Origin of the sequence: Agromyces larvae (assembly GCF_022811705.1) — a bacterium.
Taxonomy (GTDB): domain Bacteria; phylum Actinomycetota; class Actinomycetes; order Actinomycetales; family Microbacteriaceae; genus Agromyces; species Agromyces larvae.
The window spans coordinates 2,035,133-2,092,803 of sequence record NZ_CP094528.1 but is presented as its reverse complement, the minus strand read 5'-3'; the positions used below and the strand labels follow the sequence as shown (position 1 = coordinate 2,092,803).

44 protein-coding genes (2 of these 44 running past the window's edge) are annotated in these 57,671 nt (G+C 73.1%); 33 read left to right on the top strand and 11 right to left on the bottom strand.

Annotated elements, in window-relative coordinates; all coding sequences use genetic code 11:
* From MTO99_RS10175 to MTO99_RS10140, 8 genes are all read left to right on the top strand, one after another.
* Window positions 1-489, top strand: partial view of an SURF1 family protein gene (locus MTO99_RS10175; RefSeq protein ID WP_243553509.1) — the 3' portion only. Its footprint begins 318 nt before the window's first position; 489 of the gene's 807 nt are visible here — the last part of the coding sequence; its start codon lies beyond the left edge, outside the window; its stop codon occupies window positions 487-489.
* A gap of 50 nt (window positions 490-539) precedes the next feature.
* Window positions 540-1,052 carry a DUF3817 domain-containing protein gene (locus MTO99_RS10170; RefSeq protein ID WP_243553508.1) on the top strand — a complete coding sequence of 171 codons (513 nt, stop codon included), beginning with the start codon at window positions 540-542 and terminating at the stop codon, window positions 1,050-1,052.
* Window positions 1,049-2,662, top strand: coding sequence for a glutamine-hydrolyzing GMP synthase (gene guaA / locus MTO99_RS10165; RefSeq protein ID WP_243553507.1), 1,614 nt, complete (start codon window positions 1,049-1,051; stop codon window positions 2,660-2,662). Before MTO99_RS10170 ends, guaA begins: the two co-directional genes overlap by 4 nt.
* 233 nt (window positions 2,663-2,895) lie before the next feature.
* Window positions 2,896-3,342, top strand: coding sequence for a nitroreductase family deazaflavin-dependent oxidoreductase (locus MTO99_RS10160; protein ID WP_243553506.1), 447 nt, complete (start codon window positions 2,896-2,898; stop codon window positions 3,340-3,342).
* The gene (locus tag MTO99_RS10155; protein ID WP_243559054.1) at window positions 3,342-3,821 is read left to right on the top strand and encodes a luciferase domain-containing protein; all 480 of its coding nucleotides are present in this window, start codon (window positions 3,342-3,344) and stop codon (window positions 3,819-3,821) included. The genes MTO99_RS10160 and MTO99_RS10155 overlap by 1 nt, the downstream gene beginning before the upstream one ends.
* A 160-nt stretch (window positions 3,822-3,981) precedes the next feature.
* A complete protein-coding gene (locus MTO99_RS10150) occupies window positions 3,982-4,932 on the top strand; it encodes an L-lactate dehydrogenase (RefSeq protein ID WP_243553505.1) in 951 nt (316 codons plus the stop codon).
* Window positions 4,933-5,152: 220 nt separating this feature from the next.
* Window positions 5,153-5,584 (top strand): YciI family protein, encoded by a 432-nt coding sequence (locus MTO99_RS10145; RefSeq protein WP_243553504.1) that lies wholly within the window; start codon window positions 5,153-5,155, stop codon window positions 5,582-5,584.
* 19 nt (window positions 5,585-5,603) lie between these two features.
* Window positions 5,604-6,935, top strand: a complete 1,332-nt coding sequence (locus MTO99_RS10140; RefSeq protein WP_243553503.1) for an RNA polymerase sigma factor — start codon at window positions 5,604-5,606, stop codon at window positions 6,933-6,935.
* Between the two features lie 138 nt (window positions 6,936-7,073).
* Here the strand turns inward: MTO99_RS10140 and MTO99_RS10135 are convergent, their stop codons facing one another.
* Window positions 7,074-7,877, bottom strand: coding sequence for a Bax inhibitor-1/YccA family protein (locus MTO99_RS10135; protein ID WP_243553502.1), 804 nt, complete (start codon window positions 7,875-7,877; stop codon window positions 7,074-7,076).
* 179 nt (window positions 7,878-8,056) lie between these two features.
* On the opposite strand from MTO99_RS10135, the gene MTO99_RS10130 reads away from it, so the two are divergent.
* The gene (locus tag MTO99_RS10130) at window positions 8,057-9,109 is read left to right on the top strand and encodes a glycerophosphodiester phosphodiesterase family protein (RefSeq protein WP_243553501.1); all 1,053 of its coding nucleotides are present in this window, start codon (window positions 8,057-8,059) and stop codon (window positions 9,107-9,109) included.
* 86 nt (window positions 9,110-9,195) lie between these two features.
* Window positions 9,196-10,134: a hypothetical protein gene (locus MTO99_RS10125; RefSeq protein ID WP_243553500.1), complete on the top strand. Its 939-nt coding sequence runs from the start codon at window positions 9,196-9,198 to the stop codon at window positions 10,132-10,134.
* An 83-nt stretch (window positions 10,135-10,217) separates the two neighbouring features.
* On the opposite strand, the gene MTO99_RS10120 is transcribed toward MTO99_RS10125, so the two are convergent.
* Both MTO99_RS10120 and MTO99_RS10115 read right to left on the bottom strand, forming a co-directional pair.
* Window positions 10,218-11,063: a carbohydrate deacetylase gene (locus tag MTO99_RS10120; RefSeq protein WP_243553499.1), complete on the bottom strand. Its 846-nt coding sequence runs from the start codon at window positions 11,061-11,063 to the stop codon at window positions 10,218-10,220.
* Window positions 11,060-12,463: an MFS transporter gene (locus MTO99_RS10115; protein WP_243553498.1), complete on the bottom strand. Its 1,404-nt coding sequence runs from the start codon at window positions 12,461-12,463 to the stop codon at window positions 11,060-11,062. Before MTO99_RS10115 ends, MTO99_RS10120 begins: the two co-directional genes overlap by 4 nt.
* 128 nt (window positions 12,464-12,591) lie before the next feature.
* On the opposite strand from MTO99_RS10115, the gene MTO99_RS10110 reads away from it, so the two are divergent.
* The 4 genes from MTO99_RS10110 to MTO99_RS10095 are packed head-to-tail and all read left to right on the top strand — an operon-like array spanning window position 12,592 to window position 17,326.
* Window positions 12,592-15,066 carry an ATP-dependent helicase gene (locus MTO99_RS10110; RefSeq protein WP_243553497.1) on the top strand — a complete coding sequence of 825 codons (2,475 nt, stop codon included), beginning with the start codon at window positions 12,592-12,594 and terminating at the stop codon, window positions 15,064-15,066.
* A gap of 13 nt (window positions 15,067-15,079) precedes the next feature.
* Window positions 15,080-15,622 (top strand): NUDIX domain-containing protein, encoded by a 543-nt coding sequence (locus tag MTO99_RS10105; RefSeq protein WP_243553496.1) that lies wholly within the window; start codon window positions 15,080-15,082, stop codon window positions 15,620-15,622.
* Window positions 15,623-15,635: 13 nt separating this feature from the next.
* Window positions 15,636-16,730: an FUSC family protein gene (locus MTO99_RS10100; protein WP_243553495.1), complete on the top strand. Its 1,095-nt coding sequence runs from the start codon at window positions 15,636-15,638 to the stop codon at window positions 16,728-16,730.
* A 38-nt stretch (window positions 16,731-16,768) separates the two neighbouring features.
* Window positions 16,769-17,326, top strand: a complete 558-nt coding sequence (locus tag MTO99_RS10095) for a GNAT family N-acetyltransferase (protein ID WP_243553494.1) — start codon at window positions 16,769-16,771, stop codon at window positions 17,324-17,326.
* Window positions 17,327-17,364: 38 nt separating this feature from the next.
* On the opposite strand, the gene MTO99_RS10090 is transcribed toward MTO99_RS10095, so the two are convergent.
* Window positions 17,365-18,999, bottom strand: coding sequence for an FAD-dependent oxidoreductase (locus MTO99_RS10090; protein ID WP_243553493.1), 1,635 nt, complete (start codon window positions 18,997-18,999; stop codon window positions 17,365-17,367).
* Window positions 19,000-19,331: 332 nt separating this feature from the next.
* Between MTO99_RS10090 and sucC the strand changes: the two genes are divergently transcribed.
* From sucC to ddaH, 9 genes are all read left to right on the top strand, one after another.
* Window positions 19,332-20,501: an ADP-forming succinate--CoA ligase subunit beta gene (gene sucC, locus MTO99_RS10085; RefSeq protein ID WP_243553492.1), complete on the top strand. Its 1,170-nt coding sequence runs from the start codon at window positions 19,332-19,334 to the stop codon at window positions 20,499-20,501.
* 28 nt (window positions 20,502-20,529) lie between these two features.
* Window positions 20,530-21,438 carry a succinate--CoA ligase subunit alpha gene (gene sucD, locus MTO99_RS10080; RefSeq protein WP_243553491.1) on the top strand — a complete coding sequence of 303 codons (909 nt, stop codon included), beginning with the start codon at window positions 20,530-20,532 and terminating at the stop codon, window positions 21,436-21,438.
* A gap of 306 nt (window positions 21,439-21,744) precedes the next feature.
* Window positions 21,745-22,332 (top strand): hypothetical protein, encoded by a 588-nt coding sequence (locus MTO99_RS10075; protein WP_243553490.1) that lies wholly within the window; start codon window positions 21,745-21,747, stop codon window positions 22,330-22,332.
* Between the two features lie 50 nt (window positions 22,333-22,382).
* On the top strand, window positions 22,383-23,753 hold the full coding sequence (locus MTO99_RS10070) for a hypothetical protein (protein WP_243553489.1): 1,371 nt from the start codon (window positions 22,383-22,385) through the stop codon (window positions 23,751-23,753).
* A 12-nt stretch (window positions 23,754-23,765) separates the two neighbouring features.
* Window positions 23,766-25,127, top strand: coding sequence for a cell division protein PerM (locus MTO99_RS10065; protein ID WP_243553488.1), 1,362 nt, complete (start codon window positions 23,766-23,768; stop codon window positions 25,125-25,127).
* An 83-nt stretch (window positions 25,128-25,210) separates the two neighbouring features.
* On the top strand, window positions 25,211-25,804 hold the full coding sequence (gene purN, locus MTO99_RS10060) for a phosphoribosylglycinamide formyltransferase (RefSeq protein WP_243553487.1): 594 nt from the start codon (window positions 25,211-25,213) through the stop codon (window positions 25,802-25,804).
* Complete coding sequence (gene purH / locus MTO99_RS10055; protein ID WP_243553486.1) at window positions 25,801-27,438, top strand: bifunctional phosphoribosylaminoimidazolecarboxamide formyltransferase/IMP cyclohydrolase; 1,638 nt, start codon at window positions 25,801-25,803, stop codon at window positions 27,436-27,438. The genes purN and purH overlap by 4 nt, the downstream gene beginning before the upstream one ends.
* Before the next feature lie 121 nt (window positions 27,439-27,559).
* Window positions 27,560-28,675: a Glu/Leu/Phe/Val dehydrogenase family protein gene (locus MTO99_RS10050; RefSeq protein WP_243553485.1), complete on the top strand. Its 1,116-nt coding sequence runs from the start codon at window positions 27,560-27,562 to the stop codon at window positions 28,673-28,675.
* A gap of 49 nt (window positions 28,676-28,724) precedes the next feature.
* A complete protein-coding gene (gene ddaH, locus MTO99_RS19080; protein WP_290428379.1) occupies window positions 28,725-29,975 on the top strand; it encodes a dimethylargininase in 1,251 nt (416 codons plus the stop codon).
* Between the two features lie 52 nt (window positions 29,976-30,027).
* On the opposite strand, the gene MTO99_RS10040 is transcribed toward ddaH, so the two are convergent.
* Genes MTO99_RS10040 through MTO99_RS10025 form a run of 4 tightly spaced genes read right to left on the bottom strand, consistent with a single transcriptional unit; the run spans window position 30,028 to window position 37,635 of the window.
* Window positions 30,028-30,717, bottom strand: a complete 690-nt coding sequence (locus MTO99_RS10040; protein WP_243553484.1) for an ABC transporter ATP-binding protein — start codon at window positions 30,715-30,717, stop codon at window positions 30,028-30,030.
* Window positions 30,714-31,814, bottom strand: coding sequence for an ABC transporter ATP-binding protein (locus tag MTO99_RS10035; protein WP_435520748.1), 1,101 nt, complete (start codon window positions 31,812-31,814; stop codon window positions 30,714-30,716). Before MTO99_RS10035 ends, MTO99_RS10040 begins: the two co-directional genes overlap by 4 nt.
* Window positions 31,815-31,819: 5 nt before the next feature.
* Complete coding sequence (locus tag MTO99_RS10030) at window positions 31,820-34,636, bottom strand: FtsX-like permease family protein (RefSeq protein ID WP_243553482.1); 2,817 nt, start codon at window positions 34,634-34,636, stop codon at window positions 31,820-31,822.
* Window positions 34,633-37,635, bottom strand: coding sequence for an FtsX-like permease family protein (locus tag MTO99_RS10025; protein WP_243553481.1), 3,003 nt, complete (start codon window positions 37,633-37,635; stop codon window positions 34,633-34,635). Before MTO99_RS10025 ends, MTO99_RS10030 begins: the two co-directional genes overlap by 4 nt.
* Before the next feature lie 534 nt (window positions 37,636-38,169).
* On the opposite strand from MTO99_RS10025, the gene MTO99_RS10020 reads away from it, so the two are divergent.
* A complete protein-coding gene (locus tag MTO99_RS10020; RefSeq protein WP_243559050.1) occupies window positions 38,170-39,966 on the top strand; it encodes an ABC transporter ATP-binding protein in 1,797 nt (598 codons plus the stop codon).
* Window positions 39,963-41,771, top strand: coding sequence for an ABC transporter ATP-binding protein (locus MTO99_RS10015; protein ID WP_243553480.1), 1,809 nt, complete (start codon window positions 39,963-39,965; stop codon window positions 41,769-41,771). The genes MTO99_RS10020 and MTO99_RS10015 overlap by 4 nt, the downstream gene beginning before the upstream one ends.
* A 298-nt stretch (window positions 41,772-42,069) precedes the next feature.
* Here MTO99_RS10015 and MTO99_RS10010 read toward each other — a convergent pair whose 3' ends face one another.
* Window positions 42,070-45,846 (bottom strand): DUF3376 domain-containing protein, encoded by a 3,777-nt coding sequence (locus tag MTO99_RS10010; protein WP_243553479.1) that lies wholly within the window; start codon window positions 45,844-45,846, stop codon window positions 42,070-42,072.
* Window positions 45,847-46,126: 280 nt separating this feature from the next.
* On the opposite strand from MTO99_RS10010, the gene MTO99_RS10005 reads away from it, so the two are divergent.
* Window positions 46,127-46,795 carry a response regulator transcription factor gene (locus MTO99_RS10005; RefSeq protein WP_243553478.1) on the top strand — a complete coding sequence of 223 codons (669 nt, stop codon included), beginning with the start codon at window positions 46,127-46,129 and terminating at the stop codon, window positions 46,793-46,795.
* The gene (locus MTO99_RS10000; protein WP_243553477.1) at window positions 46,795-48,570 is read left to right on the top strand and encodes a sensor histidine kinase; all 1,776 of its coding nucleotides are present in this window, start codon (window positions 46,795-46,797) and stop codon (window positions 48,568-48,570) included. Before MTO99_RS10005 ends, MTO99_RS10000 begins: the two co-directional genes overlap by 1 nt.
* Before the next feature lie 81 nt (window positions 48,571-48,651).
* On the opposite strand, the gene MTO99_RS09995 is transcribed toward MTO99_RS10000, so the two are convergent.
* A complete protein-coding gene (locus MTO99_RS09995) occupies window positions 48,652-48,963 on the bottom strand; it encodes an MGMT family protein (protein ID WP_243553476.1) in 312 nt (103 codons plus the stop codon).
* An 8-nt stretch (window positions 48,964-48,971) separates the two neighbouring features.
* The gene (locus MTO99_RS09990; protein WP_243553475.1) at window positions 48,972-49,430 is read right to left on the bottom strand and encodes a GNAT family N-acetyltransferase; all 459 of its coding nucleotides are present in this window, start codon (window positions 49,428-49,430) and stop codon (window positions 48,972-48,974) included.
* A gap of 188 nt (window positions 49,431-49,618) precedes the next feature.
* On the opposite strand from MTO99_RS09990, the gene MTO99_RS09985 reads away from it, so the two are divergent.
* The 6 genes from MTO99_RS09985 to MTO99_RS09960 all read left to right on the top strand — a co-directional run.
* Entirely contained in the window at window positions 49,619-50,836 is a 1,218-nt protein-coding gene (locus tag MTO99_RS09985; protein ID WP_243553474.1) for an NADP-dependent isocitrate dehydrogenase, read from the top strand.
* Window positions 50,837-51,008: 172 nt separating this feature from the next.
* Entirely contained in the window at window positions 51,009-52,940 is a 1,932-nt protein-coding gene (locus MTO99_RS09980; RefSeq protein ID WP_243553473.1) for a heavy metal translocating P-type ATPase, read from the top strand.
* A gap of 76 nt (window positions 52,941-53,016) precedes the next feature.
* Window positions 53,017-54,282 carry an ROK family transcriptional regulator gene (locus tag MTO99_RS09975; RefSeq protein WP_243553472.1) on the top strand — a complete coding sequence of 422 codons (1,266 nt, stop codon included), beginning with the start codon at window positions 53,017-53,019 and terminating at the stop codon, window positions 54,280-54,282.
* A gap of 69 nt (window positions 54,283-54,351) precedes the next feature.
* Entirely contained in the window at window positions 54,352-55,620 is a 1,269-nt protein-coding gene (locus MTO99_RS09970; protein ID WP_243553471.1) for an extracellular solute-binding protein, read from the top strand.
* Between the two features lie 152 nt (window positions 55,621-55,772).
* On the top strand, window positions 55,773-56,765 hold the full coding sequence (locus tag MTO99_RS09965; protein ID WP_243553470.1) for a carbohydrate ABC transporter permease: 993 nt from the start codon (window positions 55,773-55,775) through the stop codon (window positions 56,763-56,765).
* Window positions 56,762-57,671, top strand: partial view of a carbohydrate ABC transporter permease gene (locus MTO99_RS09960; protein ID WP_243553469.1) — the 5' portion only. Its footprint extends 5 nt past the window's final position; 910 of the gene's 915 nt are visible here — the first part of the coding sequence; it begins with the start codon at window positions 56,762-56,764; its stop codon lies beyond the right edge, outside the window. Before MTO99_RS09965 ends, MTO99_RS09960 begins: the two co-directional genes overlap by 4 nt.

Sequence of the window (57,671 nt, the reverse complement as noted above, 5' to 3'; positions counted from 1 at the left end):
GCTCCGCCGGGGGGTCTGCCGATCGCGCTCGGGTGGGCGTCCGACGTCGAGACGGCGCAGTCCGCACTCGATCGCTTCGAGGCATCCGTCGACGCTGCCGAACCGGTGCGCGTGATCGGGCGCTTCCTGCCGAGCGAACCGCCCACCGACCCCGATCACGACGGCGACCCGCACGCGATGTCGACGGTGTCGGTGGCGGCGCTGATCAACCTGTGGGCAGATTTCGACGACCGCCCCGTGTACTTCGGCTACGTCACCGCGGCCGAGCCGGCGCCCGGGCTCGAGGCGATCTCGTCGCCGCCGCCCGAAGCGGAGGCCGAGCTGAACTGGCTGAACATCTTCTACGCGGTCGAGTGGGTGGTGTTCGCGGGGTTCGCGATCTTCCTCTGGTACCGGCTCGTGCGCGACGCCGTGCAGCGCGAACGCGAAGAGGCCGAGCTCGCCGCCGCGCAGGCGACCGCGGCCCCGGAGTCCGCCCCGCAGTCGTGACGTCCCCATGCTCCGAGCCTGCTCACGGATCCGCCACGTAGGATGGATCCATGCCCCTCGAGCCGAAAACCGCCGATCTGCCGCGCATCCGCGGGGCGCTGAAGCTCTACCAGGTCGCATCGGTGATCACCGGTGTGCTGTTGCTGCTGCTCTGCGCCGAGATGATCCTGAAGTACGTCTTCCACCTCGAGCTGTTCGCGTTCGGGTCGGGCGGCTTCCTGAGCTTCCAGCCGGTGCTCGAGACGGTGACGGGGCTCGAGTCGACCGGCGACGGGGTGAACCTCTCGACGGGCATCCTCATCGTGCACGGCTGGTTCTACGTCGTCTACCTGTTCAGCGACTTCCGCCTCTGGAGCCTCATGCGCTGGCCGTTCAGCCGGTTCATCCTGATCGCGCTCGGCGGCATCGTCCCGTTCCTGTCGTTCATCCTCGAGGCGCGTATCGGCCGCGAGGTGCGCACCTACCTCGAGCGTCGTGAGGCGGATGCCGCGGCGCAGGCCGCGACGAACGACGGCGCCGAGGCATCCGATTCCGATCAGCCGTCCGTGGAGGCAGCCCAGTGACCGAATCCCAGACCGAGCCGGGCGCCGCCCCCGACCAGGGCACCGCGCACCGCCCGGTGCTCGTCGTCGACTTCGGCGCCCAGTACGCGCAGCTCATCGCGCGGCGGGTGCGCGAGGCATCCGTCTACTCCGAGATCGTGCCGCACACGATCACCGCAGAAGAGGTCGCGGCGAAGAACCCGATCGGCATCGTGCTGTCGGGTGGCCCGTCGTCGGTGTACGAGGAGGGGGCGCCGTCGCTCGACGAGGGGATCCTCGAACTCGGCGTGCCGACGCTCGGCATCTGCTACGGCTTCCAGGTGATGGCGCGCCAGCTCGGCGGCGAGGTCGCGCACACCGGTCTGCGCGAGTACGGCTCGACTGAGACGACCGTGCGCGCCGACGACGGCAACGTGCTGCTCGGCGGCCAGCCCGAGCACCAGGTCACGTGGATGAGCCACGGCGATTCGGTCTCGGTCGCGCCCGAGGGCTTCGAGGTGCTCGCCTCGACGGCGTCGACGCCGGTGGCCGCGTTCGCGAACGACGAGAAGAAGTTCTACGGCGTGCAGTGGCACCCCGAGGTGAAGCACTCGCAGTTCGGGCAGAGCGTGCTGGAGAACTTCCTGCACCGAGCCGCGGGCATCGCACCCGACTGGAACCCGGGCAACGTCATCGCCGAGCAGGTCGAGCGGATCCGCGAGCAGGTCGGGTCGGCGCGCGTCATCTCGGCGCTGTCGGGCGGGGTCGACTCGGCCGTCTCGACCGCGCTCGTCCAGCGCGCCGTCGGCGACCAGCTCACCGCGGTGTTCGTCGACCACGGGCTGCTGCGCAAGGGCGAGCGCGAGCAGGTCCAGCAGGACTACGTGGCCGCGACCGGCGTCAACCTCGTCACGGTCGATGCCGCCGACACGTTCCTCGACGCGCTCGAGGGCGTCACCGACCCCGAGCAGAAGCGCAAGATCATCGGCCGCGAGTTCATCCGTGCGTTCGAGCAGGCCGAGCGCGACGTGATCGCGTCGGCGGCGGCGTCCGGTGAGAAGGTGAAGTTCCTCGTGCAGGGCACGCTGTACCCCGACGTCGTCGAGTCGGGCGGCGGCACCGGCACCGCGAACATCAAGAGCCACCACAACGTCGGCGGCCTGCCCGAAGACCTGCAGTTCGAGTTGGTCGAGCCGCTGCGCACCCTCTTCAAGGACGAGGTGCGCGCCATCGGCCGCGAGCTGGGGCTGCCCGAGGCGATCGTCGGACGCCAGCCGTTTCCGGGGCCCGGCCTCGGCATCCGCATCGTGGGCGAGGTCACCCGTGATCGTCTCGCTCTGCTCCGCGAGGCCGACGCGATCGCGCGCGAGGAGCTGAGCGCCGCCGGCCTCGACGCCGAGATCTGGCAGTGCCCGGTCGTGCTGCTCGCCGACGTCCGCTCGGTGGGGGTCCAGGGCGACGGCCGCACCTACGGCCACCCGATCGTGTTGCGGCCGGTTTCGTCCGAGGACGCGATGACCGCCGACTGGACCCGCCTGCCCTACGACGTGCTGGCACGTATCTCGAACCGGATCACCAACGAGGTGCCCGAGGTCAACCGGGTCGTGCTCGACGTCACGTCGAAGCCGCCGGGCACCATCGAATGGGAGTAGGTCTCCCGTGACGTGCGCGAGGGGCGCGGGCCGGACGGCCCGCGCCCCTTGTCGTGTTCGGTCGCCGATAGGGCGCGCCCCGGCCTCCGACATTCGTCGAATGTCGGAGGGGCGAGCCGACACGCCGATCCATCCGGGCCCCCACCCGGCGTGTCGCCCCGCACCTCCGACATTCGACGAATGCGTCGGTGGCCGGGTGTGGCCGCGACATGGGTCGGCAGTAGGGTGAGCGAATGCCCAAGTATGTGCGACCCACTCGCGCCGACGGCGTGTTCAACGGACTCGTCAGCCTGTCGACCCGGCTCGGTCTCCCCCTCGCCGGCAGCCGGGTGCTCGCGGTTCGCGGCCGCACGAGCGGCGAGTGGCGCACCACGCCCGTGAACCCGCTGCGCATCGGCGGCGAGCGCTACCTCGTGGCCCCGCGCGGCACGACGCACTGGGTGCGCAACCTCCGCGCCGCAGGCTCGGGGCGCCTGCAGCACGGCCGCCGCGTCGAGGAGTTCACCGCCGTGGAGCTCGCCGACGCCGACAAGCCGCCGATCCTGCGCGAGTACCTGCGGGCGTGGGCGTGGGAGGTCGGCCGGTTCTTCGACGGCCTCGACAAGGACTCGCCCGACGAGCGGCTGCTCGACGTGGCATCCGACTTCCCGGTCTTCCGCATCACGACCGTGAGCGAGTGATGCATCGGCTGTCACCAATGCCCATGCGGGCGGGTGCCGCGCCGACCGTCTCCGACGAGGGGCCGCAGCGACAGCTCGATCAGCAGTCGCCGCCTGAGATCTGGGGCAGGCTCGTGCACGATGCGCTTGCGCTTCCCGGCGTGGTCGAGGGCCACAGTGCGGTGTCGCCGGTGGGCTCTCGCGCATTCCTCCTCGCGGACCTCGTCGAGGCGCCGTCGCCGGAGCGGTCGCTGGCACCTCCTGAGGATCGTCTCGAGCCCGCGCACGTGCACGGGGTCGGCGATACGAGCCTGCATCTCGTATTGCCGCCCCGCCGCGGTACCGAGATCGTTGCCGCCGGATGGGGCATCCCACATGCATACGGTGACTACGGCACCGAATGGTTCGTGTACGGGCCTCGCAACGAGCGCGAGCTCGCGTTCGTGCTCGAGCTGATCCGCGAGGCGCTCGACTTCGCGCGGGTGGGTACCTCGGGCTGACCGGATACTCGGCGCCTGGTGCGTCCGAAATGTCGGATGGTTGGTACGACACACCGCGCCCACGAGCGCGCGCGGCGGCGAGTCGTCGCGGGTGTCCGACATTCGGGAGTCGTCCGTCCTCAGTAGCGTAAGGCGCGGTCCGATGCGAGAGGATGAGACCGTGACCGGAATCAGGGGTTCGAAAGTCGCTGTCATCGGTGCGGGCGCGGTGGGCACGAGCATCGCGTACGCCTCGCTCATCCGCGGGTCGGCGCGCGAGGTCGCGCTGTACGACATCGCCGCCGAGAAGGTCGACGCCGAGGTGCTCGACCTCGCGCACGGCACGCAGTTCACCGGGGCATCCGTCACCGGCGGAGCCGATCCCGCCGTGCTCGAGGGAAGCGACCTGGTGATCGTCACCGCCGGTGCGAAGCAGCAGCCCGGGCAGACCCGGCTCGAGTTGGCGGGCACGAACATCCGCATCCTCGAGCAACTCCTGCCGCAGGTGCAGGAGCGCGCGCCCGACGCCACGATCCTGCTCGTGACCAACCCCGTCGACGTGCTCACGGTCGCCGCCCAGCAGATCACGGGCCTGCCGAGCGGCCGCGTGTTCGGCTCGGGCACGGTGCTCGACACGTCGCGCCTGCGCTGGCTGCTCGGCCGCCGGCTCGGTGTCGGCACCGCGAGCGTGCACGCCGACATCGTGGGCGAGCACGGCGACACCGAGTTCGCGCTGTGGTCGACGGCGATGATCGGGCCGGTGCCGCTGCTGGAGTGGGCGGGCCCGAACCGGCTCTCGACCGCCGACCTCGACGAGATCGCCGCCGAGGTGCGCGACGCCGCGTACCGGGTGATCGCGGGCAAGGGGGCGACGAACTACGCGATCGGTCTCGCCGTCGCCCGCATCGTCGAGGCGGTCGTCGACGACGAGCAGGTCGTCATCCCCGTCTCGACGGTGCTCGACGACTACCGCGGCATCTCGGGCGTCGCGCTCAGCGTGCCGTGCCTGGTCGGCGCGCAGGGGCCGACCCCCGTCGTCGGCACCTCGTTCTCGTACGCCGAGGACCAGAAGCTGCGGGCGTCGGCGCACGCGATCCGCGAGACGCTCGCGTCGGTCGGCGTGAGCGCCTGAGGCGGGGTCCCCGCTCGCCCGCCCGACAGCGGCCCCGCCGCCCGTTGCGCCAGTTCGGCGCGCTCCGCGCCAGTTCGGCTGGCGCGGACCCCGCCGAAGTGGCGCAGCGGCGAGGGGCGCAGAAGAAAACTTCGCGGCAGGTGTCGATCCGCGCCCTTCCCGTTCGACGCATCGGGTGAGAGGGTCGACACGCGACCCGAACACACGAGGAGACGACACGATGTCGAAGTACATGCTGATCATGCGGGCCGACGAGACCGGCGTGCGGGCGTACGAGCAGATCCCGTTCGAGCAGGTCATCGAGGCGATGGGCCGCTACAACGAGCAGATGATGAACGCGGGCGTGCTGATCGCCGGCGAGGGGCTGAGCGACGCGAGCGAGGGCTTCGTCGTCGACTTCTCGGGCGAGGAGCCGCTCGTCACCGACGGCCCCTACGGCGAGATCAGGGAGCTGTTCAACGGCTTCTGGATCATCGAGGTCGCCTCGAAGGAGGAGGCTGCCGAGTGGGCGTCCCGCGCACCGCTCGGGCCGGGCGCGTACCTCGAGGTGCGTCGCGTCAACGGCCCCGAGGACTTCCCCCAGGACAACGAGTGGATCCAGAAGGAAGAGGGCTGGCGCGAGGAGCAGGCCGAGCGCGCGGCCGAGGGCTGAGCGCGGGTCGCCGCAGGGTATGACGGATGCCACGGGCGCGCGCCGCGCGGATGCCTCGCCGTCGGGATCGACCGACGACCAGGTCGCGCGGCGCGCCGTCGCGGCGGTGTGGCGCATCGAGTCGGCGCGCATCGTCGCGACGCTCACCCGGATGACGCGCGACTTCGGCCAAGCCGAGGACTTGGCGCAGGAGGCGCTCGCCGAAGCGCTCGAGCAGTGGCCGTCGACCGGCGTGCCCCGCAACCCCGGCGCCTGGCTGACCGCGGTCGCCAAGCGCCGGGCGATCGACGGCTGGCGCCGTCGCGAACGCTACGACGAACGGCTCGCCGCGATCGCGCACGACCTCGAGGCCGAGCAGCAGGAGGCGGCGGATGCTGCGCCGTGGGATCCCGACCGCATCGACGACGATGTGCTGCGGCTCGTGTTCACGGCGTGCCACCCGGTGCTGTCGCGCGAGGCGCAGGTCGCGCTCACCCTGCGCGTGGTCGGCGGCCTCACGTCGGAGGAGATCGCGCGGGCGTTCCTCGCCCCGACCGCGACCGTGCAGCAGCGCATCGTGCGCGCGAAGAAGGCGCTGGCCGATGCACACGTGCCGTTCGAGGTGCCGGCCCGCGACGAGTTCGGGACCCGCCTGGCTGGAGTGCTCGCGGTGGTCTACCTCGTCTTCACCGAGGCGCATGCGGCGACGAGCGGCGACGAGTGGATGCGCCCCGACCTCGCCCGCGAGGCGATGCGGCTCGGCCGGGTGGTCGCGTCGCTCGTGCCCGACGAGCCCGAAGCGCACGGCCTTGTCGCCCTGATGGAGCTGACGGCGGCGCGGTTCCCGGCCCGAACGGATGCCTCGGGGCAGCCGATCCCGCTCGACGCCCAGGACCGCGCCCGTTGGGACCGCACGCTCATCGCCCACGGCCGGGCGGCACTCGCACGGGCGGGCAGGCTCGCCGAGCGACGCCGCACCGGGCTGGGCGCGTACGCGCTGCAGGCGACGATCGCCGAGTGCCACGCGGTCGCGCCGTCGGTCGACGCCACCGACTGGCCGCGCATCGTCGCGGCGTACGACGGACTGCTGCGGCTCGCGCCGTCACCGGTCGTCGGGCTGAACCGCGCGGTCGCGGTGTCGATGGCGCCCGAGCCCGACGGCGGACCGTCGGTCGCGCTGGCGATCGTCGACGACCTCGCGGGTGATCGCCGGCTCGCGGCATCCCACTTGCTGCCGAGCGTGCGGGGCGAGCTGCTCGCCCGACTCGGCCGCGACGACGAGGCCCGTGCCGAGTTCGAGCGGGCCGCGCAGCTCGCGCAGAACGCGCGCGAGCGCGCGGTGCTGCTCGCCAAGGCCGCGTCCCGCACCTGAGCCCGAGTGCGCACGATCCGCCCGCTCGCGCTGCCCTCCGCTGCGCCAATTCGGCGCCCTCTGCGCCAGCTCGGCTGGCGCGGACCCCGCCGAAGTGGCGCACCGGGAACGACGACGGCCCGTGATGGGCGGCTGCGGCTAGTCGCGTGCGATGGCGAGCATCCGCAGGATCTCGAGGTAGAGCCAGATGACGGTGACCATGATGCCGAAGGCGCCCGTCCAGCTGTACTTCTTGGGGGCGCGGTTGCGCACGCCCTGCTGGATGAAGTCGAAGTCGAGCACCAGCGAGTATGCGCCCATCAGGATGACGAGGACGCCCACGATGAGCCCGACCGGGATGCCCCACAGTTCGGCGCCGAGCAGACCCCACGGGTCGTTGTTGACGCCGGTCCACATCAGGATGACGTTCACGAGCGAGAACACGAGGTAGCCGACCATCGCGACGAGGAAGATCTTGGTGGCCTTCTTCGAGGCACGGACCTTGCCGCTCGCGAAGAGCGCGAGGGTCACGCCGACGACTGCGAGGGTACCGATCACAGCCTGGCCGACGATGCCCTGCCACTGGCTCTCGAACATCAGCGAGATGCCGCCGAGGAACAGGCCCTGAGCGGCCGCGTACGCGAGGATCAGCGCGGGCGACGGTTCCCTCTTGAAGATGTTCACCATCGCCAACACGAAGCCGATGATCGAGCCTACCCAGAACAGCCAGGGCGCGGCGGGGGTGACCACCCAGCCGATGCCGGCGGCCACGAGCATCACGCCGAAGGCGCCAAGCGTCTTGGCGATGGTGCCCTCGTAGGTCATGACCTCGCGGTCGGGAAGCGTGGCGGGCTGGTCGAACAGCTCTTTCAGGTCCTGCGCGGACATGTCCTGCGCGGTGGCCACGGCGCCCTGCCTCGAGAACGCCTCGTTGCGTGAGAAGGCGGGGTTGTCGAGTGCCATCGGATGGTTCCTCTGCTTTCGGCGATCGTCGGTTGGAGGGGAATCCCTGCGGATGGAGCATCCGCTCAGACCAATCTACCGGGCCGGGCGCTCGGCCCGCCCGTCTCAATCCGTGACAACGCCGTGAATCCGCGTGCTGTTCCCGCGCCCGCCCGCCCCGCCCTCGCTACGCTCGGAGGATGGAGCGCGACCATGCGGAGCATCCGCTCGTCATCGGGCATCGCGGCGCGCCCGGCTACCGGCCCGAGCACACGCGTTCGAGCTACGAGCTCGCGTTCGCGCTCGGCGCCGACGCGGTCGAGCCCGACCTGGTCGCCACGCGCGACGGCGTGATCGTGCTGCGGCACGAGAACGAGATCTCGGGCACCACGGATGTCGCGACCCGCGCCGAGTTCCAGAGCCGCCGCACGACGCGTGTGATCGACGGGGTCGAGGTCACCGGCTGGTTCACCGAGGACTTCACGTGGGCCGAGCTCGCGACGCTGCGCGCTCGCGAGCGACTCGGCCCGCTGCGGCAGGCGAGCGCGTCCTTCGACGGGCGCTACCCCCTCATGCGGTTGCGCGACCTGTTCGAGGTGATCGAGCGGGCGTCGGAGGAGCAGGGGCGGATGCTCCGGATGGTCGCCGAGTTCAAGCACGTGACCTACTTCGACGGCCTGGGCCTGCCGCTCGACGAGCTGTTCGCAGCCGAGCTCGACGCCGTCGGCTGGGGTCGCGGCGACGAACGTCTGATCATGGAGGCGTTCGAGCCGACGGTGCTCGACCGGCTGCGCGACCTCGGGATCCGCGGCCAACGGGTGTTCCTGCTCGAGGGCGCGGGCGCGCCGGCCGACCTCGTCGCCGCGGCCGACACGGGTGGTGCGCCGGCAACCCCGTACGACGCGTTCGCCACCGAGGCGGGGCTGCTCGGGCTCGCGGGGCGGTTCGACGGGGTCAGCGTCGGCAAGGCGCGGCTGGTCGGCCCGGCGCCGCGACGACGGCCGGCCGCGGAGGGTGTGCTCACCGGCGCCGATCTCGTGGACGCCGCGCACGGCGCCGGGCTCGCGGTGTTCACCTGGACGCTGCGTCCCGAGAACCGGTTCCTCGCGCCGGCGAATCGTCGTGGGTCGACGCGCACGGTGTGGGGCGATTGGGCGGCGGAGTTCGCCGACGTCATCGAGACCGGCGTCGACGGCGTGTTCTTCGATCATCCCGACCTCGGGGTGATCGCCCGCGAGGAGGCGGGGGAGTAGACGGCAAGCGGCGTGGGCCCGCCGGCGGGAGCAGGGGCGGGCGGGGCGGCATACGTCGGGCTCGGTCGCGCGAATAGGATGAGCGGATGACGAAGGCGACCCGGCGCGGCATCCTCGCCGTGGTGGTCGCCCTCGTCCTGGTGGGCTTCGGGGCGGGCATCGGCGTCGTCGTGGGCGACACGCTCGGCGTCGGTCGCGGCGACCGCGACCTCGCGGTGGCCTGGGCCGCCCGCGTCCTCCTGGTGCTCGCGCTCGCGTGGGTCGTGATCGGCGCGGCATCGGTGCGCACCCGGCTCGTCCGCCGCCCGGGCGCCGCGGGCGCGCGGGCGTCCTGGCTCGCGGCGTCCCGCCCGTGGCGGGCACGGGAGTCGACGCTCGGCCTGGACTCGCTCGACCTGTGGCTGCTGTTCCTCGTGCCGGTCGCGCTGCTCGTCGCGACCCGGGCGGTGCAGACGTCGTTCCTGTCGTGGACCCACCTCGCGGTCGTGCTGGGCGCGTGGGCGGTGTTCGCGATCGTCCTGCGGCTCTGCGTCTGGCGGCGCTCTCCGTGGCCGGTGATCGCGGCCGTCGGCGGGGTCGTGGTGCTGCGCTGCATCGTCACCCTCGTCGCGCTGTCGTTCACCGGCCCCGGCGGGTACTGGGACGCGTTCTGGACCGACCCCGTGGCGCGCGTCGGCTCCATCGCGATCGCCTTCGCCCTGTTCGTGTGGGTGTTCGTGGCGGCCGGGTGGGCGCTGTCGACCCAGATCGGCGTGCGCCGTGCGACGGGGTCGGTGCTCGCGGCGGTCGGCGCCGGGCTGGCGCTGCCGTCGCTCGTCGTCGCGATCGTCGGGCTCGAGCGGTCGTCGACGATGTGGAACGACGAGCTGGGGATGCTGCCGTGGGGCGTGGCGCGCATCCTCGGCGTCACGACGGCCCTCGAGCTCCCCGCGTCGACGGGCTGGTTCGCGGCCGGCTTCGGCACACTGCTCGCGGTCGTCGGCGTGCTGCTCGCGGTGCGGTGGCGGCCGCGCACCGCGACCTGAGCGCGGCCTCGGTCTGAGCTATCGCCTCGGCCCGAGCGCCGAGCCGAGCTCAGCGCCGACTCGAGCTCAGCGCCTTCCCGAGGTCACCAGCTCGCGACGAGCTCGAGCCCCTCGGCGTCGATCGCGGCGCGGAGGGCGGGGTCGCGCAGCAGTCGCAGCTCCCACGCGCGCACCGCCCCGGCGTCGCCGGCGAGGGTCCCGTCGGGCGCCGGGTGCAGGAACAGCTCGCTCGTGCCCGCGGGCAGGCCGCCGAGCATCCGGCGCACGTCGTCGAGCAGCGCGCGGTAGTCGCCGAGATCGACGGCGCGGCGTCGGTTCGTGATCATCGCCGCGGGGATCGGCACGCCCGTGGCATCCGCCGCTGCGACCGCGTGCGCGTGCGCGGTCGCGACCTCCGCGGAGACCTCGGTGCGGTGCCCGCCGCCTGCGGCGAGGTAGGGCGCGAGCGAGCGGGGCAGCCGCAACCCGAGCCCCTCGCGCGCGCAGAGCGCGAGCGCTTCGGGCAGGAACGAGCGCCCGGTGAGCCCGTACAGGGTGCCGGCGTGCGAGTCGATCGCCGCGGGCCGGGCACCGAGCGCGCGCAGCTGGTCGAGCTGCGCGGCGAGTTCGGCCGCGACCTCGTCGGGTTCGGCGCGCTCGCCCACCTGCCGGGCGTCCTCGGGCAGGGATGCGTCGTCGGCGTCGCCGAGCGAGCGGCCGGAGGTGAGCGGATGCCACGACGGTACGCCGCGCTCGCTCGACAGGGTGGCGTGCAGGCGCGGTTCGAGGCCAGCGGTGCGCACCGCGTCGACCGCAGCGCGGGCGAACGGCGAGACGACGATCGCGGTCGTGGCGGTGATCGCCCCGTCGGCGGCGAGCTCGGCGATCGCGGCGCTCGTCGCCTCGTCGCGGCCGAGGTCGTCGGCCGTGAGCACGAGGCGACGCGTCACCCGTCGACCTCCTCGGCGGCGCGGGCCGCGGTCTCGGCGAGATCGGCGCCCGTGTCGGCGCGTCGTTCGTCGAGCCCGTCGGGCACGCGGATGAACCGGGCGAGCACCGCGCCGATCACCGTGAGCACGAACGGGTAGACGCAGAGGAACACGCGGAACGCGAGGTCGGGCGCCGTGCCGGGGTCGTCGCCCGACCAGTAGCCGAAGAATAGGCCGAGCGAGGCGAGCGCGAGGCCGGTGACGATCCCGTTCAGCCGCCCGAAGAAGCCGAACGCCGAGAGGAACAGCCCCTCGCGGTGCTCGCCGTGGCGGCGCGCGTCGTCGTCGAGCACGCGCGCGACGATGAGGTCGTTCGTCGCGAGCATGCCCGAGTAGCCCACGCCGACGAGCGCGCCCGCGAGGATCGCGGTGAGCAGGCTGTTCGCGAAGAACAGCGGCACGAAGCTCGCCGCGAGCAGCACGAACGCGAGCCGCCAGGTGAAGGCCGCGCCCTTGCGGCGCACCACCTGGGTCCAGCCGACGAGGCCGAGCACCGACACGAGGATCACGGCGGCCTGGAGGAACAGCGCGTCCGAGACGGGCAGCCCGAGCGAGTAGCGCACGTAGAGCTGCAGCCCGGCGAGCACCAGCGCCATGGCGGAGCCGTAGCAGGCGCCCGCGACGCCGATGGTCCAGAACCGCGGGTTCGCGAGGATCGCCCCGATCGTCCGGAAGAACCGCGGCCGCTCGACGGTCGAGTACCGCGGGTTCTCCTTCGCGCTGAACGCCATGAAGAGGATGACCGCTACCGCGATCGCGCCGTAGATCGTCGCCGTGACGGTGAAGCCGGTCGTCGTCGCCTCGGTGCCGAACACCTTGGTGGTCAGCAGCGGCGTCACCGCGAGCGAGATGACCAGGGCCGCCAGCTGGAACCCCTGGCGCAGCGAGTTGGCGACCGCGCGCCGCCGCTCCTGGGGGAACAGCTCGGGCAGCAGGGCGCCGTAGTTCGCGTTCAGCATGGAGTCGAACGCCTCGCAGAGGATCGCGAACACGGCGAACCAGATCACCAGCCCGAGCCCGTCGAGCGAGGCCGGCGCCGAGAAGAACGCGATCATGGATGCCGCGAGCAGCGGCGCCCCGATGACGAGCCAGGGCCGGCGGCGACCGAACCGCGTGCGGGTGCGGTCGGAGAGGTACCCGAGCACCGGGTTGTCGATCGCGTCGACCACGGCGTAGACCACCATCACCGCGCCGTAGACGCGGACGTCGAGGCCGAGGATGTCGACGTAGAAGAGGATCATCGACCCCTTGATCATGTTGATCGGGATCGAGGTGCCGAACATGCCGATCGCGTACCGCCACGGCGGGGTGGCACGGGCGGCGGGCGGAGCGGACGCGGACGCGGTGATGGGGTCGGGCATGGCTCCTCGTTCGGGTGGACGACGCTGTCGGGTGCGCGCAGCCGGAGGGTCGCATGCGCACGTGGCGGCCAGGCTACTCGCAGGTGGACGGTTCGGGTGTCGGATGCCCCGCCTAGACTTGACGGGACATGACGCTGATCCTCGACCCAGACGATCCCGCGGGCTGGCGCGAGGCCGCCGCGCCCGCTTCTTCCGGCCCCTCCGGCTCGCATCTCACCGACGGGCTCAACCCGCAGCAGCGCGAAGCCGTCGAATACCGCGGCCCCGCACTGCTCATCGTCGCGGGCGCCGGCTCGGGCAAGACGCGCGTGCTCACCCACCGCATCGCGCACCTCATCGAGACCCGCGAGGCGTGGCCGAGCCAGATCCTCGCGATCACGTTCACGAACAAGGCGGCCGCCGAGATGCGCGAGCGCGTGCAGCACCTGCTCGGCGACGGCGCGTCGGGCATGTGGATCTCGACGTTCCACTCGGCGTGCGTGCGCATCCTGCGGCGCGAGGCCGAGTCGCTCGGCATGTCGTCGACGTTCACGATCTACGACTCGGCCGACACCCGCACGATGCTGAAGCGCATCATCAAAGAGCTCGACGCCGACACCATGGGGTTCACGCCCGCCGGTGCGCAGGCGAAGATCTCGAAGCTGAAGAACGAGCTCGCCGACGCCGACGCCTACGCGCGCAACGCGAACCTGAACGACCCGCAAGAGGCGGTGTTCTGCGAGATCTTCCGGCAGTACTCGCGGCGGCTGCGCGATCAGCACGCGCTCGACTTCGACGACCTCATCGCCGAGACGGTCTACCTGTTCCGGGCGTTCCCGAAGGTCGCGGCGCTCTACCAGCGGCGGTTCCGGCACATCCTGGTCGACGAGTACCAGGACACCAACCACGCCCAGTACGCGCTCATCCGCGAGCTCACCCGCCCGGTCGAGAAGGCCGTCGTCGACGAGCTCGACGCGCACGGCATCCTCGTGCGCGGCCTCACCGACGAGCACGGCGAGATCCCCGGCGCGTCGCTCACCGTGGTCGGCGACAGCGACCAGTCGATCTACGCGTTCCGCGGCGCCGACATCCGCAACATCTCGGAGTTCGAGCGCGACTTCCCGGGCGCGAAGGTCGTGCTGCTCGAACAGAACTACCGGTCGACGCAGAACATCCTCTCGGCGGCGAACGCGGTCATCCAGAACAACTTCGACCGCAAGGACAAGAAGCTGTGGACGGCCGACGGCGACGGCGAGAAGATCGTCGGCTACACCGGGTACACCGCGCACGACGAGGCGCAGTTCATCGCCGACGAGATCGAGACGCTGCACCGCGCCGGCGTCGCCTACCGCGACATCGCGGTGTTCTACCGCACCAACGCGCAGACCCGTGCGCTGGAGGAGATCTTCGTGCGGTCGGCGCTGCCGTACCGGGTGGTCGGCGGCACCAAGTTCTACGAGCGCGCCGAGATCAAGGACGCGATGGCGTACCTGACGGCGGTCGCGAATCCGCTCGACGAGCTCGCGCTGCGTCGCATCCTGAACACCCCCAAGCGCGGGATCGGGCCGGCCACCGAGACCGCGATCGCCCAGTTCGCCGAGCAGAACGAGATCTCGTTCCGCCAGGCGATGCGCTCGGCCGCCGAGCTCGGGCTCGGCCCGAAGGTCCGTGGGGCGATCGCCGGGCTCGCCGACGTGCTCGACCAGGCGGCGGCGATGCTGGTGCCGTCGCAGCGCGGGCTCGACGAGGGCACCAACGAGGGCGCCGCGAAGGTCAGCGACGTGCTCGTGTACCTGCTCGAGGCATCCGGGCTGATCGCAGCGCTGCGCAACAGCCGCGACCCGCAAGACGAGACCCGCGCCGAGAACGTGGAGGAGCTCGTGGCCCAGACCCGCGACTTCGACCGCGAGAACCCGGGCGCGACCCTCGTCGACTTCCTCACCCAGGTGTCGCTCGTGGCGGCGGCCGACGAACTCGACGACGCATCCGGAACCGTGTCGCTGATGACCCTGCACACCGCGAAGGGCCTCGAGTACCACGCCGTGTTCCTGACCGGCCTCGAAGAGGGGCTGCTGCCGCACCAGATGTCGGCGACCGAGCCCGGCGGCCCCGCCGAGGAGCGACGGCTGTTCTACGTCGGCATCACGCGCGCGCGCAAGCGCCTGTACCTGTCGCTCGCGATGAGCCGCGCGCAGTTCGGCGAGGTCTCCGTCGCGATGCCGAGCCGCTACCTCCAAGAGATCCCCGAGCACCTCGTCGACTGGAAGCAGTCGCCGGGGATGGCGACGAGCCGCGGCGGCACCCAGCCGCGCGCCCTGAACGCCCGCCGTCCCGGCGGCGGTCCGGGCGGCGCGTGGGGCACCCGCGACCGCGACCTCGAACGGTTCAGCGTCACCCGGTCGGCCGCGACGAAGACCGAGTGGGCGAACAAGGTCACCGCGAACGTGCGCGACAACGGCGACCTCACCCTCGACGCGGGCGACCGGATCCGGCACTCCGACTTCGGCGAAGGGACCGTGAACCAGGTCACCGGCGAGGGCTCGAAGCGCATCGCGCACGTCGCGTTCGACCGGGTCGGCGCGAAGAAGCTGCTCATCAAGATCGCACCCATCGAGAAGCTGTGAGGCCCGAAGCTCGATGAACTGGCCCGTGCGTGCGAGTCGCACCGTCTACGAGAACCGATGGATCCGCGTCGTCGAAGACGAGGTGGTGAAGCCCGACGGCGCCGCCGGCATCTACGGCGTCGTCGAGATGGCGAACCCGGCGGTGTTCGTGGTCGCGGTGACCGACGCCGACGAGGTGCTGCTCGTCACCATCGACCGCCACACGGTCGGCGAGACCGTCGAGGTGCCCGCGGGCGGCACCGACGGCGAGGACGCGCTCCTCGCCGCGCGACGCGAACTCCTCGAGGAGACCGGGTACGAGGCATCAGACTGGCGCGAGATCGGCCGCATGCACGCGCTGAACGGCATCGCCCGCGCACCCGAGACGGTGTTCCTCGCCACCGGGCTGCGCGCCGCCGCCGACGCGGCGCACCACCAGGGCGAGGAGGGCATCAGCGACGTGCGGGCGGTGCCGTGGGCCGAGGTGGTGCGGATGCTCCGGGCCGGCGAGATCACCGACGGCGAGACGGTCGCCGCGCTCATGTACGCGGCGATCGCGCTCGGCCGAGTGGCGTGAGCGGCCGACCGGCATGAGCGGCGGGCGGGCCGAACCGGCGGGCGGGACGCCCGGCGGTGAGGGGCGGCCCGCGGATGCTCCGGGCGCGCGCCGCGCCTGGTGGCGCGACATCCGGGCGCTCGATATCGAGGTGGCCGCACGTGCCGCCGTCGCGGCCGCGGTGCCGCTCGCGATCCTCCTCGCGGCGGGGCGCGTGGAGTGGGCGCCGTACGCCGCCTTCGGCGGCATGACCGCGATCTTCGGCCGCGGCGAGGCGTACCGCGGCCGGGTGCGCACGCTCACCGTCGCGGCCGTCGGGCTCGTCGCGAGCGTCGGCGCCGGCCTCTGGCTCTCGGTCTCCGACGCCGGCACCGCGGGCGTCGCGGTCGCACTCGTCGGCGTGCTCGTCGGGGGCCTGCTCACCGTCAACGTCGCACGCCTCGGGCCCCCGACCCCGCTCTTCTTCGTCTTCGCGCTGCTCGTCTGCGCGAGCGTGCCGGCGCCCGCCGACGAAGGCTGGACCCGGGTCGGCATCGCCGCCGGGTCGGCGCTGTTCGCGTGGGCGGTGAGCCTGTCGGGGTGGCTGCTGCGGCGCCTGTTCGGGCCGGGGCGGTTCAAGCCGCTGCGCGCGCCGACGCCGGTGCGGTGGGCCGCGCTCGCCGACCCGCGCGTGTGGCTCGCGATCGGCCAGCACGTCGTCGGGGCGCTGGCCGCGGGTGCCGCCGCCCTGCTGCTCGGCATCGGGCATCCGTACTGGGCGGTGGTGAGCGTGTCCGCCGTGATCCCGCCGGCCGGTGCGGCGCACTCGTTCGCGCGGGCATGGCACCGCGTGCTCGGCACCGCCGTCGGCGTCGGGGTCACCGCGCTCGTGCTCTGGCCCGATCCCGCGGCGTGGGTGCTGGTGCTCGTGGTCGCCGTCGCGCAGTTCGGCGCCGAGGTGTTCGTCGGGCGGCACTACGGCACCGCGCTCGTGTTCATCACGCCGCTCGCGCTCTGCGTCGCGCACCTCGCGCAGCCGACGGCGGTCGGGCCGTTGCTCGTCGACCGGCTCGTCGAGACCGTGCTCGGGTGCGGGGTCGGCATCGTCATGGTGCTCGCCGGGCGCGCGATCGGGTCCAGGCGCGGATGAGCGCCGGTGCTCGGGCGCGCGATCGATACCCTGAACGAGTGAGCGATCCGGCCCTCGAGCACTTGCGCACCGACCGGCTGCGGCTCGATCGCCCGGACGGTGCCGACCTCGCCGACCTGCACGACCTGCACGCCGATCCCGCGGTGTGGGAGCATCTGCCGTCGGGTCGGCACACCGATCTCGCCCAGACGCGTGCGATGCTCGCCGGGATCGACGCGGGGTGGCGCGACGTGGGTCTCGACTACTGGGTCGCCCGCGATCCGGCCGACGGCCGGCTGATCGGCATCGGCGGCTGCAGTCGGCGCGGCGAGTGGTGGAACCTGTACTACCGGCTCGACCGCAGGGCGTGGGGCGATGGCTTCGCGCAGGAGCTCGCCCGTGCGGCGATCGGCGCCGCGCGTGAGCTCGACGCCAGCGTGCCGATCGTCGCCTACCTGCTCGAGCACAACGAGGGCTCGCGGCGCGTCGCCGAGCGGCTGGGGTTCGAGCTCGTGTCGAGGGGGCCCGACGCGGGCAACCCCGACCCCGATGCCGTGCGGCTGGTGTTCGCCGACCGGCCGCTCGCGCCCGAGACGATCGAACGCGTGCTCGCGTAGGGGTTCGTCTCCGTCCGTGCGTGTCCCGCGCTCCCGCGTCAGCCCGGCAGGTCGGAGAGCGCGAGATGCACCGACGCGACCGCGCTCGAGCCTTCGCCGACGGCCGCAGCGACGCGCTTCATCGACCCCCGGCGCACATCCCCCGCCGCGAACACTCGCGGCAGGCTCGTCTCGAACGGCAGCGGGGCGCGACGCATCGACCCCCACGCGGGGTCGAGTCGCACGATATCGGTCCCGGTGCGCAGGAATCCGTGGTCGTCGCGGTCGAGCTGACGGATCCAGTCCGTCGCGGGGTCGGCGCCGATGAAGCAGAACAGGCCCCGGCACTCGACGACCTCGCTCGTCGCGCCCGACAGCGTCACGCGCTCGAGCGAGGAGTCGCCGTGCAGCCCGGTGACGCGGGTGCCGGTGTGGATGCGGATGCGCGGGTCCTCGGTGATGCGGTCGACGAGGTAGCTCGACATCGCCGCCGACAGCCCGTCGCCGCGGACGACCAGCCGGACGGAGCATCCGTTCGCAGCGAGCGCGAGCGCCGCCTGCCCCGCGGAGTTCGCACCCCCGATCACGACGACCGGCTCGCCCGCGACCTGCCGGATCTCCAGCGGGGTGGCGGCATGGTAGATGCCGCCCCGCTCGAACTCGTCCCACCGGTCGATGGGGAGGCTGCGGTACTGCGCGCCCGTCGTGACGATGACGGCGCGGGCGTGCACCCGGGTGCCGTCGGCGAGCGCGAGAGCGAGGGGATCGGTCGACCACTCGAGGGCGGCGGCCTCGCAGGGCGCGAACACTCTGACTCCGAACTTCAGCGCCTGCAGCGAGGCCTGGTCGGTGAGGGTGTCACCCGAGACCCCGAACGGGAATCCGAGGTAGTTCTCGATTCGCGAGGTCGCGGCCGACTGGCCGCCGGGTGCGATGGAGTCGAGCAGCACGGTGCGCAGCCCCTCGGACGCGCCGTAGATCGCGGCGGCGAGCCCGGCCGGCCCGCCTCCGACGACGGCGAGGTCGGCGGGCGTCTCGTCGTCGTTCGTGTAGGCGAGCCCGAGGGCCGCGGAGACCTCGCCGGGAGTCGCGTTCGAGAGGGGCTCGCCCTGGATGATCGCGACGGGCATGTCGTCGCGTCGGTACCCGTGCGTCGCGAGCAGCTCGGCGTTGCCGGGGTCGTCGGCCTCCACCCACGTGTAGACGAGGTCGAGCCGTTCGGCGTAGCGGCGCAGCGCGAGGCCGGCGGACGCGCTCGATGAGGCCACGATCTTCAGCGAGAGCGCGGCGGGCCCGGCGCGCAGGAACTCGCGCCTGGCCCACAGCGTGTGCAGCAGCAGATCGCACAGTTCGTCGTCCTCGGCCATGAGCCGCTGAAGCGCCGGACGGTCGATCCGCCGGATGCGGCCCGGGGAGACGACCCGGCCGGTGAGGAAGGGGCGCTGCCCGTTCAGCAGGCCCAGCTCGCCGAGGAACCCGCGCGGCCCTATCGTGGCGATCTGCGTCTCGGGCATCCACGGCAGGGCGTCGCGCACCACCTCGGTCAGGCCGGTCTCGACGAGGATGAGATCGGCCCACGCATCGCCCGCGCGGAACAGCACCTCGCCCTCGGCGGCATCGGACGGCACGCCGTAGGCGAGCAGTCGCTGCCACTGGGAGTCGGTGAGGTCGGGCTGAACGGTGGTGTCACCCATATCGCCATCCTCCTGCGTTCCGCCGTCGAACGGGAGGGGGCCGGCGAATCCGGCGGCCGTCCCCGAGATGCCGACGCGGGCGCGCGGCGCCGAGCCCGGAGCATCCGTCATGCGGCCGGAGTCGCGGCCGCGACCCGCGCGCGGAAGGGGTTGCGGGCGGCGACCGATGCGCGGCCTCGCGCCGATCAGCGCCCGATTCTGAGGCGGACGGCTGGGGGAGTAGCATGGACGGCGGCCCGCGCGGATATCTCGACATCGAGAGAGATTTCGAGGCCGGGCAACTCACCCACCATCCCTGCGCGTGACCCGCGCGGACCGATTGGAAGCAGAGCGTGGATCTTTACGAGTACCAGGCCAGAGACCTCTTCGAGAAGTACGGGGTGCCGGTGCTCCCCGGCATCGTCGCCGACACGCCCGAAGAGGTGCGTGCGGCCGCCGAGCAGCTCGGCGGTGTCGTCGTGGTCAAGGCCCAGGTGAAGACGGGCGGCCGCGGCAAGGCGGGCGGCGTCAAGGTCGCCAAGAACGCCGACGAGGCCGAAGCGGCCGCCAAGGCCATCCTCGGGCTCGACATCAAGGGCCACGTCGTCAAGCGCGTCATGGTCGCCGCCGGTGCCAAGATCGCGCAGGAGTTCTACTTCTCGGTGCTGCTGGACCGCGCCAACCGCTCGTACCTCTCGCTGACCAGCGTCGAGGGCGGCATGGAGATCGAGCAGCTCGCCGTCGAGAAGCCCGAGGCGCTCGCCCGCGTCGAGGTCGACCCCGGCACCGGCATCACCCCCGCCAAGGCCCGCGAGATCGCCGAGGCCGCGAACTTCCCGGCCGACCTGGTCGACAAGGTCGCCGACGTGTTCGTGAAGCTCTACGACGTCTACGAGTCCGAGGACGCGACGCTCGTCGAGGTCAACCCGCTCATCCTCGATGAAGACGGCAACGTCATCGCCCTCGACGGCAAGGTCTCGCTCGACGAGAACGCCGAGTTCCGCCACGCCGGCCACGCGCTGCTCGAAGACAAGGCCGCCGCCGACCCGCTCGAGCAGAAGGCCAAGGAGCTCGACCTCAACTACGTCAAGCTCGACGGCGAGGTCGGCATCATCGGCAACGGCGCGGGCCTGGTCATGTCGACCCTCGACGTCGTCGCATACGCCGGCGAGAACCACGGCGGCGTGAAGCCCGCGAACTTCCTCGACATCGGCGGCGGTGCGTCGGCCGAGGTCATGGCCAACGGCCTGTCGATCATCCTCGGCGACCCGCAGGTGAAGAGCGTGTTCGTCAACGTGTTCGGCGGCATCACCGCCTGCGACCAGGTCGCCAAGGGCATCGTCGGCGCCCTGGCCGAGCTCGGCAGCGAGGCGAACAAGCCGCTCGTCGTGCGCCTCGACGGCAACAACGTGGTCGAAGGCCGCCGCATCCTCGAGGAGGCCGCGCACCCGCTCGTCACCCTCGCCGACAACATGGACCAGGGCGCCGACAAGGCCGCCGAGCTGGCATCGACGGCGGCGTAGCCGCTTCGCCGACGAAAGGACACATGCAATGACGATCTTCCTCAACAAGGACAACAAGGTCATCGTCCAGGGCATCACCGGCGGCGAGGGCTCGAAGCACACCGCCCGCATGCTGGCGGCGGGCACCCAGGTCGTGGGCGGCGTCAACGCCCGCAAGGCCGGCACCACCGTGCTGCACCAGGACAAGGACGGCAACGACATCGAGCTGCCCGTCTTCGCGAGCGTCGCCGAGGCGATCGAGCAGACCGGCGCCGACGTGTCGATCGCGTTCGTGCCGCCGGCCTTCACGAAGGACGCGATGGTCGAGGCGATCGACGCCGAGATCCCGCTGCTCGTCGTGATCACCGAGGGCGTGCCCGTGCAGGACTCGGCCGAGGCGTGGGCGTACGCGAAGGAGCAGGGCAACAAGACCCGCATCATCGGCCCGAACTGCCCGGGCATCATCAGCCCCGGCGAGGCGCTGGTCGGCATCACCCCGGCGAACATCACCGGCAAGGGCCCGATCGGCCTCGTCTCGAAGTCGGGCACGCTGACGTACCAGATGATGTACGAGCTGCGCGACCTGGGCTTCTCGACCGCCATCGGCATCGGCGGCGACCCGGTCATCGGCACCACGCACATCGACGCGCTCGCCGCGTTCGAGGCCGACCCCGAGACCAAGGCGATCGTCATGATCGGCGAGATCGGCGGCGACGCCGAGGAGCGCGCGGCCGACTTCATCAAGGCGAACGTCACCAAGCCGGTCGTCGGCTACGTCGCGGGCTTCACCGCCCCCGAGGGCAAGACCATGGGCCACGCCGGCGCGATCGTGTCGGGCTCGGCGGGCACCGCCCAGGCGAAGAAGGAGGCCCTCGAGGCCGCCGGCGTCAAGGTCGGCAAGACCCCGAGCGAGACCGCGCGCCTGCTGCGCGAGGTCTACGAGGCGCTCGGCGCGTAAGCGACGCATCCGCTCGAAGGGCGCGGCATCCGACCGGATGCCGCGCCCTTCGCGTTCCGCGCCCGCGGCCCGTCCGGCCCCCGGCCCCCGGCACCCGGCTCTCGGCCTCCGACCGTGTACGCAATTCAGGTTCGCGCACGGCGTGTTGCGCCGCACCCCGGCGTGTCGCAGTGCCGACACACCTCCGCACCTGAATTGCGTACACCGCGCGAGGGGGAGTACAGCGCACCGGCGGGGCGGGGACCTGGCGGTGCGGGGACCCGACGGGGCGGGGACCCGGCGGGGCGGGGCGGCTACGCTGGGCGCGTGGAGCGCGACATCGAGGATGCCTCGGCCGACGACGAGGCCGCCCGGTTCGTGCCCGCGCCCGGGCCCGACTCCCGCATCGCGCATCCGCACACGAGGGCGGGCCGGATCCTGCGGGCGAGCTTCGCCACCGAGGCCGCGGTCTACGGCGTGATCCTCGTCGCCGGTCTCGAGGTGGTCGCCGGCTTCTCGGGCAAGACGTCCTGGAGCGTGTTCACCACGGTGATCGTGACCGTCGTGGTGTTCTGGGCGGCGCACGTCTACGCCGGCACGCTCGCGCACCTCGGTCTCGACCACGAGCGGGTCGTCGGCATCGGCGAGGCGTTCCGGATGTCGCTGCGGCGGTCGGCCGGGTTGCTCGCCTCGGCCCTCATCCCGTCGCTCATCCTGCTGCTCGGCGCCACCGACCTGGTCGACGACGACACCGCGCTCTGGGTGGCGCTCTGGTCCGGGGTGCTCGTGCTCGCCGTCCTCGGCTGGATCGCGTTCGTGCGCCGCGGCGCCGCATGGTATGTCTGCCTCATCGGTGCGATCGCGACGGCGTCGTTCGGGTTCATGATGATCCTCGCCAAGGCGTTCATCCACTGAGTTCCCGCCGCCGCGCGCGCCGGGCGCTATGGTCATCGCAGGGGGCGGAGATGGCGAAGACCGCGGCGGAACTCGAGGCGCGCATCGCGGAACTCGAGGCTGAGAACCGGGCACTGCGCGAACGCGACACGGCGCTGATCGACGACGGTGCCGGGGGGACGGGCGCCGGCCGCGCCGGCGAGGCATCCGGCCGCATGCCAGGGCGGTGGCGCGCGCCCGTGTCGGCCGTGCTGATCGTGCTCGGCATCCTGCTCGCGCCGGTGGCGCTCATCGGCGGCTGGGCCAGGCTCGAACTCGTCGACACCGACCGGTTCGTGCAGACCTTCGGGCCGCTGGCCGAGGACCCGGCCGTGCAGGCCTACCTCGTCGACCAGGTCACGACGGTCATCGACGAGCAGGTCGACATCGATGCGCTCACCGCGAGCGTGTTCGACGGGATCCGGTCGCTCGACCTGCCGCCGCGCGCCCAGGATGCGCTCGGCCTGCTCGAGGGGCCCGCGGCCGAGGGGCTGCGATCGCTGGTGTCGCAGGTGGTCGAGCGCGTGATCACCTCCGAGGCGTTCGCGGATGTCTGGAACCAGGCGCTGCGGATCTCGCACACGCAGTTCGTGGCGGCCGTGCAGGGCGACCCCGACGCGGCGTTGCAGCTCGCCGGCGACGGCACCGTGTCGGTGCAGCTCGGGCCGATCGTGGCGGAGGTCCGGCAGCAGCTCGTGGATCAGGGCGTGGGGTTCGCGTCGGCGATCCCGGCGGTCGATCGCAGCATCGAGATCGTGCAGGCCGATTCCCTCGCGCTGGTGCGCACGGTGTACACGCTCGCGGTGGCGGTCGGTCTCTGGCTGCCGTTCGTGTCGCTCGGACTGCTGGTCGCCGGGGTGCTCGTCGCTCGGCGCCGCACCACCGCCCTGGTGTGGACGGCGGGCGGATTCGCGTTCGCGATGCTCGTGCTCGGCGCGGGGGTCGGCATCGGGCAGGCGTTCTTCGTCGCCACCGTGAGCCCGTCGATCATGCCGAGCGACACCGCCGACGCACTGTACGAGCAGCTGGTCGAACTGATGCGCGGTTCGATCGCGGCGCTGTTCCTGCTCGGTCTGCTGGTGGCCTTGTTCGCCTGGTTCTCGGGGCCGTACCGACCGGCCCGCGCGGTGCGCGGTGCGGCGGCGTCGGCGTTCGACGGGTTGCGCCGGGCCGGCGATCGGCACGGGGTCGGCACCGGGCGGTTCGGCGAATGGCTCGACCGGTGGCGGGTCGGCGCCTACGTGCTCATCGCGGTCGTCGCGGCGGCCGTCGTGCTGTTCACCCGGCCGATCACCGTCGGACTGGTGGTGTGGACGGTCGTCATCGCGCTGGTGGCGCTGCTGGCCGTGCAACTCCTGCGACGCCCCGCGCCGCAACCCGCGGAGGGAGCCCTCGCGGGCTAGGCTCGCGGAGGAATGTCACGCCTCACGATCTCGCTCCTGGCCGCCCTCGAGGCCGCCGTCGCGGCGTTGGTCGGGCTCGGCGTGGCGGTCGTTCCGCTCATGGTGCTCTGGTCGATGCACTTCGGGCTCGAGGTGGATGCTGCGGCGTTCCTGCGGGCCGCGGGCGATGTGTGGCTCGTGGGGCACGGGGTCGACCTCGTGGTCACGCTCGATCCGCTGACCGCCGAGCGCACCGGCGTCGCCGGGGCCGGCGACCCGTTCCCGATCACGTTCGCGCTGCTCGGCTTCGCGTTCGCGACGGTGCTGTTCGGCCGGCGGATCGGCCGGCGGTCGGCCGCCGCCGGGCACGCGATCACCGGTGCGATCGCCGCGGTGGCGGTGTTCGCCGGCGCCGGCGTCGCGGTCTCGGTGCTGGCGCAGCATCCGTCGGCGACGACGTCGACCTGGCAGGCCGGACTCCTGCCCGCGTTCGCGATGGCGCTCGGGGTGGCGATCGGTGCGATCGGCGAGGGGCTCCGGCAGATCGACGAGGGTCCGGATGCCGCGACCGCCGACTCCCGCGCCCACCCGCTGCTCGCCGTCGTGGATGGCGTGCCGCCGGTCCTGGTCGGGGCCGTACGCGCGGCCGTGCGGGTCGGCGCCGGCGCGTCGTTCGTGATCCTGGGCCTGGCCGCCGCGGTGGTGGCCGCGCTCATCGCCGTCGACTACGCGACGATCATCGGGTTGTCCCAGACCCTCGGCCCAGGCATCGACGGAGGGCTCGCGCTCTTCGTCGGCGAACTCGCGCTGCTGCCGAACCTCGTCGTCTGGGCGGCGGCGTGGCTGCTGGGCCCCGGCTTCGCGATCGGTGCGGCGACGTCGGTGTCGCCGAACGGCACGCTGCTCGGGCCGCTGCCCGGCGTGCCGTTGCTCGGCATCGTGCCGGCCGACGGGGTGCCGTTCGGCATGCTGTGGCTGCTCGTGCCGCTCGTGGCGGGGTTCGCGGGCGCCACCACGGTGTGGTCCTCGTTCGCCGCGCATCGTGCCACGGCGGGCATGGCGCAGTCGTGGTGGTCGCCGGCGGCGATCGCGGCGGGCGCCGGGGTTGTCGCCGGCGTGGTGCTGGGTCTGCTCGCCTGGTGGTCGGGCGGGGCGGCCGGGCCCGGGCGGCTCGCGGTCGTCGGACCCGAGCCGCTGCCCGTCGCGCTCATGGCCGCGCTCACCGTGTTCCTCGGCGCCCTGGCGGGCGGGTTCACCGCGCGGGCGCTGCATCACGACCCCGACTCCGACCCCTTCACGATGCCCGAGAAGTCCTTCGCGATGCCCGAGAAGTCCGCCGAATCGGGCTCGAACGGCGGCGATGCTCGGCGCGTCGCCGAGGATCTGCTGAGCTAGCCGACGATCAGCCGAGGTCGGCTCCGACCTGCGCGCCGCCGGCGCCGCACGATGCGCATCCGAGCAGCGGGTACCCTTGTGAGGTGCTGAAGCTCGTGGTGCTCATCTCCGGCGGCGGTTCCAACCTGCGGGCACTGCTCGAGGCATCCGAGGACGCCGAGTTCCCCGCCCGTGTGGTCGCCATCGGCGCCGACCGCGACGCCGACGGGCTCGTGCTCGGCGAGGAGTTCGGCATCCCGACCTTCACCGTGCCGTTCACCGCGTACGAGTCGCGCGAGGCGTGGGGCGACGCGCTGATCGAGCAGATCCGCCAGTGGGCACCCGACCTGGTCGTGCTGTCGGGGCTCATGCGGCTCGTGCCGCCGCGGGTCATCCGCGCGTTCAGCCCCAACCTCATCAACACGCACCCGGCCTACCTGCCCGAGTTCCCGGGCGCGCACGGCGTGCGCGACGCGCTCGCCGCGGGCGTCGACCAGACCGGTGCGAGCCTCATCGTCGTCGACGACTCGGTCGACGGCGGCCCCATCATCGCGCAGGAGCGCGTGCCCGTGCTGCCCGGCGACACCGAGGCCGCATTGCACGAGCGCATCAAGCCCGTCGAGCGACGACTGCTGATCCAGGCCGTGCTCGACATCGCCAACGCCCACCTCGACCTGAAGGAGCTGACCGCACGATGAGCGGCGCCACGCACGACCCGAGTCTGTACCGCGAGCGCGACCTCGTGCCGATCCGCCGGGCGCTCGTCGCCGTGAGCGACAAGCGCGGGCTCGTCGAGCTCGCGACCGCGCTCGTCGAGGCGGGCGTCGAGGTCGTCTCGACCGGCGGCACCGGCGCGGCGATCGCCGCCGCGGGCCTCCCGGTCACGCAGGTGGCCGACGTCACCGGCTACCCCGAGCACCTCGACGGCCGGGTGCGCACCCTGCACCCCGGCGTGCACTCGGGCCTGCTCGCCGACCTGCGCCTCGACGACCACGAGCGTCAGCTCGCCGAGCTCGGCATCGCACCGTTCGAGCTCGTGGTGGTGAACCTGTACCCGTTCGCCGCGACGGTGGCGTCGGGTGCGACGCCCGACCAGGCGATCGAGCAGATCGACATCGGCGGCCCGGCGATGGTGCGCGCCTCGGCGAAGAACCACGCGAACGTCGCCGTCGTGGTCTCGCCCGACCGGTACGACGACGTGCGCGCAGCGCTCGCCGCGGGCGGCACCACGCTCGCACAGCGCCGGGAGCTGGCCCGCGAGGCGTTCCGGCACACCGCGACCTACGACATCGCGGTCGCCTCCTGGATCGGCAGCGTCGTCGCGCCCGACCAGCCGGCCGGCGACGCCGATGCCTCGCCGTTCCCGGCGTGGATCGCCGGCAGCTGGCTGAAGCAGACCGACCTGCGCTACGGCGAGAACTCGCACCAGGCCGCCGCGATCTTCGCCGCGCAGGGGCCGGGCGCCCCCGGCATCGCGCAGGCGACGCAGCTGCACGGCAAAGAGATGTCGTACAACAACTTCGTCGACGCCGACGCGGCCGTGCGCGCCGCCTTCGACTTCGCCGGGCCCGCGGTGGCGATCGTCAAGCACGCGAACCCGTGCGGCATCGCGGTGGCGTCGCCGGCCGCGGCAGGTTCAGCGGGGGTCGACCCGATCGCCGACGCCCACCGCCGTGCCCACGAGTGCGACCCGGTGTCGGCGTACGGCGGGGTGATCGCCGCGAACCGCACCGTGACCCGTGCGATGGCCGAGACCGTCGCGGGCATCTTCACCGAGGTGCTCGTCGCACCCGGCTTCGAACCCGAGGCGCTCGAGATCCTGACGCAGAAGAAGAACCTGCGCCTGCTCACCCTGCCAGAGGGGTTCGCTCCGACGGCGCTCGAACTGAAGCAGGTGTCGGGCGGACTGCTCGTGCAGCAGGCCGACCGGCAGTTCGCCGACCCGTCGACCTGGACCCTCGTGGCGGGCGAGCCCGCCGACGAGGCCACCCTCGCCGACCTCGCGTTCGCGTGGACGGCCTGCCGCGCCGTCAAGTCGAACGCGATCCTGCTCGCGTCGGGCGGCGCGTCGGTGGGCGTCGGCATGGGCCAGGTCAATCGGGTCGATTCGTGCAAGCTCGCCGTCGACCGTGCGGGCGACCGCGCCGCGGGGTCGGTCGCGGCATCCGACGCCTTCTTCCCCTTCGCCGACGGGCCGCAGATCCTCATCGACGGCGGGGTGAAGGCCATCGTGCAGCCCGGCGGGTCGATCCGCGACGACGAGGTCGTCGCGGCGGCCGCAGCCGCGGGCGTCACCATGTACTTCACGGGCGAGCGGCACTTCTTCCACTGAGCGGTTCCGCGTGACCGGATGCCACGGCCCCGCGCCGTGGCATCCGTCGTACCCTTGAGGTGAGGCGCTCACGAGGCGCCGAACCGCACCCGCCCACGAGGCGAACACGAGGAGACGATCGATGACGATCACCCATGCCGCGACCCCCGCGGCTGCCACCGCATCCGCAGCCCACGCCACCACGGTCGACCTGCCGCTCGACGCCCCCGAGCACGAACGCGTGCTCGTGACCCGGGGTCGACGCTCGAAGCTCACGATCATCGTGGCCGTGCACTCCACCGCCCTCGGCCAGGCGCTCGGCGGCGCGCGGCTCTGGCGGTACGACCACTGGACCGACGCCCTCGCCGACGCGCTGCGGCTCTCGCAGGCGATGACGTTGAAGAACGCCGCGGCCGGCCTCGCTCGGGGCGGCGGCAAGTCGGTCATCTGCATCCCGCCGGGCGTCGAACTCGACGATCGGCGCCGCCGCGACGCCATGCTCGACCTCGGCGATGCGGTCGAATCGCTCGGCGGCGCCTACATGACCGCCGAAGACGTCGGCACCAGCGCCGAACTCATGGCGGTGGTCGCCGAACGCACCGCGCACGTATGCGGGCTGCCGCCCGAGCAGGGCGGCGTCGGCGAGCCGGCCGACGCGACCGCTGCGGGCGTGCACGCGTCGATCCTCGCCACCCTCGACCACGTCTTCGGCTCGCGGGAGGTGCGCGGCCGCCACCTCGTCATCGCGGGCCTCGGGCAGGTGGGCGGCCGGCTCGCCCGCCGCCTCGCGGCCGAGGGCGCGCGGCTCACGGTGACGGATGTCGCTGAGGACACCCGCGCGCTCGCCGACGAGCTCGGCGCCGCATGGGTCGAGCCCGACGAGGCGCACCGCGTCGAGGCCGACGTGTTCGTGCCGTGCGGGCTAGGCGGGGTGCTCACGCCGCAGGTTGTGGAGGAGCTGCGGGTGCGCGCGGTCGCCGGGGCCGCGAACAACCAGCTCGCCACGCGCGAGGTCGCACGCCTGCTGCGCGAACGAGGCATCACGTGGGCGCCAGACTTCGTCGCGAATGCCGGCGGCGTCGTGTACCTCGATCTCGCCGCGTCGCCCGACGTGACGCCGGCCGAACTCGACGCGCGGCTCGAGGGCATCGGCGAGACGATCGCGGACGTGTACCGCGACGCGGATGCCGCCGGCACCACGACGCTCGAGGCCGCCGAACGGCTGGCTGCGGCGCGACTGGAGGCCGCGCGGGTCTGAGCGGCACCGGGCGCCGGAGAGGGGTCTCGTCCGCCACTAGGCTCGACGCATGCCGTCGCCCTCCCCCGCGAATCCGCCCGCCCGATACACCCCGCCCGTGACGCCCGGCCGCCGCGCGCTGGCCGTGCTCGCCGCGTCGGCGGCGGTGGCCGCGGTGGCTTTCGCGACCAGCCTGCTGGCACTGTTCGTCGCGAACGGGCAGTCGCCCGAGGTGTTCCCGCGGGCGACCGGGCACTTCCTGCTCACGGCCGTGCTCACGTGGGCGCTGCTGGCCGTGGCGAACGCCGTCGGAGCGGCGCGCAACTGGTTCCTCGGCGTGCTGTCGGGATTCGCCTCGGCGGTGCTCGCGGCGCTCATCGCGACGAGTCTCGCCGTGCTCGGCAGCGCCCGCAGCGATTCGCCCGAGCTGTTCCTCTTCGTGCTGGGCTCGCTGGTGAGCCTCAACCTCGTGTTCATCGTCACCGTGATGGTGGCCGAGCCGCTGCTCGCGCCGCGCGTGCTGCGCGGCATCCTGCACCACCGACCGCGCCGTCGCGCCCGACGCATCGCGCTCGTGCGCATCCCGGCCTCGAACCTCGCCGAAGGCGAGCTCACCCACCTCGATCGTCAGCAGATCGACCAGGCGAAGGCCGACGAGCAGTGGGACAACTACTGCGCGGCGCTCGTCGCCGAAGGGTGGGAGACGGTCGAGGTCGACGCCGCACCCGATCTGGCCGACTCGGTCTTCGTCGAGGACGCGGTCGTCATGTTCGGCGACCTCGCGGTGCTCGCGAGCCCCGGCGCCGCATCGCGCCGACCCGAGGTCGACGCGGTCGAGCGCGCCGTGCGGGCGGTGCCCGGTGTCTCGGTCGCGCGCATCCAGGAGCCCGGCACCCTCGACGGCGGGGACGTGCTGAAGGTCGGGTCGACGGTCTACGTCGGCGCGTCGAGCCGCACGAACGCCGAGGGCATCCGGCAGCTGCGCGAGCTGCTCACCCCGAACGGGTTCATCGTCGTCGCGGTACCGGTCACACGGGCGCTGCATCTGAAGAGCACCGTCACCGCACTGCCCGACGGCACCGTGATCGGGCACCCCGACCTCGTCGACGAGCCCGGGCTGTTCCCGCGATTCCTCGCCGTGCCCGAGCGCGAGGGCGTCGCCGTGGTCGAGCTCGGCGACCAGACGCTGCTGATGTCCGCCGCGGCTCCCCGCACCGCCGCGATGCTCGCCGGGTTCGGCTACCGCGTGGTCACCGTCGACATCTCGGAGTTCGAGAAGCTCGAGGGCTGCGTCACGTGTCTGTCGGTGCGGGTGCGGTAGCGGCTGCGGGTGCGGGTGCGGGTGCGCACCTCGCCGGTCGACTCACGGAGCGTCAGGCCGCCGCGCGAGGGCGGGCGGTGCCGACGCCGTCGTGCAGTTCGATCACCCGGTCGGCGCGATCGACGAGGGCGGGGTCGTGCGTGGTGACGACCGCGGCGACGCCCTCGCCGTGCACGAGCGTGCCGATGAGGTCCATCACGGTGGCGGCGGTGCCGCTGTCGAGCTGACCGGTCGGCTCGTCGGCGAGCAGCAGCGACGGCCGCGCGGCGAGCGCGCGGGCGATGCCGACGCGCTGCTGCTGACCGCCCGACAGCTCGCTGGGGCGCTGCTCGGCGTGCTCGGCGAGCCCGACGAGCGCGAGCACCTCGGCCACGCGGGCGTCGCGTTCGGCCGGGGCGAGGCGCTGCAGCCGCAGCGGCACCTCGACGTTCTCAGCGGCCGAGAGCACCGGCACCAGGCCGAACGACTGGAAGACGATGCCGAGCCGGTCGCGGCGCAGCGTGGCGAGGTCGTCCTCGCCGAGCGCCGACAGGTCGGTGTCGCCCAGCAGCACCCGGCCGCTCGTCGGACGGTCGAGGCCGGCGAGCAGGTTGAGCAGGGTCGTCTTGCCGGCCCCCGAGGGGCCGGTCACGACGAGCAGTTCGCCGGGCTGCACCTCGAGCGAGACGCCGTCGACCGCGCGGACGGCGCCGGCGCGGCCCTCGAACACGCGGGTCACGGCTTCGGCGCGGAGCGTCGTCATCGATCGACCTCCTCGGTCGGGTCGTCGGGCGCGGTCGGGTCTTCGGGCGCGGCCGGGTCTGCGGGCGCGGCGGATTCGGATGCCGCGCCGCCATGCGGCAGCGGGTCGCCCGTCGGCGACTCCGGCGCTGATGCGTGTGTGGCATGAGCGTGGGTGGGGTCGCCCGTCGGCGACTCCGGCGCTGATGCGTGTGTGGCATGGGGGTGGGCGTGGCGCGGGGCATCCGTGCCGGGCCACACGCCCACGTGGTCGGTCTCGAGGGCGAGTCGCACGCGGTCGCGCAGCGACAGCGCCTCCACGAAGTCGTGCGGCAGCTGCAGCCGGCCGACCCGGTCGAGCACGGCGAATTCCTCGGCGACCTGCTCCTCGTCGCCCGAGGCGCCGACCCGGGTCGAGCGCAGCACCTCGGTCGAGGTGCGTCCGTCGCGGATCTGCACGGTGCGCCGCACGTGCTCGGACACGGTCGGGTCGTGCGTGACGATGAGCGTCGTGACGCCGAGGGCCTCGTTCACGCCGCGCATCGCCTCCAGCACCTCGGCGCTGGTCGACTCGTCGAGTTCGCCGGTCGGCTCGTCGGCGAGCAGCACCTCGGGGCGGTTCGCGAGCGCGACGGCGATCGCGACCCGCTGCTGCTGACCGCCGCTGAGTTCGCCGGGGCGCCGGTCGGCCAGGTCGCCGACGCCGACGAGGTCGAGCAGTTCGTCGATGCGGGTCGACCGTTCGCGGCCGCGCGCGGTGCGGGCGACGTCGATCGCGAGGGCCACGTTCTCGGCGGCGGTGAGATAGGGCAGCAGGTTGCGGGCGGTCTGCTGCCAGACGAAGCCGACGGTGTGCCGCCGGTACGCGACCCGCTCGCGCTCGCGCATCGCGAACAGGTCGTGGCCGACGACCTTCGCGACCCCGGCTGTGGCGGTGTCCAGGCCGGAGAGGATGGTGAGCAGGGTCGACTTGCCCGACCCCGACGCGCCCACCACGGCGACCATCTCGCCGGGTTCGACGCGCAGGTTGAGCCCCTGGAGCGCCTGCACTTCGACGCCGTCGGCGCTGAAGATGCGCACCAGGTCGACGCACAGGATGTGCGGGGATCCGTCTGCCACGAGGGTCATCCTTCCTCCTCCTTGCGCAGCGCGCGAGCGGCGCCCACGCGCCCGCCGAGCGTCGACGCCGCCCACGCCGCGACCGCGGCCACGACGATCGCGCCCGCCAGCACCGCGCCCACGAGCACCCAGTCGATCGTGATCGCGGGCTGGCGGTCGCCCCCGGTGAACGAGGCGAGATCGATGCCGGCGAGCACCACGTACGGCATCGCGATGCCGAGCGCGGTGCCGACGACGACGGCCGCGACGATCATCGGGCCGAGTTCCCAGGCGACCAGTCCGCGCTCGCCGCGGCGACGCAGGCCGAGGGTCGCGAGCAGGGGGAGCAGCCGTTCGCGCGCGGGGCGCCCGACGACGAGGGCGAGCACGAGCGCCAGGGCGGTGAGCAGACTGGTGAGCGCGATCGCGATCATGAGGCCCGCCTCGAGCCCGCGCGCGTTCGGCCGGTCGAGCAGGTCGGCGGTCAGTTCGTCGGGGGTGCGCACGGATGCCCCGGGGCCGGCGATCTCGCCGAGCTCCGCCGTGACCGCGGCGGGATCGGCGCCGGGGGCGAACCGCACCAGCACCGTCCGGGGGACGAGGGTCGAGGTGAACGGGTCGGCGTTGACGCGGTCGATGAGGATCCAGTTCGGACGCGGCGAGAACGCGGTGCGCCCGTCGACGGCGGCGAGCAGGTCCATCTCGGCGTCGTCCATCTCGGCCTGCGCGGCGTCGGCGATCTGCTCGGCCACCGAGGCGGAGGTCAGCACCGGCACCGCGTCGCCGTCGGCGACCTCGCGGGCGAGTTCGCGGGGCAGGTCGAGCACGCCCTCGCGGCCCGCCTGCACCGCCGACATCTCCGCGACGTCGACCACGATCAGGGTCGTCGGCTGGAGCTTCCCGTCGAGCCCGAGGTACACGGGCGTGGTCGAGTACACGGGCGCGATCGCCTCGACCCCCGGCACGTCGCGGAACTGCTCGAGCTGCGCCTTCGTCAGCGGCACCCCCGAGACGCTCGCGTCGGCGCCCACCGTCGCCGACGACGCGCTCGCGGCTCCCGTGCGCACGGTCGTGAGCGCGATCGCCGAGCTCACCGCGACCGCGACGCCGACGACCACCGCGAGCACCGGCACGAGCCCCGCCGACGGGTCCCGCAGGGCCCGAGCCGACCCGAGGAAGGCGACGAGCCCACGCCCCGCCTTCGCCCGCCGCACCACCGCGGCGAGCGGCACCGGGTAGCACCGCAGCACCACGACGCAGCCTGAGAGCGCGATGAGCAGCGGCACCGCGGCCAGCAGCGGGTCGATGCCGGTCGCCGTGGGGCCGCGGACGAGCAGCAGGCCGACCGAGACCGCGGTGACGACGAGCACCAGCGCCTCCCACACCCAGCGCAACCGGCTGGGCCGGCGACCGAGGTCGGCGCGCGCACGACGCAGCGGCGTGAGGGCCGGTGCCGCGGTGACGAGCAGCACCGCCGGGGCGAGTGCGAACACGGCGGCCACGAGCCATCCGCCCCAGGTCGTCTGGCCCGGGGTGAGCCGGAGCGCGACCGCACCGCCGGCGAGCGCCGCGGGGATCCCGATCGCGAGGCCCTCGCCGCCGAGCGCGCCGCGCAGCCAGGCCGTGCTCGCCCCGCGCGCGGCGGCGAGCTCGAGCCCGGCCCGGCGACGCTCGAACACGACCCTGGCGCCCAGCACGATGACCGCGACGAGCACCCCGATGGGGCCCGACGCCACCGTCGCCAGCACCGCGTCGACGGCGGTCGACTCGGCCCGCTGCGCGGCGAGGTGCGGCGGCAGCCCGCTCGCGAACGCGACCTGGCCGACGGTCGCGTAGTTGCCCGTCCAGCTGCCGTCGCCGAGCGCATGCCCGGTGCTCTCGAACTCGTCGATCTGGGTCTCGATCTCGACGGAGTCGCCCGACCGGATCGCCTCGGTGCGCACCGGGAGCCAGGTCGACAGGGTGATCGGCAGCGGCTGGTCGGCGATCACGGGCCAGGCGAGCGGATCCATGAACGCGGTCGCGGTGTACTCGGGCGGGCCGAGCCCGTTGTCGGCGACCGAAGCGTGCAACGCGGTCGGTAGGTGCGACCAAAGTCCGGCCTCGGCGTCGACCGGTTCGAACGTGCCGGTCAGCCGCACCGCGAGGGTGCCGTTCGGCGCCACGATCTCGCGCACCTCGCCCGCGCGCCAGTTCAGGTCGGCGGCGACGACGGTGTCGAGCACGACGTCGAGGGGGCCGGGCAGCGGCTCGGGCGTGGTGTCGATGAACAGGTACTCCCCGGGCTCCGGCGTCGGCGCCGGCGGCGCGGGCGGCGGCGGCGCGGGCACCTCGGGCCATGCCCCGTCGGCCAGGTCGACGTGCGATCGCAGGCGGGGGTCGGCGGCGAGTTCGATCCGGTAGACCGGGCCGCCGCCGCCCGAGCCGGGCACTCCGGCGATCTGCGGGTTGACGGTGACGACGGCGAGGGGGTCGCCGATCGTGCTCCGCAACGGCTCGGGGAGGGCATCGCGCAGCGCGACGAGCCGCTCCTCCTGGGCGCCCCACGCCGCGTCGACGTCGGGGTCGAGCGTGGTCGGCTGCGTCGGCGGGCCGAGCTGCGGGCGGTCGCGGGTCGCGGTCTGCAGGTCGAGCTCGGTGGGCGATGCCGCGGCGAGGCGCGCGTCCAGGGCGGCGGTGTGCAGGTTCTCGACGGCGCGCGGCGCGGCGACGGCGAGCAGCGCGGCTCCGGAGACGAGCAGGGCGAGCGAGATGGATGCCACGGGCGCGGCCGCGAACGCACGCCAGCGCAGCCCGGCGGAGGACCGACGCGAGCGGCGGGTGTGCGCGACCGGCGCGTTCACGATGCCTCCTCTCCGTGCCGGACGGCGTGTCGAGCCCGCGCCGCGGTGGTCGCGGCGGACGCGGCCGCGACCCCGAGGGCGAGCAGTGCCGTCACGACGACCGCGCCGAGCAGCCAGGCCCATTCGCCGCCGCCCGACACGAGCAGGGTTTCGCGCGCCCCGGGTACGGCGGCGCGGGCCAGCACGGGCACCACGAGCGCCGCGACCCCGAGTCCGACGACGAGGCCGCCGGCGATCGCACCGACCGCGGCGACCGCGAGCTCGGCGAACCGGGACCGGCCCTGCGCGCGAGCGGGCATCCCGAGCGCGCGCAGCACCGCGAGCTCGCCCGCGCGGGATCGCCCGATCGCGGCGACGAGGGCGGCGAACGCGGCGATCGCGAAGGCGACGGCGCCCGCGGCGCCCCACGCGAGCGCATCGACGGCGGGTCCGACGACGCCCTCGGTCGACGCATCGGTGCGCGTGGATGCCGACAGCGGCAGAGGTTGTTCCCGGTCGAGCGTGTCGGCGACCTGCTCGGGCGACTCGCTCGCCAGCCAGCGTTCGGCGTGCTCGGGCACCCCGCCGCCCGCGCCGAACGCGGCGGCCTGCGTCGCGCCGAGATCGGCGAGGATCGCGCCGCCGCCGGGCAGTGCCGGCGCGGTCGCGATGACGAGCGCATGCACCTCCGAGCCGCCCGCGACGATGCGGAAGTCGAACTCGTCGCCCGGGTCGGCGAGGATGGCGGCCGCGAGCCCGGCGTCGAGCACCACCGGGACGGGGCCGTCGACGGTCGCGGCCACGACACGGCCCGACGGCGTGCGGGCCGACAGCTCGATGTCGCCGGTCGGGGCGTCGGCGAGGGGCGAACCGTCGACCTGCACGCCCACGACCGTCACGCGCGGGTCGCCCGCGCCCTCGACGTTCGGGCGACGAGCTTCGATGCCGATCAGCGTGAGCCCCGGCGCGGACGGCAGCGCGGCGCTGAGCTTCCCGCCGCCGGCCGCGAGCGGCACCCCGCCGAGGTCGAGCACGGTCGCGGCCCCGTGCGGCCCGAGCAGCCACGCCGACACGGCGATCTCGCCCGGCGCGGCGGAGACCGCGGCGACCGTGACGTCGACGGCGAGGCGACCGGCTCCCTCGGGCAGCGGGATGCCGCCGGGTTCCTCGGCGGCGGAGGCGAGTCCGGCGGCCTGCGCCGTGCCGGGCAGGTCGCCGGTGATCGCAGCCAGGCTCGCGGCGTCCACGGCGACGAGTTCGCGCGCATCGGACCCGACCCGGACCTCCGTGCGCAGCGCCGGCATGTCGGCATCGACCCCGGCCAGGTCGGCGAACGGGGCGGCGGACGCGAGCGGGTCGGCTCCCGTGACGAGGGCTCGGCCCGCGAGCTCGACGCGGACGTCGCCGCCGGTGCGCAGGGCCGCGGCGCGGGCATCGGTCGCGTGCCAGGCGCCGGCGAGCGCCGCGGCGAGCGTGAGGGATGCGACGCCGATCACCGTGGTGAGCGTCGCGGCGGCGTACAGTTCGGGGGCGCGCGCGAGCCGACGCATCGGCAGTGCGGGTGAGAGCCGGGGGCGGCGTGCGGCGGCCCGCGCCGCGACGGCGCCGGCGGGCCGCGAGAGCACGAGGGCCACGAGCGCGAGCGCGAGCAGCACGAGCACCGGCGCCGAGGCGGCGAGCGGGTCGACGTTCACCCCGTCGCGCCCGACGACGAGCGGCGACCCGAGCGAGAGGAGCCGCCACAGTGCGAGCCCCGCGAGCGCGACCAGCAGCACCGTGCCGCCGATGGCGCCGCCACGGGCCGCCCGCCCCGGTTCGTCGCCGGCGCCCCGCACGAGCGGGCGACGGGCGCCACGACGCGCCACGCCGGCGAGCAACGCGACCGCCACGGCGACGACCGCGCCCGCGGCAGCCCACGCCGCCGTCGACGCCCGCGGCTCGCCGGGGCGCACGAACCCGAGCAGTGCCTCGGCGAGCAGCGCGCCGACCGCCGCAGCGGGCAGCGACGCCCACACGGCCTCCGCCGCGGTGCTCGCCGCCAGCCGGTTCGCGGTGGCGCCGCGGGCCCGCAGCAGCACGGTCTCGCCGCGGCGCGACTCGGCGAGCAGCGCCGCGAGTCGCCAGAGGGCCGCGACTGCGGCGATCGCGGCGAGGGCGAGCGGCAGCGGCGAGATCGCGCGCGCCGCGGCGGCGGCGACCAGCAGCCGTGCGAGCGTCGAGTCCAGGTCGCCCGCCTCGGCGATGCCGGTGTCGCCCATCGCCGGGTCGTCCTGCAGCGCCGGCGCGACGTCGGGGATCGATGCGCCGAGCGCGCGCAGCGCGTCCAGGTCGGCACGACCGGGCGGCACGGTCGCGGTCCACCGCGCGAACACGGCGGCGGGCACCTCGGCGAGCACGGACTCGTCGACGAGCAGCGGCCCCACCGCGTCGCCCTCGGCGCCGGCGGCGGCGAACGGGTCGCCGAACCAGGCCGGATCGGTGGGGTCGGCCGCCTGCCAGAGACCGGTCACCGTGACCGGTGCCGCGTCGTCCCCGACGGCGAGCACGTCGCCGACGGTGACGCCGAGCCGCTCGGCGGCGCCGGCCTGCAGTGCGCCCTCCGCCGCGCCCGCGCCCCAGTCGCCGGCGACGAGTTCCGCGCGCTCGGGCAGGTCGGGGTCGGCGAGCAGCACCAGCCCCGAGGCATCCGCCGTCGCGGCCGCGCCGCCGACCGCGACCGCCGCGGACGCCACCGAGCGCGCCCAGGTCGCGCCGTGGGCGGCGACCTCGCGATCGAGCACGGATGCCGCGGCCGCAGCCTGCTCCGAAGCATCCGCCGCGAGCCGAGTCTGCCAGCGCACCGCGCCCGCCCGGCCGTCGACCGATGCGAGCTCCGCGCCGATCGCCGTGGGCGGCGCCGTCGCCGTCCAGTCAGCCAGCGCACCCGTCGTGAACGCGGCGAGGAACGAGATCAGCGCGACCCCGCCGAGGACACCGGCCCGCGCGCGAGCGCGCGCGGTCGCGATGCGAGCGGATGACACCCGGGTCTCCTCGTCGTCGGGGTGACCGCCCGGGAAGGAACGAGGGTCGGGCGGAGACGATGCGGGCCAGCCTATGCCCGGAGGGGATGTTGCGTGCAATCGCCCGACACCCATAGTCTGAAGGGCTGGCTGCGCGCGATCCGCGAAGCCGATCGATGAAGACGCTGGAGGACACCATGCAGATTGCCGACACCGACGCCCCTACCACGGCGGTTTTCGGCTCTGCGCGCCGTCGCCTCGCGCACGTCGAATACGCCGGGTAGCCGCCGCCCACCGTCTCGCCGGACCGGCTCCGGCCCCGAACTCCATCGGTGCGACGCATCCGTCGACCGCCCTCGCGACCGTTCGCGATACTCGATCCCGCTCTTCGTCCGACCGCTGCGCGCTGCCGCGCACGACCGGACCGCCATTCCGGAAGGATTCCGCGTGACCACCGCGCACGACCACCAGCACCCGCCCTCCGACCAGCAGGCCGCGCCGCGCCTCGGCGCCGTTCGCACGCTCTGGCGCCTGCACACCTTCGTCGGCCCGGCGATGCCCGCCATCGTCGGCAGCATGTTCGCCTATCTCGCCGCGCAGCTCATCGCGCTCGCCGTGCCGCAGGTGCTCGAGCAGATCGTCGACGGCCCGCTCGCGCACGGCGAGCGCGACCAGGTGGTGCCGCTCGCGCTGCTCGTGTTCGGGCTCGGCGCCGCCGAGGCCGCCATGTTCGCGCTGCGGCGCTGGCTCGTGATCGGGCCGACGACCAAGATCGAGGCGCGGATGCGCAACGCGCTCTACGCGCGCCTCCAGGACCTGCCGGTCAGCTTCCACGACCGCTGGCCGAGCGGCCAGCTCCTCTCCCGCGCGGTCAGCGACCTCGGGCTCATCCGGCGCTGGCTCGCGTTCGGGCTCATCCTGCTCGTCGGCAACCTGCTGGTGCTCGTCGCCGGTGCCGTGATCCTCATCTCGATGAGCTGGGTGCTCGGCATCGTGTTCCTCGCCTGCGCCGTGCCGCTCTGGATCGTCGGCTACCGCTTCGAAGGGCGCTACTCCGAGGTGGCCCGCCGCAGCCAGGATCAGTCGGGCGACCTCGCGACGATGGTCGAGGAGTCGGTGCACGGCATCCGCGTGCTGAAGGCCTTCGGCCGCGGCAAGCACGCGCTGCGCTCGTTCCGCGAGCAGGCCGAGTCGCTGCGCTCGACCGAGATCGAGAAGGCCAGGCTCGACGCGAACATCTGGGTGTGGATCCTCATCGTGCCCGCCGTCGCGCTGTCGATCTGCCTCGCACTCGGCGTCTGGATGGCCTCGCAGGGGCAGCTCTCGGTGGGCCAGCTCGTCGCGTTCTTCGCGACCGCGGCGGTGCTCGCCTGGCCGATCGAGTCGATCGGGTTCCTGCTCGCGTTCTCGCTCGACGCGCGCACCGCGACCGACCGGTTCTTCGACATCATGGACACCGAGAACGAGATCACCGACCCCGAGCGCGCCGCCGCGGTCGAGCGCCCGCGCGGCGAGCTCGCGTTCAACGACGTCCACTTCCGGTACCAGGACTCGCCCGACCGGTTCGGCGACCTGCTCGACGGCGTCGACCTCGTCCTGCAGCCGGGGGAGACGATGGCGCTCGTCGGACTCACCGGTTCGGGCAAGACGACCATGACCGCGCTCACGACGCGGCTCTACGACGTCACCGACGGTTCGGTCACGATCGACGGCGTGGATGTCCGCGCGCTCACGCGCGACGAACTGCGGCGTCACATCGCGATGGCCTTCGAGGACGCGACGCTGTTCTCGGCGTCGGTGCGGGACAACGTGCTGCTCGGCCGCCCCGAACTCGGCCGCGAGGCAGCCGACGCCGACCCCGCGGTCGCCGCCGAGGCCGAGCGGGTGCTCGACGAGGCCCTGCGCATCGCGCAGGCCGGCTTCGCGTACGACCTGCCCGACGGCGTCGACACGAAGGTCGGCGAAGAGGGCATGAGCCTCTCGGGCGGGCAGCGGCAGCGGCTCGCGCTCGCGCGCGCCGTCGCGGCGAAGCCGTCGGTGCTGGTGCTCGACGACCCCCTGTCGGCGCTCGACGTCGCCACCGAGGCGCGGGTCGAGGCAGAGCTGCGCACGGTGCTCGCCGAGACCACGGCGCTGATCGTGGCGCACCGCCCGTCGACCGTGATGCTCGCCGACCGGGTCGCGCTGCTCGAGGAGGGGCGCATCACGGCGGTCGGCACCCATTCCGAGCTGCTGCGCGAGTCCGAGCACTACCGGTACGTCATCTCCAGCCTCGAAGAGGACGAGCGGCGCGCGGAGGCCGAGGCATCCGACCGATTGCTCGACGACGACCGGAAGGAGGCGATCCGATGAGCACGGTGATCGGCGTGCAGGGCGAAGAACGCCACGAGTACACGAAGGCCGAGTCGAAGGCGCTGCGCATCCGCAGCCTGCGGCTGCTCGGCTCGCTGCTGCACCCCGTGCGGCGGCTGCTGTGGGCGACGCTCGCGATCGTCGTCGTTTCCACGGCCGCGCAGGTCGCGGGGCCCGCGATCATCGCATTCGGCATCGACCAGGGGCTTCCGGCGCTGCTCGCGCAGGACTGGATGCCGGTGGGCCTCGCCGGCCTCGCCTACCTGCTCACCGGTGCCGTGGGCGCGTTCCTCATCGCGGCGTACATCCGGCTCGCGGCGCGGATCAGCCAGGCCGTGCTCATCGACCTGCGGACGCGGGTGTTCCTGCACACGCAGAAGCTCTCGCTCGAGTTCCACGAGTCGTACACGTCGGGCCGCATCATCTCGCGCCAGACGAGCGACCTCGACGCGATCCGCGAGCTTCTCGACGAGGGCATCAACCAGCTCATCCGCGGCGTGCTCTACATGGTGTTCACCGCGATCGCGCTGGTCTGGCTCGACTGGCTGAGCGGGCTGGTGCTGCTCGCGGCGCTCGTGCCGCTGGCGTTCCTCACCCGCTGGTTCCAGTTGCGCTCGCAGGCGTACTTCCGCCGCTCGCGGGTGGCGAGCGCGAAGCTCATCGTGCAGTTCGTCGAGACCATGACCGGCATCCGGGCGGTGCAGGCGTTCCGCAAGGAGTCGCGCAACGAGCGCGAGTTCGGCGAACTCGTCGAGGACTACCGCGACGTGAACGCGCGCGTGCTCGGGCTGTTCGCGATCTACAACCCGCTGCTCAACCTCATGGGGTACGCAGCGGTCGCGGCGGTACTGCTCATCGGCGGGTTCCGCGTCGTCGACGGCGGCATCGAGGTCGGCGTGCTGCTGGCCGCGGTGCTGTACACCAAGCGGTTCTTCGACCCCATGGAAGAGCTCGCGATGTTCTACAACTCGTACCAGTCGGCGGCGAGCGCGCTCGAGAAGATCTCGGGCGTGCTCGAGGAGGAGCCGAGCGTGCCCGACCCGTCCGAGCCGGTCGACCTCTGGACGGCATCGGGCGACGTGCGCTTCGACGGCGTCGAGTTCGCGTACACGCCCGACCGGGTCATCCTGCCGCGCTTCGACCTCGAGATCCCGGCGGGCCAGACCGTCGCGCTCGTCGGGTCGACCGGTGCCGGCAAGTCGACGCTCGCGAAGCTCATCGCTCGCTTCTACGACCCGTCGACCGGAACGGTGAGCCTCGACGGCGTGGACCTCGCGCGGCTGCACCCGAAGGACTTGCGGCGCGCGATCGTCATGGTCACCCAGGAGGCGTACCTGTTCAGCGGGTCGGTGGCCGACAACATCGGCCTGGGCCGGCCGGATGCCCCGCTCTCCGAGATCGTGCGGGCGGCGAAGGCCGTCGGTGCGCACGAGTTCATCGAGTCGCTGCCGAACGGCTACGACACCGACGTGAACAAACGCGGAGGCCGGGTGAGCGCCGGGCAGCGCCAGCTCATCTCGTTCGCGCGGGCGTTCCTCGCGAACCCGGCCGTGCTCATCCTCGACGAGGCGACGAGCTCGCTCGACATCCCGAGCGAGCGCGCCGTGCAGGACGGGCTGCAGACCCTGCTCGCAGGGCGCACCGCGGTCATCATTGCGCACCGGCTCTCGACGGTCGCGATCGCCGACCGGGTGCTCGTGATGGAGCACGGCCGCATCGTCGAGGACGGCTCGCCCGACGAGCTCATCGGCGGCGGCGGCCGGTTCGCGGCCCTGCACTCGGCCTGGAAGGACTCGCTCGTGTAGTGCCGCGCGCCCCCGCGCCCGGGTCGCGACCGCCCGCCCGCCCGCCCGCCCCCCGCCCGCCCCCGCCGGCGCCCGCCCGCGCGCGCCGGCGCGCGCCCGCCCCCGCCGGCGCCGTGCCCGGCGCGCGCCCGCGCCGCTCCTCGCGCGCGCCACGTCGGCAACCTCCGCGCCACATCGGCTGGCGCAGAGGCCGCCGAAGTGGCGCAGCGGCACGAGCCGGGGCCGGGGCCGGGCGCCGGGGCCGGGGCCGGGCCGGGGCCTGGGGCCGGGGCCGGGGGCACCGGACAACTGCGGGCGGTCAGCGGCGCGAGCGCAGCGGCGTCCGCACCAGGCCGTCGCCGCGGGGCAGCTCGCGGCGGCGCGCCTCGGGCAGCCACCACACGAGGTTGCCCCAGACGAGGATGAAGACGACGACGGCGACCGACGTGCGCGGCAGCGGGTCGAGCCCAGACAGCGCGAGGTCGACGACGAGGCCCGCCGCCAGCGAGTACGCGCTCGCGATCAGGGGGAGCGACATCCAGTCGATGCCGTTCGAGCGGGTGCGCGCGGCACGTCCGAACCGCACGGGCAGCCAGCCCACCGTGAGGGTGAACGCGGCGAGGATCGCGCAGACCGTGAGGATCGGCAGATCCGAGGCGAGCGGCGGCTGCAGCACCCGTTCGACCCAGTCGGGCACGCCGGCCGGCCACTGCGCGGCGGCGAGCTGCAGCGCGGGCAGCACGCCGCCGAGCAGCGCGAAGACGGCGAGCAGGCCCGCGCTGCGGATGCGCCGGCCGCGCACGGTCGTGCGTCGGGCCGCGCTCGTCGATCGCACCGAGAGGGCGACGAGCACAACGGTCACGCCGGCGCACAGCACGATCATCACGAGGTTCACGCGGGCGAGTGCGATCCACAGCGGCGCGAGGCTCGCGAGGGCGACGAGGCCGTAGCGCAGGGTCGGGCCGATCGCGTGCCGGCGGGCGTCGGAGACCTGGCGCCGCAGGTCGCCGTCGGGCAGCGCCCGCGCCACCGCCGCCCACCGCGCGAATCCGCGGGCGACGCCGATGCCGAGCGAGACGACCACCACGCCGAGCACCGACCAGGCCACGCCGACCGCGAGCGCAGAGGGTGCGAAGGTCGTCCAGGTGAGCAGCCAGGCCGCCGCGGCGACGATGCCGGCCACGGCGGCGAGCCGCGCCGGATCGGCCGCGGTCGGCAGCACCACGAAGACGGGCCGCAGTACGGCGAGCACGAGCTGCATCACCACGAGCACCACGCGGTTCGCCGGTCGGGCGGCGCGGTCGAGCTGGCGCAGCGCGCGCGAGGCGAGCGCGAACCGGTACGACGGGGCGAGGTTCCAGAGCGTGTCGGTTCCGGCGCGCATGCGCGCCCGCAGCCGGTCGGCGTCGTCGGGCGCGTCGGGCGCGACCGTCCGGGAGAGCGGCGCAGCCACGGGGTCGGGTGCCGCTCCGTCCGGCTCCGCGGCTCCGGATGCCCCCCGGGCGCGCCGTCCCTCACGAGCCGCCGCCGCATCGGCACGCGCAGATCGCGCCGGCGAGGCATCCGCGCTCGAGGTCGTCGCCTGCCGCTCCGCATCCCCGCCGACCGCGCCGTCGAACGGCGACTGCTCTCGGTAGCGCGGCTCGTCGGCCTGCTCCAGCACCGTGCCCTGCACCCGCCGCACGCGATCGGCGACCTCGTCGGCCGGCAGCTCGCGGCCCAGGTACCTGACCAGCCCGGCCGACCCGTCGAGCCGGCCCCACCACCAGTCGTTCACCCGCCACTCGGCGGCGAGGAACCCGAGGAAGTTGCCGACGCCGTACCCCGCGAGCTTGGTCTGCCGGTCGAGCGGCACCGCCTCGGGCGTCCGCAGGTCGTCGGCGATGCGCGTCGCCGACAGCCGCGGCGTGCGCAGCAGCGTCTGCAGCCGGGTATGGAACTTGTCGTCGAGCAGTGCGGTGTACGCGCGCGGGTTCGCCGGCTCCTCGTCGACGCCGATCGCCCAGTACGTCACCTGCGAGAGCGAGGGCGGCACGCCGCCGGCGTTCATGAGCGGCGCGAGATCGACGGCGGAGAGCGAGCCGGCGACCCGGTGCACCGCGCGCCACGGCGACGATGCCCACGGCTCGGGCGGGGCTTCGCCGCGGTCGGATGCCTCGCGCTCGACCTCGGCGCTGCGGTGCACGAGGTCCGTCAGGGCGGAATCCAGCGCACGCCAGTGCGGGGCGGTGCGGATCTCGTGCTCGGTCGCCGTCCAGCCCGAGAGCCAACGGTCGGCGTCGGCCACGGTCGGCGCGTCCCGCGGGCCGAGCCGGCGCAGGCGATCGAGCAGCACCTGCTCGACGAGTGCGTCGCGGCTGCCGGTGGCGTCGACGAGTGCCGCGTACCCCGCGCGTCGCACCGAGGCGAGCACCAGCCCGCGGCGGGAGCCCGGGGCATCCGGAACCGTTTCGAGCGCGCGCGCCCACGCGAGCACGCAGTTCGCGGCATCGGTGAGGGCGACGGGTCCGGCGAGGGTCGCGTCGCACCGGGCGGCGTCGTCGGCGAGGTCGACCCAGTGGGCTTCCGCCCGACGTTGGAGCACGCCGAGCGACTGCCGGTCGATCGGGGGATACGCCCGCCGTCGGCGGCCCGGACTGTGCAACTGCCAGAGCGAGGGCTGGGCGAGCGCGTCGCCGAGCTGTTCGGCGACCTGCGCGCCGAGCGATCGCACGTAGGCGCGCCGGCGCTCGCGCACCGCCTCGAGGGTCGTGGCCGCGCCCGCCGCGAGCGCCGCCCCGCTCAGCCGGCGGCCGTCCTCCACGAGCCGCTGCCCGTTGAACCGGCCGAGCTCGGCGGCCTCGTGCGCGACCGACTCGCGCCGGAAGCTGCGCGAGAGCATCGCCCCGATCGCGCGGAAGTACCGCGACGCACCCGGATCCCACGGCGCCGGGCCGCCGAGCGGCGGGTCGGGCTCGGGGTCGAGGAACAGCAGCGTGCGATCGGCGAGCCGCCCCGACGGCAGCAGCTTCGCCGCCCGCAGGGCGCGGTCGATGGGCACGTTGTCGAACACCGCACCGTCGATCACCCGGTACGGCTCGCCGCGGCGGGCCCGGTGCACCGCGAACGCGAACCGCAGGTCGCCGCGCTCGGCGACGGTGCCGGGCTCGGGCGGCGGCGGATCGGCTGCGGCCGGGTCGCCCGGCAGATCGGCGTCGCCCGGCCCCGGCCACTCGGTCGACGGGATGCGGGCAGGCTCGAAGCCGCCCGCGAGCGACGACGTCGAACGGGCCGCGAGCGCGAGCTGCCAGAGCTGTTCGAGGTCGTCGGCGAGCTTGCCCGGATAGTCGGGCGCGCCGCGCCGGGGGATGAGGTTGTCGAGGTGGTGCCGGTCGCTGCCGACGAAGTGGAAGTGCCCGCGGCCGTCCGAGGCATCCTCTTCGTATTCGTCCTGCGCGTCGATGACGGTCGTCGAGAGTTCGACGCTGACGTGCTCGGCCACCAGGTCGTCGTGCCCGCCGCGTGCCAGGTACAGGTCGCCGAGCGCGGTGCGCACCCGCCGCCGGAAGTACCCCTCGCCGCGCATGATGGCGAGGATGCCGCGCTCGCCGGGCTCGTTCAGCAGGCCCCAGAACCCGCCGACCGTGCTCCACGTGCGCAGCAGCCCGTCGAGCGACATGCCGGCCCGCTGGGCGACCGCGTACACGACGGCGTTGAGCCCGCCCGCGCTGGCGCCCGCGAGCAGGTCGACCTCGACGCGGTCGTAGCCGGCGAGATCGAGCAGGGCGGCGTACTCGGCGACGCGCCGCTCGATCGCGGGCGACGGCTCGGCGCCCCGCGAGCACGGCACGATCGCCCACGTCTCGTCGCCGACGTCCACGAGACGGATGCGACGCAGCAGGTCGACCTCGGCGGCGACTCCGCCGATCCAGACCGCGAGGCTCACCCCGCCGCGCATCGCGAGCGCGATCCGCAGCGTCCGCGTCGCCGACGGCAGCGGCTCGTGACCGGTGCGCGCGCGGATCGCGGCGCACTCCTGCGCGATCGAGCGGCCGGGCGGCAGGAACACGACCCGGACGCGGCGTCGTTCGCGGCGCGGGGAAGCGGCTGCGGCCATGGGGTCCTCTCGGCAGGTGGCGCATGCGATGGCCGCCGATCCGCGCGGCCCGATGGCTCCGAGTGTGGCACGCCGGGGCGGCGGGCGCACCGGTGCGCGCCCTGAGCAGGGGCGCGGGCGGGCGAGCGGCCGCCGCGCCCCCGAGCGGTGGCCGACCGGGTGTCCCCTGAACGCGGGTCGGGCCCTGCACTGTCCGGCCGCGCCGAAGGCCGGTATCCTCACGTTGCAACGGGGATGATCCCGGGGTGGCGCGTGCGCGCAGCGATCGGAGTGAGATCAGATGCCGGAGACCGACACAGCACCGCTCCGAGTCGCGATCGCCGACGACGCGCTGCTGCTGCGCGAGGGCATCCAGAAGGTGCTCGAGTCGGGCGGCATCCAGGTCGTCGCCTCGGTCGGCACCGGCGACGAACTGGTCGACGCGGTGCACGCCGGCGGGGTGGATGCCGCGGTGCTCGACATCCGGATGCCGCCGTCGTACCGCGACGAGGGCATCATCGCGCTCGAGACGCTGCGCGCCGAGCAGTCGCAGGTCGGCGTGCTGCTGCTGTCGATGTACGCGACCCCCGAGTACGCGGTGCGCGTCATGGGCGCCGGCAGCGGCACCGGCTACCTGCTGAAGGAGCGCGTCTCGGAGCCGCAGACCCTCGTGCGCGCCATCGAGACCGTCGTCTCGGGCGGCTCGGTCGTCGACCCCGAGGTCGTCGAACAGCTCGTGCAGCGCACCCGCGCGGACGACCCGCTCGCGCGCCTCACCGAACGCGAGCGCTCGGTGCTCGAGCTCATGGCGCAGGGCTACTCCAACGGCGGCATCGCGCAGACCCTCTTCCTCGGCCTGAAGACGGTCGAGACGCACGTGCGCAGCATCCTGCAGAAACTCGATCTCGAGGAGTCTCCCGAGCACCACCGTCGCGTGCTCGCCGTGCTCACGCTCCTCGGCGAACGCTGATGGCCCCCGGCCGGAACGGCCGGATCGTGCGCCGCAGCGCGGTCATCGCGGGGGCGATCGCGCTCAGCCTCGCGATGGAGGTGTCGGGATTCCTCGCCACCCCGGCCGCCGAACGCGGCGAGGTGTCGTACGCCACGATGCACGCCGCGGTGCCGATCGTGTTCGCCGTCTGCGCCGGCGTCGCCTGGCGGATCGGCCCCACCCGGCTGCCGTCGCGGCTGATGATCCTGTTCGTGGTGCTGTGGATCCCGCAGTCCTTCTACCGGGTGATCGAGGACGTCGGCTGGCTGTGGCCGATCGTGCGCGGCATCGACCTCGGCTGGGCCGTGGTGGCCGGCATCCTCGTGCTCGTCTACCCGCGCGGCTGGCTCGACGACCGGTTCGGGCGGTGGGTCGCGGGCATCGCGTTGTCGGCCTCGGTGGTGAACCTCCTCGGCGTGCTGCTGCTCGCCGGCCCGGGCGACGTGCCGTGCGAGTGCGCGCCCAACCCGTACCAGGTCGCCGACGCGCCGCTGCTGTTCACGATCGGCGACTACACGTACCGGTTCATCGGCGTCGCGCTCGCGTTCGCGATCGCGGTGCGGCTGCTCGTGCGCTGGATGCGGGGGAGCGTGCCCGCCCGCGCGGTCGCGTTCCTGATGCCGGTGGCGCTGCTGGCCTGGGTGACCACGCTCGCCGCGCAGGCGATCGTGTACGCGATGTCCACCACCAGCGAGACGGTGCTGCAGACCGTGTCGCTGCTGGCGATCGCGTCGGTGCCCGTGAGCTACGTCGCCGGCGTCGCGCACGCCGGCAACATGCGCTCGCGGGTCGCCGACCTCATGCGCATCACCCGCGAGGGCGCCGACCGCGGCCTCTGGGCGGAATCGCTCGCACGAACCCTGCGCGACGACTCGGTCCGCGTCTTCTGGTGGGACGAGGAGCGCGGGCGCTACGAGGACGCGCAGGGCGTGCCGATCAGCCCGGCGGACTCCGACCCGCGCGGCACGCACAGCATGCTGCCGGTCGCGTCGCCGCAGGGCGTGCCGATCGCGCTCATCCGTCACGACCGCGTGCTCACCGAGAACATGCGCCTGCTCGAGGGCGTGTCGAGCGCTCTCCGGCTCTCGGTCGACAACGGGCGGCTGCGATCCGAGGTCGAGCGCACCCTCGACCAGGTGCGTCAGTCGCGCCAGCGCATCGTCGAGGCCGGCATCGAGGCGCGGCGGCGCATCGAGCGCGACCTGCACGACGGAGCCCAGCAGCAGCTCGTGCTGCTCGGCATGCGGTTGCGCATCGCGGCGAACCGGGCGACCGAGCTCGGTGACGCCGACCTCGCCCACGAACTGGACCGGGCGATCGAGATCCTGAACCAGGGGTTGCGGGAGCTGCGCGAACTCGCGCACGGCATCCACCCGAGCCTGCTCTCGTCGGGCGGGCTCGCACTCGCCGTGCCCGAGCTCGCCGGCCGCTGCCCGATCCCCGTCGAGGTCGACGTGCAGGCCGAGGGCCGGCTGCCCGAGATCATCGAGACCACCGCGTACTTCGCGATCGCCGAGGCGCTCGCCAACGTCGCCAAGCACTCCGAGGCGACCCGCGCCTGGATCCGGGCGCACGTGGTCGACGGCGAACTCGTGCTCAGCGTGCGCGACAACGGGCGCGGCGGCGCGTCGCTCGAGGCCGGCACCGGCATGCTCGGCATCGGCGACCGGGTGGACGCCGTCGGGGGGCGCATCGACCTGGTCAGCCCGGCCGGGGCCGGCACCACCATCACCGTGCGCATCCCGTTGCCCTGATCCGCGGCGCCGGCCGCTGCGGGCCGGGCGCGATGCGGTGCCGGGCGGTGCCGGGCGGTGCCCGGCCGCTGGCTCGGGAGGCTACGGCCGCCAGCGTGCGGACGCGAGGTCGATGCGGTAGCCGTCGACGTCGTCGGTCGGATGCAGCGGGGTGCCCTCGGCCGCATAGTGCTCGCGTGCCCGCTCGGCATGACCCGCCGGCGGGCGGCCTCCGGCGCGGACGACGCGCCACCACGGGACATCCGAGCCGTACCGGGCCATCACCTGCCCGACCGCGCGCGCACCGCGCGAACCGAGCAGCGCCGCGATGTCGCCGTAGGTCGCGACCCGCCCCGCCGGGATGTCGGCGACGACCGCGAGCACCGCCTCGACGAAGCCGACGGGGTGAGGCATCCGGCCCGCTAGGCCTGCAGCTGCAGCGCGCCGATGACGTCGCCGTACGCGGTCTCGCCCACGTCGACGAAGCCGATCTTGTGGAAGAACTTCTCGGGGCCGAGCTCGCCCGGCTCCCACAGCACGGTGATGCGGTCGAACCCGCGGCGCACCGCCTCGTTCGCGAGCGCCTCGGCGAGGAACCGCCCCACGCCCTTGCCCTGCACGTCGGCGTCGACGTTGATGCGCCAGATGCAGGCCCGGAAGAAATCGTGCGCGTTCTCGGGGTCGAAGTTGCCGTGGATGAACCCGACCACCCGGTCGCCCGAGAGCGCGACGCGCTGCCACGCGGTCGCGGGATTCACGACCGACGCTTCGGCCGAGTAGGTGACCGGGGCGATGAACTGCTCCTGGCCGGGCTTCAGCGACAGTGTGTTCGCCGCGACGATGTTCGACGCGTTCAGTTCCTCGAGTCGCAGCTCAGCCATGCAGCGAGCCTAACCGAGGGCCGCCCCGGGTGGTCAAGCGGATGTCGCAGGACCCGCGCGGATGTCTCGATGTCGAGATATCCACGCGACGCGGTAAACTGGCCCGCGGCGTGCTCACGCCCACCGCCGGTTCCCGCGCCCCGCAACGAACGGGCTCACTTCCCGCCCGCACTCAAGGAGACATCCCTTTGTCCAAGATCAAGGTTGAAGGCACCGTCGTCGAGCTCGACGGCGACGAGATGACCCGCATCATCTGGCAGGCCATCAAAGACCAGCTCATCCACCCGTACCTCGACGTGAACCTCGAGTACTACGACCTCTCGATCCAGAAGCGCGACGAGACCGACGACCAGATCACGGTCGACGCGGCCAACGCGATCAAGAAGCACGGCGTCGGCGTCAAGTGCGCGACGATCACGCCCGACGAGGCGCGCGTCGAGGAGTTCGGCCTGAAGAAGATGTGGCGTTCGCCGAACGGCACGATCCGCAACATCCTCGGCGGCGTGATCTTCCGCGAGCCGATCATCATCTCGAACATCCCGCGGCTCGTCCCCGGCTGGAACAAGCCGATCATCGTCGGCCGCCACGCGTTCGGCGACCAGTACCGGGCCACCGACTTCCGCTTCGAGGGCGAGGGCACCCTCACCATGACGTTCACCCCGAAGGACGGCTCGGAGCCGCAGTCGTTCGAGGTGTTCCAGTCGCCCGGCTCGGGCGTCGCGATGGGCATGTACAACCTCGACGAGTCGATCAAGGACTTCGCGCGCGCCTCGCTGAACTACGGCCTGGCCCGCAACTACCCGGTGTACCTGTCGACGAAGAACACGATCCTGAAGGCCTACGACGGTCGCTTCAAGGACCTGTTCCAGGAGGTGTTCGACACCGAGTTCAAGGCGAAGTTCGACGAGGCCGGCCTCACCTACGAGCACCGCCTCATCGACGACATGGTCGCCGCCTCGCTGAAGTGGGAGGGCGGCTACGTCTGGGCCTGCAAGAACTACGACGGCGACGTGCAGTCCGACACGGTCGCGCAGGGCTTCGGCTCGCTCGGCCTCATGACCTCGGTCCTGGCCACGCCCGACGGCAAGGTCGTCGAGGCCGAGGCGGCGCACGGCACCGTCACGCGCCACTACCGTCAGCACCAGCAGGGCAAGCCCACCTCGACGAACCCGATCGCCTCGATCTACGCCTGGACGCGCGGCCTCGCGCACCGCGGCAAGCTCGACGGCAACCAGGAGCTCATCGACTTCGCGTCGACGCTCGAGCAGGTCGTCATCGAGACCGTCGAAGGCGGCGCGATGACGAAGGACCTCGCGCTGCTGGTCGGCCCCGAGCAGGGCTACCAGACGACCGAGGAGTTCCTGAACTCGATCGCCGCCAACCTGCAGGCGCGCCTGGCCGCCTAACCCCCACCCCCGCCCCCACCCCACCCCGCCCCCCCGCGCCCCCATCCGCAGGTGCGCAATTCAGGACGGCGCCCGGCGTGTCGCGCCGACACGCCGGGCCCACGCGCGACACGCCGAGTGCGCTCCTGAATTGCGTACAGGGGTGCGGGGGAGGGGCGGGCAGGATGGGAGCATGGCACGCCTCGTGCGGATGGCCCGGCGCTCCTGGGCGGTGACCCTCACCCTCGCGGTCGGGCTCGCCGGCATCGTGCTCGCCCTGTTCGGCGCGGGCGCGGCGGTGCAGTGGCTCTTCAGCGGCTACGCGCTCGCGATCGCCGCGTGGCAGGCGGTCGGGATGCTCCGCCGGCTGGCGCACGGCAACTGGGGCCTGGACGTGCTGGCGATCGTCGCGATCGTGTCCACGGTGCTCGTCGGCGAGTACGTGGCCGCGCTGGTCGTGGTGCTCATGCTCACGGGCGGCGAGGCGCTCGAGGACTCCGCCAACCGGCGGGCGAAGCGCGAACTCGACGCGCTGCTGCAGCGCAGCCCGCAGCGGGCGCACCGCATCGAGGCCGACGGCATCGTCGACGTCCACGTCGACGACGTGCGACCGGGCGACGTGCTGCTCGTCCGGCCGAGCGAGATCGTGCCGGTCGACGCGGTGCTCGTCTCAGGAGCGACCGCGGTCGACGAGTCGCAGCTCACCGGCGAGAGCGTGCCGGTCGACAAACGCCAGGGCGACCGGGTGCTGAGCGGGTCGGTGAACGGGCAGACCGCCGTCGAGGTGCGCGCCGAGGCGACCGCGGCGGACTCGCAGTACCAGCAGATCGTGGCGCTCGTGGCGCAGGCGTCGGAGTCGAGGGCGCCGGTCGTGCGCCTCGCCGACCGCTTCGCGGTGCCGTTCACCGTGTTCTCGCTCGCGCTCGGCGCGGTCGCCTGGTGGGCGTCGGGCGACCCGGTGCGCTTCGCCGAGGTGCTCGTGCTCGCCACCCCCTGCCCCCTGCTCATCGCGGCGCCGGTTGCGTTCATCGGCGGCATGAGCCGCGCGGCGCGCAACGGGTTCGTGGTCAAGTCGGGCGGGGTGCTCGAACAGCTCGCCTCGGCGCGCACGGCGGTGTTCGACAAGACCGGCACGCTCACCCGCGGCGCGCCCGCGCTCACCGAGGTGCGCCCGCAGCCGGGGTTCGGCGCCGACGAACTGCTCGGGTTCGTCGCGAGCGCCGAGCAGTACTCGTCGCACGTGCTCGCGGCGTCGATGATCGCCGCGGCGCGGGAGCGGGGCATCCGGTTGGCCGAGGCGACGCACGCGACCGAGCAGGCGACCAACGGCGTCGTCGCCCGGATCGACGGCCGCGAGGTCGTCGTGGGCAAGTTCGCGTTCGTCGCGGCGCACGCCGCCGACGCCGAGCGCACCGAGATCGCGCCGGGGGAGCTGGCCGTGTACGCGGCGGTCGGCGGCCGGTACGCCGGTACGCTGCTGGCCGCCGACCGGATCCGTGCGGAGGCGCGTCCGACGCTGGAGCGGCTCGCCGCGCTCGGCGTGCGCCGCACCATGATGCTGACCGGCGACGCGCAGGCCACGGCCGATCACATCGCGGCGGAGCTCGGCCTCTCTCGGGTGCGCGCCGACTGCCTGCCGGTCGACAAGGTGCACGAGGTCGAGGCGATCGACGAGCGTCCGGTGATCATGGTGGGCGACGGCGTGAACGACGCCCCGGTGCTCGCGGCGGCCGACGTCGGCGTCGCGATGGGGGCGAAGGGGGCGACGGCCGCGAGCGAGTCGGCCGACGTCGTGATCCTCGTGGACGACCTGTCGCGGGTCGCGAAGGCGGTGGAGGTCGGGCGGGACACGGTGCGGATCGCGCTGCAGAGCATCTGGGTCGGCATCGCGGTGAGCGTGGGGCTGATGGTCGTGGCCGCGTTCGGGGTCATCCCGGCGACCGCGGGCGCGGTGCTGCAGGAGGTCGTCGACCTCATCACGATCCTCGCGGCGCTGCGCGCGATCGGGGGCCGGCTGGATGCCCGGGCGGCACGGCAGGCTCGTGGTGCGGCGGTGGGCGAGGCGCCGGCGGCGGGCCGCGCAGCGTCCGCGCCCGGGCCGACGCCGCGTGCGGACGCCCCCTGATCACGAGTCGGTAACGGCGCCGGAATTCTCCGGAAGAGGGTTGCGCCTGTTTTGTTCGTAAGGTTTACTAACAAACGTGACTGCAACGGATGCACCCCGCGGAACGGCCCCGGCCGAGCCCGCCGTGATGACGGTTCCCCCGGCCGTCGGGTATGCTCCCGAGCTGCGCACCACCCCCTCGGGCGCCGTCGGCCGGGCCCTGCGCCCCACCGCCAAGGTCCTCCCCGAGCACGCGCGCAGCCACAACCGGTCGCTCGTGCTGCAGACCCTCTACACGTCGGGTCCGCTCAGCCGTGCCGACGTCGCACGGGAGACCGGCCTCACCCGCGTCACCGTCTCCGACCTGGTCGCCGAGCTCATCGGCGAGGGCCTCGTCGTCGAGCTCGGCACCCGCGAAGACGCCCGGCCCGGCAAACCGGCCACCCTGCTCGACGTCGACCGCGCCGGATTCCAGATCGTCGGCATCGACCTCTCCGACCACGACCTGCTGCACGGCGCCGTCGTCGACCTGGACGGTCGCGTCCTCGCCCGCGCCGACGTCGCCCTCGACGGGGCATCCGGCGAAGACGCCGCCGACCTCGTCAGCGAGCTGGCCGCCCGACTGGCCGCGCTCGCCACCGCGCCGCTGCTCGGCGTCGGCATCGGCAGCCCCGGTGTGGTCGACCCGGCCGGCGTGGTGCGATCGGCGCCGAACCTCGGCTGGACCGACCTGCCCCTGCAGGCCCGGCTCGCCGGCGAACTCGGCGTGCCGGTGCACGTCGCGAACGACGCGAACGTCGCGGTGCTCGCCGAGCACGGGGCATCCGGTGCCGGTGATCTGCTGCTCGTGAAGGTGGGCCACGGTGTCGGCGCCGGCCTCATCATCGGCGGCCGGCCGGTGATCGGTCCCGGCTTCGCCGCGGGCGAGATCGGCCACGTCGTGATCGGCACCGACGGCGGCCCGCGCTGCGCGTGCGGCAAGCACGGATGCCTCGAAGCCTGGCTCGCCGTGCCCCGCCTCGCCGCCCAGCTCGACGAGGCCGGCGCACCCGCCGGCGACGACGCGCAGGCCGACGCGGCCGCACAGGCCGCCCACGAAGAGGTGCTCCGCGAAGCGGGGCGCCGGCTCGGCATCATCCTCGCGCCCGTCGTGGGCGCGCTCAACCTGTCCGAGGTCGTGCTCAGCGGCCCGGTCGAACTGCTCGACGGTCCGCTCCTGGAGTCGACCGTCGACGCGATCCGGAACCGGACGATGGCGGAACAGCACCGCGACCTCCGGATCCGGATGACCACGCATGGGCAGGACATCGTCCTGCGCGGCGCGGCCGTCATGGTCCTGTCCGGACAACTCGGCGTCTCGTAGCAGGGACCCCGAGGCACCAAGGGCGACAGCCCCCCTGCTGTCACTCCATCCATGAAAGGAAGCAACGCAATGAGGAAACTCGGCATCGTGGCGCTCGGCGCCGCCGCTGCGCTCACCCTCGCCGGTTGTGCCGCCAACGGAGGCACCGACGCCTCGAGCGAGGAGGGCGCCGAGATCCGCGTCTGGCTCGTCGGCATCGACACGCCCGACGCGGCGCGCGAGTACCTGGTCGACACCTTCGAGGAGCAGAACCCCGGTTCGACCCTGGTGATCGAGGAGCAGTCGTGGGACGGTCTGGTCGACCGCCTCACCACCAGCCTCTCCGGCTCCGACAGCCCCGACGTGGTCGAGGTCGGCAACACGCAGGCGTCGGCGTTCACGTCGGCCGGCGCGTTCCTCGACCTGACCGACCACTTCGAGGAGCTCGGCGGCGACGACCTGCTGCCCGGCTTCGTCGAGGCCGGCACCTACGACGGCAAGTTCTACGCGGCGCCGCTGTACTCGGGCTCGCGCCTCGTCTTCTACAAGAAGGACGCGTTCGACGCGATCGGCGCGACCGTGCCGACCACGCTCGACGAGTACGTCGCCACCGGTGCGGCCCTCGCGACCGCCAACCCCGGCAAGTCGGGCATCTGGTGGCCCGGCCAGGACTGGCGCAACGCCCTGCCCTTCATCTGGGAGAACGGCGGCGAGGTCGCGGTTCCGGACGGCGACCAGTGGGACGCGCAGCTCAGCTCGCCCGAGTCCATCAAGGGTCTCGAGCAGGTGCAGCAGGCCATGAGCACCGCCTCGGCCGCGCCGAAGGACGCGAACGAGACCAGCCCCGAGGTCGGCTTCTGCGACGGCACCACGCTGCAGCTGTCGGCTCCGAGCTGGGTCAAGTGGTCGATCCTCGCCCCGGTCGACGCCGAAGCCCCCGGCTGCCCCGACCAGGAGGCCAACCTCGGCGTCTACGCCCTCCCGGGCAAGGACGGCGGCGCGGCGCAGGTCTTCGCCGGCGGCTCGAACATCGGCATCTCGGCGAAGTCGGCGCACCCCGAGCTCGCGCTCGAGGCGCTGAAGATCATCCTCTCGGACGAGTTCCAGACGATCTACGCCGAGAACGGCCTGGTTCCGGCCAAGCTCTCGCTCGCCGACAAGCTCGGCACCGACGAGGTCGCCCAGGCGATCGCGGCGGCCGCCGGCAACGCGAAGCTGACCCCGGCCTCGCCGCGGTGGGCCGACGTCGAGGCTGCCCGCATCCTCGAGGACCTCTTCGTGAACATCGCCCAGGGCGGCGACGTGAAGGCGCTCGCTGAGGAAGCCGACGCGCAGATCGAGGACATCCTCAACAGCTAGTCGGTCCGCCGACTGCGCGGCGACGCGGCGCCCCCGATCCGCGTCGCCGCACCCCCAACCCGGGCGCACGTCGACCACACACGACGAGCGTCCGGACCGGGGGCGGGGCCCGGCCCCGCCCCCGGATCCCCTCGATACCCAGGAGTACCACCATGACGACGGTCGATCCCGGCCTCGACGCCGCCGCCCCGAGCGCCGTCGGGGGCGAACGACTCACGGCGCCCGCCCCGCGCCCCAAGCGGCGGCCCCGCCGCGTCCGCGGCGGCCTCACGCCCTACGCGATGCTCGGCCCCGCCATCGTGGTGCTCGCCGCGATCGTGGGCTGGCCGCTCATCCAGCTCATCATCACCTCCTTCCAGGAGTTCGGCCGCGCCCAGGTGTTCGGCGCCCCGCCCGCATGGGTCTGGTTCGACAACTACCTCGACGTGTTCACCGACCCGGTGTTCTACGGCGTGCTCGCGCGATCGGTGCTGTTCGCCGCAGGCTGCGTCGTGGTGACCATGGTGGCCAGCACCCTGATCGCCCTCATGCTGACCCGGCTGCCGAAGGGCTTCCGGCTGCTGCTGACCGTCGGCATGCTGCTGGCGTGGGCCATGCCCGCGCTCACGGCGACCGTCGTGTGGGGCTGGATGTTCGACACCGCGTACGGCGTCATCAACTACGTGCTCGTCAACTGGTTCGGCCTCGCCGAGTTCAACCAGCACCAGTGGCTCATCAACCCGCTCAGCTTCTTCATGGTCGCCGGCATCATCGTCGTCTGGGGTGCGATCCCGTTCGCAGCGTTCACGCTGTACGCCGGACTCACCCAGGTGCCCGACGAGGTGCTCGAGGCCGCCCAGCTCGACGGCGCCGGCGGCTTCTCGCGCTTCCGGCTGATCATCTTCCCGTACTTGAAGCCGATCTTCCTGATCGTGACGATCCTGCAGGTGATCTGGGACCTGCGCGTGTTCACGCAGATCTTCGTGCTGCAGGACATCGGCGGCATCAGCTCGCAGACCAACACGCTCGGCGTGTACATCTACCAGAAGTCGATCGCCGGCGGCGACTTCGGGCACGGCGGTGCGATCGCGGTCATCACGGCGATCCTGCTGATGTCCATCTCGATCTACTACATCCGCCAGGTGCTGAAGGAGGAGGAGCTGTGAGCGCCACCGCGACGACCACCCGTGCGGTCACCGCACCCCACGCCGATCGCACCGCCAAGCGCAGCGGCGGCGGACGCCGCCGTCTCGGCACCGTGATCTACAGCATCATCTCGGTCGTGCTGTTCGTGCTGTTCGTGTTCCCGGTGTACTGGATGATCAACACGTCGTTCCAGCCGAACAACGCGATCCGCAGCTCCGACCTGCACTTCTTCCCCGACAACTTCACGCTGCGCAACTACGCGACGGTGCTGTTCGATCCGGGCCGCACGCCGTTCCTGCCGGCGGCGGCGAACTCGCTCATGGTGACCGTGCTCACCGTCGTCATCGCGCTCGTGTTCGCGTTCCTCGCGGCGGTGGCGGTCACCCGGTTCCGGTTCAAGAGCCGTCGGGTGTTCATCCTCACGATCCTCGTGATCCAGATGATCCCGGGCGAGGCGATGATCGTCTCGGTGTTCCGCGTCATCGACGGCTGGCACCTGCTGAACACCATCATCGGCCTCACGATCGTGTACATCGCCACGGTGCTGCCGTTCACGATCTGGACGCTGCGCGGCTTCGTGAACGGCGTGCCCGCCGACCTCGAGGAGGCCGCGATGATCGACGGCTGCTCGCGTGCGGGTGCGTTCTGGCGGGTCACGTTCCCGTTGCTCGCCCCGGGCCTGGTGGCCACCGGTGTGTTCGGGTTCATCCAGGCGTGGAACGAGTTCATCATGGCGCTGGTGCTGAACGCGCGGCCCGAGATGATGACGCTGCCGGTCTGGCAGCGCACCTTCCTGGTCGCGAACGGCACCACCAACTGGGCGGGCATCATGGCCGGCTCGGTGCTCATGGCCATTCCCGTCATCGTGTTCTTCTTGATCGTGCAGGGTCGCATGACGAGCGGCCTGGTGAGCGGAGCGGTCAAGG

Coding starts and splice junctions, on each gene's coding strand:
- MTO99_RS10155 (WP_243559054.1), top strand. CDS start 3,342: ATGCATCGGCTGTCACCAATGCCCATGCGGGCGGGTGCCGCGCCGACC.
- MTO99_RS10140 (WP_243553503.1), top strand. CDS start 5,604: ATGACGGATGCCACGGGCGCGCGCCGCGCGGATGCCTCGCCGTCGGGA.
- MTO99_RS10070 (WP_243553489.1), top strand. CDS start 22,383: ATGGCGAAGACCGCGGCGGAACTCGAGGCGCGCATCGCGGAACTCGAG.
- MTO99_RS10105 (WP_243553496.1), top strand. CDS start 15,080: ATGAACTGGCCCGTGCGTGCGAGTCGCACCGTCTACGAGAACCGATGG.
- MTO99_RS09970 (WP_243553471.1), top strand. CDS start 54,352: ATGAGGAAACTCGGCATCGTGGCGCTCGGCGCCGCCGCTGCGCTCACC.
- ddaH (WP_290428379.1), top strand. CDS start 28,725: ATGCCGTCGCCCTCCCCCGCGAATCCGCCCGCCCGATACACCCCGCCC.
- MTO99_RS10130 (WP_243553501.1), top strand. CDS start 8,057: ATGGAGCGCGACCATGCGGAGCATCCGCTCGTCATCGGGCATCGCGGC.
- MTO99_RS10100 (WP_243553495.1), top strand. CDS start 15,636: ATGAGCGGCGGGCGGGCCGAACCGGCGGGCGGGACGCCCGGCGGTGAG.
- MTO99_RS09990 (WP_243553475.1), bottom strand. CDS start 49,430: ATGGCTGAGCTGCGACTCGAGGAACTGAACGCGTCGAACATCGTCGCG.
- MTO99_RS10170 (WP_243553508.1), top strand. CDS start 540: ATGCCCCTCGAGCCGAAAACCGCCGATCTGCCGCGCATCCGCGGGGCG.
- MTO99_RS10115 (WP_243553498.1), bottom strand. CDS start 12,463: ATGCCCGACCCCATCACCGCGTCCGCGTCCGCTCCGCCCGCCGCCCGT.
- MTO99_RS09995 (WP_243553476.1), bottom strand. CDS start 48,963: ATGCCTCACCCCGTCGGCTTCGTCGAGGCGGTGCTCGCGGTCGTCGCC.
- MTO99_RS09980 (WP_243553473.1), top strand. CDS start 51,009: ATGGCACGCCTCGTGCGGATGGCCCGGCGCTCCTGGGCGGTGACCCTC.
- MTO99_RS10050 (WP_243553485.1), top strand. CDS start 27,560: ATGACGATCACCCATGCCGCGACCCCCGCGGCTGCCACCGCATCCGCA.
- MTO99_RS10020 (WP_243559050.1), top strand. CDS start 38,170: ATGCCCGCCATCGTCGGCAGCATGTTCGCCTATCTCGCCGCGCAGCTC.
- MTO99_RS10145 (WP_243553504.1), top strand. CDS start 5,153: ATGTCGAAGTACATGCTGATCATGCGGGCCGACGAGACCGGCGTGCGG.
- MTO99_RS10135 (WP_243553502.1), bottom strand. CDS start 7,877: ATGGCACTCGACAACCCCGCCTTCTCACGCAACGAGGCGTTCTCGAGG.
- MTO99_RS10000 (WP_243553477.1), top strand. CDS start 46,795: ATGGCCCCCGGCCGGAACGGCCGGATCGTGCGCCGCAGCGCGGTCATC.
- purH (WP_243553486.1), top strand. CDS start 25,801: ATGAGCGGCGCCACGCACGACCCGAGTCTGTACCGCGAGCGCGACCTC.
- MTO99_RS10065 (WP_243553488.1), top strand. CDS start 23,766: ATGTCACGCCTCACGATCTCGCTCCTGGCCGCCCTCGAGGCCGCCGTC.
- MTO99_RS10090 (WP_243553493.1), bottom strand. CDS start 18,999: ATGGGTGACACCACCGTTCAGCCCGACCTCACCGACTCCCAGTGGCAG.
- MTO99_RS10125 (WP_243553500.1), top strand. CDS start 9,196: ATGACGAAGGCGACCCGGCGCGGCATCCTCGCCGTGGTGGTCGCCCTC.
- MTO99_RS10015 (WP_243553480.1), top strand. CDS start 39,963: ATGAGCACGGTGATCGGCGTGCAGGGCGAAGAACGCCACGAGTACACG.
- MTO99_RS09965 (WP_243553470.1), top strand. CDS start 55,773: ATGACGACGGTCGATCCCGGCCTCGACGCCGCCGCCCCGAGCGCCGTC.
- sucD (WP_243553491.1), top strand. CDS start 20,530: ATGACGATCTTCCTCAACAAGGACAACAAGGTCATCGTCCAGGGCATC.
- MTO99_RS10040 (WP_243553484.1), bottom strand. CDS start 30,717: ATGACGACGCTCCGCGCCGAAGCCGTGACCCGCGTGTTCGAGGGCCGC.
- MTO99_RS10110 (WP_243553497.1), top strand. CDS start 12,592: ATGACGCTGATCCTCGACCCAGACGATCCCGCGGGCTGGCGCGAGGCC.
- MTO99_RS10160 (WP_243553506.1), top strand. CDS start 2,896: ATGCCCAAGTATGTGCGACCCACTCGCGCCGACGGCGTGTTCAACGGA.
- MTO99_RS10010 (WP_243553479.1), bottom strand. CDS start 45,846: ATGGCCGCAGCCGCTTCCCCGCGCCGCGAACGACGCCGCGTCCGGGTC.
- MTO99_RS10005 (WP_243553478.1), top strand. CDS start 46,127: ATGCCGGAGACCGACACAGCACCGCTCCGAGTCGCGATCGCCGACGAC.